Origin of the sequence: Gordonia aquimaris, assembly GCF_026262595.1 — a bacterium.
GTDB classification, from domain to species: domain Bacteria; phylum Actinomycetota; class Actinomycetes; order Mycobacteriales; family Mycobacteriaceae; genus Gordonia; species Gordonia tangerina.
Genome location: NZ_JAPKFM010000025.1, coordinates 1 through 57,671 on the forward strand (window position 1 = coordinate 1; position 57,671 = coordinate 57,671).

Genomic DNA, 57,671 nt, shown 5'->3' on the forward strand with positions numbered 1-57,671 from the left:
CTGTTCGGGGACGACGGACGCAGGTATTTCATTGATCCGAGCACACTGCGATCCGATGACCCACACACATGGATAAGTCAACAAGGTGGCGGTGTGCCATCTCCGCCGGGCCCGCAACACCCGGCAAAGTCTCCGAACAGAACAGGGTCCCGAATGATCAATCGCGCTGTCACCGAGGACAATTTGGGCGCTTGGGTATTCAAGTGCAACCCCGACGTCTACGACCTACCCGCCGAAATTGCCGACGGAGAATCGTTCGTCGAGGGGTGGAGCGTAACCGACAACTACCGCTCGCAGATGATAACTGCCGGACAGAAGGCGATCTTGTGGATGTCCGGCGACCGCAACGGCTATGCGCCGCGCGGGATCTGGGGTATCGGATGGACGACCGGCGACAGTTACGAGGTGGATGGTCTCAGCGGTGGCTACTGGCAGGACGATGATCACGCCGCACGGGTTCGGCACATGGTTCCGACCGCGATTCGGATTCTCGACGAGCCCGATCGTCTCCGCGCCGACGATGTAGCCGTTGTGCCCGACCTTGCCGACCTCGAGGTCTTCACTGTCCCCCAGGGTTCCAACCCCTCCTGGATCTCCCGGGCTCAGCTGGCCGCACTCGAGCCACTGTTACCGCCGTGGCCGGCGCCGAATGACGTTCCGCTGACCACCGTGACCCTGGGTCCGCACGGTGCCGCATTTGGCTCCCCGGAGAACAACACGCTCGTCGAACAAGCGGCCATGGACGCGGTCACCAAGTACTACGAGACCCATTGGCAGGCAGAGGTAGACGACGTCCACACCTACAACATGGGCTGGGATCTCACGGTCACGACCCCAGCGGGCGAAGAGTGGCACGTCGAGGTCAAAGGGGTGAGTGGGTCGTTGCCGATCGTGCTGCTCACCGCCAACGAGTGCCGAGTCGCGGAGCATGAAGATGCGTGGGAGCTCGCGGTGGTGACACATGCCCTCAGCGATGAGCCTGAAGTGACCGTCTATGACGCCGATCAGGTACTCCGCAACTCGCAACCGCAGACTGTCCGGGCGGATTTACGCGGTGAGGATGGTTGGTCGACGTGATCGACGGACAGACCGCACTTGGTGTGGCGTCTCACCCGGCAGCTGCAGATCGAGCGGCGAACGCCCGGCGGTAGTGCAGGTCAGATCCCCAACCGCCACGCCACATCCGCTCCCCCGACCTCCCGCACGAACTCCGGAACCCCACACACCACAAGCTGATCACGCGCCCGCGAAAGTCCCACGTAAAGGCGCTCTTTCGACCGGTTCTTCGGTTTCGACTCGTTCAACGCCAGCACGACCACCCGCCGCTCGAGCCCTTTGAAGCCGAGTACGTGCCCGTAGAACACCTGCTCGTCGTCCCAGAAGGTGTTCCAGTACGACTTGTTGCCGGCATCCTGACGCTCCACCTGCTCGGGGTGACGGCTGCCGGTGGTGAGCAGCGCGATGTCCTCGGGCCGCCAGCCCTCCTCGAGCAGCGGGTCGATCTGATCGTCGGCGACGCCCATGGCCTCCTCCGAAGTGCACGCGATGAACCGCACCTCCGGGCCCTCGCCGCCACGCAACTGCATCCGTTGCCCGACAAGCGGACTGAACGCCGTGGCGATCTGCCGCGTGTTACGCAGGTTGTGATCGAGAGCGAGCGGCACCAGCGAGACGGGCGGCGATCCCTGTCGGTCGAAGACGCGTTGCGACTCGTCGCTGAACACGTAGATCCCGCCGGCCTCAGGGTCGCGCAGACAGGCCAGCATCGGTTTCCACCATTCGTCGGCGAAATCCTGCGCCTCGTCGACGACGATCGCGTCGAAGCGGTGGCCCGGCTCCAACTTCTCCGCGAGGTCGAGCATCTGGTTGGGCAGCAGTCGTTCCCAGAAGTCCGCGGTCTGCTTGTTGCGCTCTTGTTCGTCGGGCCCCTCGGCGGCACCCCAGCGGATGCCGAGCTCGTGGAACTCGCCGACATAGGCCGGCTGATCGCGCCGTTTCCACGCCGAGGTGATGCGTTCGAGGTAGGAGGCCAGGCCGTGCGAGTAGCAGACCAGCGCCACGCGCTGACCCGCCCGAGACAATCGCCGTGCCTGTTCGAGCGCCAGGAACGTCTTGCCGCTGCCGGCGCCGCCGCGGATCTCGACGCGGTTCAGCTTCTCGATGGCACCGAGGATGACCGCCTGATGCGAGGTCAGAGCCTCGGCGTGGTCCTCGTTGTCGAGCGCGCGTGCGACCACGTCGCGCTGTGGCAGTCCACGCCCGCTCAGCGCGGTGCGTAGTTGTGCCATGCCGGTGGCGTCGACGACGGGCAGCTCGCCGCCCTTGTGGAGCAGCACGCTACGCACCAGCGGCATCAGTTGATCGAGTTGGGTGCGGTCGATGATCTTTCAGCGCGGGCAGTCCGGCAGCGAGAAGTCGGCGGGCAGCTCCGAATGCGGCAGCACCACCATGTGATCCCACCGGAGACGTCCCTGGGTCCAGCGGGGATCGCGCTCGACGTACTCGCGCAGCGCGTAGCAGGCTTGACGGGCCTGGTCGACCGGATCGATCCGCTTTGGCGGTTGACCGGCCCGTGCCTGCCACCAACTGTCGTCGTGCCACACCTCCCCACCTTTGACCTCCAGACACACGATGCCGGCGCCATCGATGGCGACCAGCATGTCGATCTCGTGGTCTTTGTCGTGGTCGGTGACGCGTTGGCCGTGGATCAGGAGGTCGTCGTCGAGGAGTTGCTCACGCAGGAGGTTCCAGACGGCTTCCTCGCTCGGGGAGGCGAACCTCGGTGAATCCGGGACTTCGTGGGGCATGGGGTGACGGTATCGCCTCGGTGCGACCTCAAACGCCCAAACTCTACGAAGCCACACGTAGCGACGCGTACGTTCGGCAAATGGACGACCAGATGATCGCGGACCTGACCGAAGCTCGATCCCAGTACCCTGACGACAATGCCGACTCGCCGTACGACGAAGTCTTCCTCGAGGTGATCGCGCGCGCCGAGCAGTCCGGCGAACTCGGTAAGTCCGACATCGGTGCCCTGATGCTGTGGAAACGGCTCAACCTCAGCACCCGTTGGGCGACTGAGCTCAACCAGACACCCGACGCCAAGGTCCGTCAACTGGCCCGTGACGCAATTGCACGCGCTCGCGATACGTCCTTGGCAACCGGTGAGGCGGCCGGTCAGGCGCGCACCGCGCTCTTGCACCTCCCCGGGGTGCCGCAAGGGTGCAGCAATCGCTTCGACGTTTCTCGCCGCAGGTGCGCTCGACCGGCGGCCATGTAGGACCGACTATCCTTGTCCGCCTTTACCACGGCCATCTGAAGTTCAGACATAGCAAGTACACACAGCGTCAATATTTGACATAACAGATGGCAGAGTAGGCCGCCCGGCCCTGGTCGATCCGCGACGTCGACGACCGCCTAGAGCCATCGGCGCGGGCGCTTCCGAACGGAGCGGCGCGCCGACCGGCTGCGGCAAGGCATCTGCCGCTTTAGCTTTCGCGGGCCACCACGCATTCGTGAGCAGGCGGAATCAGTCAGCAGGTCCAGATCAGGTCTGAATCAGCAGAGCCGTTTTGACAGCCGAGGATGAACCGTCCATATACTTCGCGCACTCAACGACAAATCTCAACGCTGTGACCGTTTCCATCACCCACACTCACAGTGGGCTCGGACAACCACCCGAGTGATATGGCCCGGACGTCGTGATGACCTTCACGACTCGGCCGGCCGCATCATACAAGATCAGGTTCACAGGAACCCCGGCACCGGGAATCGCTACATTGAGTACACTTCCGGGAGCGAGTGCAGCCGCGCAGACAAAGGCCGGAATCTGGTGATTTACGACGTCATCGACGCTCTCACGAAACTCCTCCAACGCGTCGAGGAAGTCGTCGAGATTGTCACTGACGTCCCACCAGGGAGAATCGTCCTCATTGTCTGACTCGTCGTCACCGTCTGGATTGGTTCCCGGACCAGTCCCCGGTTCAGTGCCTGGTCCTGTCCCCGGTTCCGCGCCAGGTCCGGTACCCGGATCGGCGCCGGGACCCGTCCCCGGGTCCGTGCCAGGGTCGGTACCCGGATCAGTTCCAGGTTCCGGAGGCGTGGTTTCAAACGTGGGCGTGTACCCGGATGGAAATAGGACCACCGTGTAGAAATCATCGTGATCAGGGTCGTCGACAAACCCTCCCTCCAAGTAGTGGTTACCCCCATACTCAGTGACTGACAGGCCGACGTCAGCAGACGTCAGCTGCTGCGCACTGAGTATCTGCTGGCGTTCCGTCGTCCACGGCATCTAGGTCGTAACGAATGAGCCACACTGTGTATGGGAAGTCCTCAGATTCATCAGGGTACGGATTGGTGTAAATGAAGGTCCGCTCATCGGGGGCGTTCGTGTTGTCTGCAGTCCAGTGGCCGGAGTCGCCGCTGACCCCGATGGCGCCGACGCCGGGGACCGCGTAGACATCGGAGACGTTTGAGAGCGCAGACGAGCCGGCGGTACCGGGCGTCGCCATCAGCGACGTCGTCACACTGCCTGCCGGTGCGGAGTTGCCTGGATTCTGGACTCGCGCGGTCACAGCGAATCCCGACCCTAATGAATGCCAGAGTGCAAGCAACATTAGTTGCGGGGGCATACTACTTCGGCCGAACTGATAGCCGGTAGTCAGATCGCGAAGCGGGGTGGCGGCTGCGTGGATTTGGGAAAATGCCGCATCCGAAACCCACCCTCCAACTGGGGGTTCTACCGTCACAGATCTCACGTCAGACGCCTCGGACACAGGTAGTGTGGGCGTTGACGAAGCTACCCGCGATGCTGGAGCGTATCGATCGGCAGCCTCCGACGCCAGGACCACCGGCGCCCCGAGTACGCGTCCTTCCTCATCCGGACCGGTCGAACGTCCGCCCTGCAGTCCGTGCATCGGCCGCCGATCTAGCTGGTCTACTGCCGCAGCGGGCGTCGTGTCGGACGGTTTATGAATATCGCCTGTGATCGACGAGGACGGAGACGTTAAGTTCGGTTGCTCGTAAACTGTTGGCAGGGAGTCAGAACTACCGCTCACGCCGACAGCGGTCCCGCCGTTCGTGGGCATCTCACCGTCTCCAGATCCCGAATCCGACGGATCAGTGTCGTCGCCGCTCTCATCGCCAGAACCGGAGTTCGTGGTGGGACTATTTCCGGTGTCAGGCGCATCTATCTCCAGTTGACCGCCCTTCTCTGAGCTCTCGGTATCAGAACTCGAAGATGTTGCTTCAGTATACGATTCGTCGGCAAGAGCAGCGCCGGAGCCGAGCAGAATCACCGGCGCCGCAACAGCACCCAGGGTGACAACAACAAACTTGACTCGAGACGTAGGCACCCTGCGCGACATACTGAAGCAGTATTTTCTATAGTGAACACGGAGTCAATGATAATAACCTCTGCTAAGGAGTAGGCCATTCATCGTGTCCTCATCTTCTTCGCCACAACACAACTCTTCCGATTCGGGAACCCTGACTACCGATCCGGATGCATGGGGGCTCCTGCGGTGACACACCAGGGGCCGAAGTCGTAGGCCGCCCTGCCGAAAGACCGCAACAACCCCGAGGTCGAGCCTGCACAACGGCGGCGAGTGAACCTGAAAACGGCGGGCCAGGTGGCGGCGCAGGTTCCTAACTCGCAGCTCGGAATCGCTCGTAACTGATCTCGAGTAGTTGCCGATCGGGTCGGTCGCGTCGAGACTTCGGCACCACCATCAGCTCCTCGCCGTGTCTTTCCTTTAGCCCATGCTGGAGCATCGGTCCGTCGATCTCGTCAAGTAGGTCCTTCCGAATCTCGACGACATACTTGTCGGGCCGAATGCCTAGAATGTGCCTGTCGAACGCTGCATGGTGAATTTTGCACAGCGCCAGCCCATTAGTAACCGACGCGATGCCTGACTCATGTGAATCCGGGACGATGTGCGCGGCGTCCAGCAGTTCACCGTGCTTGAGTGCGCATACAGCGCAACGAGTCTCGTAGGCACGCATAACGGTCGCCCGGAAGACGGGTTGGTGAAGACGCCGCTTCGACTCGACCTGCACGTAGCGCCGCATTTGCTCGCTCTCCGGCTCGCCCGCACGTAGGATCTGCGCGACATCGTCCGGCGCGAGAATGAACTGGTGTTGCTCCGGCTCCTCCCGGACCACGTAGATGGGATAGATCGGCTTGTAGAGGGCAGTCCCAACTCCGAAGAACCAGATCAATGGCTGCCCGAGTTCCATTGCCCGACGAAGCCCGCGATTCTCCGGATGGCTCGGGTCGTCGCCCCGCCACTTGTAGGTAATTGAGCCGTCGTCACCGATCTCGTCGGCGTACGGCCGTCGCGCCTCGTCCGGGCTGTAGACCGTACGGATCGAGAGCGCACTTTCAAGCTCTCTCGGCTTTCGAATTCCGCGCTGTGCGTCCATGAGTCGAAAGGGGCTGCCGTTGAAGGAGAACTCCAGAAGCTCATCGGATCGGATAGCTTCAAGACCATCCTGCGTACGCCTCGTGAGCCACCCCATCGCCTCCAACCGCAGTTCGCGATCGAACTCTTCCTGCGCCGTCACCCGTGCATCCTCCTCGCCACAACCGCCGCCGGCCCCACCCGACAGAACACCAACTCCAACCGAGTGACTCGCTCCCCCGTCGCATTCCGCAGCAAATCCGCGTAGATCGCCAACTGCGCCCAGTACGCCTCGAGCGTATGCGCACTGACGCCGACGTCGGTCTTGTAGTCCGCGATCACAAGCCCGCCATCGTCGTCTCGGTACACCAGGTCGGCGATACCCTCGACGACGGTTGTTCCGTCCGGTCCGAGGCCGGCGAGCTGCATCTCTTTCCAATGCTCACGTACGGCAGCTCGCTGGACAGGTTCGGACTCCAGCGCCGACCGTGCCAATGCGACGAAGTGCTCAACGTCGACGATGCCGGCCGCGACCGCGGCATGGCGAGCGGTGGTCTCGAAAGCGTCGTCGAGCGGTGCACCCAGCGCGATCACCTCGAGCACCGCGTGCAGCGCCGTACCCAGAGATGTACCGCTATCCGCGCTCGCAGTGCCGGCCGAAACCCTTTCGTCTGCAGGCACAGTGAGGAGGCCAGCACCGCGATAGCCCTCCAGCAGGGCAACCTCTGCACTCTCCTCACCGTGCACGATGCGCGTCGCCGAGTACGACGTCCGCAACGCTGAGGTCACCTCTATCGCGGCCGTCTCTGCCGACCACTCGTCCCACGGCTGACGCTCGAATTGCTCGATGGGCTCGTCGTCGCGCCGCACAGGTTCGATGACCTCCGGCACCGAGTTCGGCAGACCGTCGATCGCGGGCGCCAGGGTCGCACCCCACGAGGCACCTTTGCCCACGTACCCGGACACCGCGAGATGACTCTCGGCGCGGGTACACGCCACGTAGAGCAGCCGCTTCTTCTCGGCCTCTGCGTGATCCTTCTCCGTGGCAGCGGCCGGCTTGTAACCCTTCGACATCACCGATTTCGACGCGCACGCCTGCAACGTGCCGTCGTCGTCCCACAGCAGTGGTTCGGGCTGCGTGCGGAAGCCGCCGCTCATACCGGCCACCACGACCATCGGGAACTGTAGGCCCTTGGCGGCGTGAATCGTCATGATGCGCACGGCATCCACGCCGATCTCCGGGAGAACGGTCTCGGCAACGCGCGCGTTCTCGTCCGCTTGGGTGTCGGCCCAGTCGATGTAGTCGCGCAACGATCCGCGGTCTTCGGCGTACCACGCGCGGGCTTGATCGATGACGAACCGAAGCCGGCGCCACACGTCGCGGTGGCGGGGCGAGTCCATCGACACCTCGAAGACTCGGCGGTCGGTCGCCAGCCGGCTGAGCAGCGCACCCGGATTCAGATCGCCGAGCTCGAACGACAGCCCCCGCAGGTACGCGTACGCGGCCGCCACCGGCGAGTCAGTCAGTTCGGCCGTAGGCGCGTCGGCGTAGATGCTCCAGCGTCCGTCCGCGGCTTTCCAGCGCAGCAGGTCATCGTCACCGCAGCCGAACAGCGGGGTACGCAGGGTGGCGACGAGCGCGGCTTCATCGGCGGTGTTCGCCAACGCCCGGCAGGTCACCAGCAGGTCGTGCACCTCTTGCGTCGAGTACACGAGACTCGATGCTTCCGAACGAAACTCGATACCCGCCGCGTCGAGGCTCTTCTCAAGGAACGGCAGCACTGTCCGCGATGGGATGAGGATGCAGATGTCTTTCCATCGCAGTGCGTCGTGCCGATAGGTCTTGTCATCGTCGAGTGACTCTCTGTGCCAGCTCTTTTCGACGGCGGTGGCGATGATCCGCGCGACATCGCGGGATTCGCGTGCCCGGATGGCTTCGGCGGGTGAGAGTGAGTCCTCATCGTCGGCGGGTTCGTCGTTGTCGGGAAACACGAATGGTTGTGGTCCCCAGTCGATGTCCCACCGCGGTCGGCCTGGTGCCGGATGCAGCGGCGTGTATGCCGGCTGCACGTGATCATCCGCGACGATGAGCCGCCCGAAGACCGTGTTGATCCAGTCGATGACCGGTCGAGTGGAGCGGAAGTTTGTGGTCAGTTGGACGACGTCGGCGGCCGGGGTGCGGTCACGAGCAGCCATGTACGCGGCGATGTCGGCACGGCGGAAGCGGTAGATGGACTGCTTCGGATCACCGACGGTGAACAGCCGGCCCGCTTCGTCGTGGCCGGCGACAATGCGCTGCGCCAACTCGAGCTGCAGCGGATCCGTGTCTTGGAACTCGTCGAGCAGCACCCGTTGGTAGCGATCGTGGGCTGCTGGGGCGACGTCGGCTTTGCCGAGCACGTCGCGGGCGAGCACGAGGAGGTCGTGGAACTCGAGCTGTCCGCTGCGTTGTCGTTCGCACGCTTCGTCGAGGACGATCTCGGACAGATGGCGCACCACCACGCGAACGGCGCCATCGATATAGGTGCCGACGACCTCGGGGCAGATCTCGTCGCGCAACGCCTTGATGGACTGTTTGATCTCCTTGACCTGTGCCGAGCCGCCCCGCCAGTTCTTTCCGGCACCACCGTTGCCGGGCCCCGGGCACAGCCCCGCCATGGGAATCCAGCCGGTCGCATCCCGCTCTGCCGCAACGAGGATGCGCCACTCCCGGAGCTTGTCCAGCTGCTGCGCGAGCTTGTCGTCGGGGTCGAGGCAGTCGTCGATCCTCTCGGTGACGGTGTCAGTTTCCCACAGGATGCGATCGATGTCGGCGGGGGCGATGCCTTGTGGGTTGTCGTCGAGGGTGAGGCGGTCCCAGTTGCGGTCGAGCGCGTCGGCGAGTCCGCGCATCTGATCGAGCGAGGCGCCAGCGGCCATGATGATGCCCATGGCGTCCACCAGCATGGGAGGGGCGGCGTCGGTGAACAGCCGGGTGCGCATGCGACGCCAGCGCCGTTCGAACGACAGCTGCGAACCCATCGCGTCGACGACGGCGATGCGCGGAGGAACCCCGGCTTCGAGGGGGTGTTCGCTGATGATGCGGGCAGCGAAGGCATGCAGGGTGCCGATGGCGGCGGTGTCGATCTGTTCGAGCGCGGCGTGCGCGCGTTCCGTGTCGTGCGTGGCGAGTTCGACGCGGACGCGTTCGCGGAGTTCGGCGGCCGCCTTCTCGGTGAAGGTGATGGCGGCGATCCGGTCGAGGTCGATGCCGTCGCGCAGTACGAGTTGGCAGATGCGGCCCACCAGTGAGTGGGTTTTGCCGCTGCCGGCGCCGGCTTCGACGAACAGGGTGGCGGCGGTGTCGGAGGTGATGCGGTCGCGGGCGGCTTGGTCGGCGAGGTGCTTGGTGGTCATGTCAGCCTCCGTACTTCCGTACGTAGTCGGCGATCTCGTCGACGCCTTCGAGGGCGGCCCAGGCGCGGCGCAGTCCGGCACGGCCGAGGAGGTCGATGACGGGTAGATCCCAGTGGGTGTCTTCGATCTTGGGTGGGAAGTGGCCGGCGCCGATGGATCGGTGCACGAGCGCCATGTCGTCGGTGAGGGCGGCGATGACGGCGTCGGTGATCGGATAGCCGATAGAGCGGAACTTGCCTTTGCTGGTGACGAACCAGTAGCGGACTTCGACGTCGTCGCCGAGGGTGCGCGCGAACAGCCCGTAGACGGGTAGCTGGAATTGCAGGCCGGAGTTGGTCGGCGTGCGGTCGGTCAGGTCGTTGTACTTGTCGGCCTTGCCGGTCTTGTAGTCGGTGACGCGGATGCGGCCGCCGCTGTGTCGGTCGATGCGGTCGATCTGTCCGCGGAAGCGGATGCTGTGATCGCCGAGCGTCAGGGTGACCTCGGGATCGGTTCCGGTGCCGAAGTTCTGTTCGGCGTGGGTGGGTAGCCAGCCGCCGGCGTGGTCGGCGTGGTCGTGGCCGAACCAGTCGTCGAGGTCGCGCACGATGGTGCCGCGGTCTTTGGCCCAGAGTTGTTCCAGCCAGCCGGGGCTGTCGGCCTGTGCTTCATCGAGCACTTCTTGGGCGACGAGGTGCAGGCGGCCGACGTCGAGTTCGGCGCCGTCGATGGTGGCGAGGACGTAGCGCTCGAGGATGGTGTGGATGAGGGTGCCGCGGGTGAGGGCGTCGATCTGGGCGATCTCGTCGGGGTCGGCGAGGGCGCGCAGCCGCAGGATGTGTTCGAGGAAGTACTGGTAGGGGCTTTGCACCCAGAGTTCGAGCCCGGTCGGTGATACCGGGTGGTCGAAGGTGGTGATGAGGTCTTTGACCGTCGACAGGTTGCCGTTGAAGCGGGTGAAGCGGCCGTTGAGGCGGTCGCTGCGCATTGCCATGCCAAGGTTGATGATTGGGTCGTTGAGGGTTCCGCGGCGTCGGTTGGCGGGCACGGACGCGAGTTCGCGGAGCCGCCATTCGGTGTCGGAGGCGGCGGATGCGCCGATGCGGTCGTCGGCGCGTTGAGCGGCGACGTCGAACGATTCGACCGCAACGATCGCCCTGCAATTCTCGGTCTCGCGTTGCCAATTGACGACGTTGACGTCGCGGCCGGCGAGCTGAGCCATCGCGGGAATCAGCCAGCGCGATGGCACCTTCTCGGCACCGCCCCGCAGGTTGCCGCGGGGGAACGTGACGATGCGTTCGGTACGGCCCGCGCTGACCGCGCTGGCGAAGGCGAGGCGTTGGCGTTCCATGTGGTCGCGGGCGGTAATGCCGGTCAGTTCGGGCGGCAGTAGCGGGTCGTCGCGGCGGGGTGTGGGGATGATGCCTTCGGCGGCGCCGATGACGATGCTGACGTCGAGGTCGCGGCCGATGCCCGCGGCGATCGGTCCGATGGTGACGCCGGCGCCCGAGTCCCCGTGCATACCTCGGTGAGCGGTGAGCCGCACCGTGACGGCGTCGAGAACGCGCGCTGCAGTGGGCGCCGGTGCGATGCCGTCCATGTGCGCGAGGCTGGCGCAGTCGGCGCGGATCGCGGCGAGGTCGGCGGCTGCGGTGTCGCTGGCCGGTGTGCGGAAGTAGCGGGCGAGCAATGCGGTGAGGTGCTCGGCGACGGTGGCCCAGTCGGGCGCGTTGACGATGGCGCGGAGGTCGGTCTGCAACTCACGGATGTAGGTGTGGAGTGCCACGGCAGTCGCGTGGTGTTTCTCGTGCGCTCCGACGCGGGTGAGCCGTTCCCAGTCAGTACCGCCGACGATGGGTTCGTCGTCGCGGGTGAGTCGTTCGAGTCGGCGTTGGGAGATGGGCTGGTCGTCGTGTTCGGGGCGTCGGAGCGCGCCCTCGGCGAGGAGTGTGAAGAGTTCTCGTCGCGGCATCGTGTCGTGGTCAAGTTCCAGCAGCCCGAGAAGCGCTCGGGCGGTGGGGCGGTCGACGAGGGTGTGGCATTCGGGTCCGGTGAATGCGATGTGGCCGGCAATGAGGTGTTCGTGGAGCAGCGGCAGGTAGGGGTCGTCGCTGCCGGAGAAGATGCCGATGCGGTGGCCCGGGACGCCGCTGGCGAGGTGCTTTCGGACGAGCCGGACGACGGCTCGGACCTCGTCGTCTGCGTCGGAGGTGTGGATGATCTGGGTCGGCGTGACGTCCAGTGTCGGTTCGATGATTTCGCCGCGCTGCTGGAGTTCGCGCAGGAGAACCTGTTCAGCGCGCGAGTTGGCAACGGGGTGGTAGACGATTATCGCGCCGAGCTCGTCGAGACGTTCGGCGGCGGCCGTGTAGGCCTCGTGCTGGAGGTAGTACGAGCTGGTGAGCCGGCCGATGGCGGCTCGGTAGATGCGGAGCAGCTCGGCGACCAGTGGGGTCGGCAAGTCCATCGTCGGCTCGGCGATCGCGCTGAGTTCCCAGGCCGCACTGGCGAGGGCTTGGGCGGTGATCGGCTCGTCGGCGACGTCGGCGAAAACGCCTGGGGTTTTGGCGAGGACGCGTTGGATGGCGGCTTCGAGGAGTGGGTACGGGAGTGCTTGCCGAGGCGCGAGGGCTGGGGTAGCGAGCTTAAATACAGCTCCATGGAACGTGAGGACGTTCGCGTTCACGACCGCTTGCGCTCGCGCTGACTCGTGGAGAACGTCGCGGCCGGCAGCGTGGCTCGGTACGACGATCGTGACCGGGACAAATGGCGAACACGCCTTCAGGCGAGTGACGACTTCCGTCAGGCATGCGAGCGCGGTGAGCATGGGGTCATGATGCCTGCCGGGCCTGACATCAAGGTGGTGTTCAGCCCTTGTGGCCAATTCGGCGTGGCCGCAACCTGAGAAGAGGTGGCTCGTTCTCCACAACATCCCTGGGTCGCCCGAAGGACTCGTCCGATTCAAGAAGCTCCTGCACCCGCTGTAACGAGATGCCGCCCACATGCACCGATACCTGCACTCACTGCAAGACATTCCGCAGATGATCGGCCTACTTTGCCCAGATTCCGCGATTTCACGAGCAACTGGTCCATATCCTGGAGCGTTGGATGTCGGAGTGGACACCAGCTATAGCTAGCGACGGTGACGCACAAATGCCCACATAAGAAGCAGGACGCCTAGCGTAGCCGCTATCGCTGTCCACGCGATTCGAGAGCCCGGTGATGTTGTTTCGTGATCCCACAGGAAGAACGGAAACGTTGAGAGGATTATTAGTACCAGACCTAAGCCAGAGCGCCACCACGCTGGAGGGCTCACGTCTTCCCTCGGGGCTGCCTCGATCCGCCTCAGTTCGTGATCGGGGACCGTCCGTGCTACCTCTGCCTTTATCTCCTGGCTTGCCGCCCATAAGCGCTTTGCGACCTGAGCCGTTCCACGGGAGATGTCATCGATCTTGTCCTCCCGCTTCTGGACCGAGCTTCTGGTCAGCTTCCTGGCAGCCTTGTTCATCGGCCACCAGGTCGAGTCGTCACCAAACCGATACAACGCTATGTCGTGCTCGTTCGCATACTCGACCGCGAGTGGGCTGTAGCCACCTGAACTGAAGAACAGCAGCTTCTTCTTGCGATCCGCCCCACGTGCGCCGTAAAGCTGCTGAAGTTCGGGCCGGCCTATCTGAGAGTTCCAATGCTTGACCTGCGCAACCGCGTGTTTCGAGACCACGTCGACACCGCCGTCTCCACTCAGCTCTGTCACTTTGGCATCGCGGAAGCCTAGCTTCTTCTGCATGATGCCGGCCGCTAGGTACTCAGCATCCTCTGGAGTCAGATAGTTTGACTTCTTTCCAATCACGGCATGAGTGTAGTCGCCAGGCGATGCAGCGGGCACTCTAACCAACGGATGCGTTCTAGCGCAACAGCCGTCACACATAAGGAAAGGGCCCATGCCCTTGTATTGAAAATTCAGCAGGCAGGCGGCAACTTCCAATTCCTGCAGAACTATACGACCTGCGGTTCAGCCCTTAAGGTAGGTAATCTGACTCTTCCTGATTCAGAGTGCATGAAGGCGATCTGGCTGCGCACCCCCGCCACGGAAGCTCGATACAGCGACAATGCGGCTCCAGGAAGACACGAAGGACTTCCCGCTCGGGTTGGAGCCTTGCGTAGAGACGACGTCTGTCGGGCCGAAGCGGATCACGTGCGCAGTCTAGTGTCTGGACCTGACACCGCCGGCTACATCGCATCGTGTCGACAGCGACATGTTTAAGCGCCGCGGCAAATCTGTGTCACATTGGCATGCGCACCACAGGATGAGCAGTTCCTGATTTGCCAAAGCGTGACCCCCGGCAATGCCTCGCGTGTGAACTACTAGGCCGCAGAGACTCGGCGGGGTAGCGATACGGATGCAGCGGCGCCGGACTTGCCTAGCCCTGGCAATATCGCGCCTCCCGGTTGATCTGTTCCCCTACTTCCCTTCATCGCCCATTTCCGCGTTCAAGAGTTTCTGTTCATTCCTGGCAGATTCAGTTTTCTCCTTCCGGCTCGAACTGAATGCCGCCAACATATCGGAAGCGATTGTTGTCCCCCTTTCGCGTCCGACACCAGTGTGGGAGTCGAGAATATTCTTTCGGAGCGCGAGAAGTTCGCCATTCATTTGTTTGCGTGGAACTCCCGGAAGGAGATCGGGCGCCAGCGGGATAAACATACACAATAGCGTCGCCAACAATCCCGCACAAAACATAATCGTAGCGATCGACGTAATCTCGGAACTGTCTACGACTACACCAGCAAGGCCGAGGCAGCCACCTGCAAGTGCCACAGTTCCCGCAGGAACAAATACTGCATAGAATCGACCCACTTTCACCCGGGTCGAACTTATTGCAGTGGATCGAATCAGTAGATGCGTATACTGATCAATCCACGAGCGCAGGTCGTCCTCAGCCAGCTTCTCGCTGATCTCTTGGAGGAGCTTGATGCGCTCCCAGTTGCCTTTGGCTGCCATCTCGGAGCGAGCCCGCAAGAGAACCGCGAGAGCGCCAATCAAAGCGGTCGTGAGCCCACCGATCACTGGTATCCACTGAGTCATGACCCGGATCATGACTGACGAGTACGACATCCTTGGCCGAACCGCGTTGGTTCAAGGTAGCTCGCAATGCTTCAGATCTACACGACCGCGTCACGTGCTGACTGCTCCTTGGTGAATAGCCTCTCCCGTTCCTCCGCAATCACCTCCCGCGCGAGTTCCGCCTCGGAGATGTCGACAGCTTCCGGCGCGCTGTCCGCGATGTCGCTGACCCGTGCGAAGTCTTCGAAGAGTTCCCTCTTGCGCGCGAGGATCTCGGTAACGCGGAGATCGACGCCTTCCTCGGTGAGGAGGCGGTGAACCTGGACCGACTCGAGTTGGCCCATCCGTCGCGCGCGGGCAATGGCCTGCCATTCGGTGGTCGGCTTGAGCTGTGGTTCGCAGATGACCACCACGGACGCGGCCTGGATGTTGAGGCCTACGCCGCCGGCGACGATCTGGGACACCAGCACCGCGCCGTGTCCGGCGGCCGAGAACTTGTCCACCATTTCCTGTCGCCGAGCAGCCGGTACCGATCCGGTCAGCGGTCCGAATACCTTGCCGGGCAATGCCCGAACAACTTCGTCGAGGACGGAACGGAAGTGGGAGAACACGATCACGCGACGTTCGTTCGACTCCGCTTCTTCGACCAGGTCGAGCAGCCGGGCCATCTTCTGTGATTTCTTGCCTTGCGTCATCGCGGCTTGCCGCATGGCCATGAAGTTTCCTTCTGACACTGCCGCGCGATAGGCATTCATGTCCTCGGCGGATAGGGGCAACCATTCTTCGACCTCAACCAACTCCGGCAGCTCGGTGAGGACGTCTTCCTGGTTGCGGCGCAGATATGCGGGTGCGACTTGCTGGCGAAACCGCCGAGGGGACAACTCGTTGGCGTCGACGGCGAGATCGGGGCGCACGTACTCGACGAGATTGCGGAACTCATCGAGCCGGTTCTCGAGCGGGGTGCCAGTGAGCAGTATGGCGCGAGGAACGTCGTTGATGATCTTCACTGTGCGTAACGAGCGCTGTGCCTGCGGATTCTTAATGTAGTGCGCTTCGTCGACGACGACGCATCCGATGTCGTCAGTCGAGAACCCCTCACTACTCAGCCATGCGAGCATCTCGAATGTGGTCACAGCAACTCCACCGGTTCGTGACCACTGGCGCAGTGCGCTTTGCCGCTGAGGTCCGTGAAGCCGGTGCGGACGTAGGGTCGACTTTGCGGCCACCTCGCGCATCCAGTTCGTGACGACGGCAGCCGGACAGATAACAAGTGCGTGATGGGAGCCTCTGGCGCGCAAGTGCGTCAGGACTGCGATCGACTCGATTGTCTTACCGAGACCCATCTCGTCGCCGATAATCACTTTCTTCTGCACGAGCGTGAATCGGGCGCCGAAGCTCTGGTACCCACGCAACGACGCCCTGAGGTGCTTTCCGTCAAGCTCCTGTTGGCGCACCGCTTCAATAACTTCCGTGGGGAGATCACCAAAGATGCTGTTCTCGTCCTCAGTCAACAGGCCGAGTTCGGACAGCAGCGCGAAGTAGTCGGCAGGATGCTCCATGAAGCCGTCCCACGGGTCTGTGACCGTATTCGTGGCCGCACTGATTGACTGCGCGCGAGTCTTGACCGCGTGCATGTCCTGCACGAGGTGGTCCGCTGTGTAGGAGTCGCGCTTAGCGAAGACTGCAAGCAACACCGGCGTGTCCAACGCCGACTCGGCGAGCGCAGCCATGGGCTGCAACAGCTCGGTTTCCCGCGCTGTTGGCTGCCCGGCGCGCAAGGCCCTCCAGCTGCCCAGCGCTTTCAGCAGGTCCGTGCCGTGCGAGGTCCGGCTATTGATGTCGATCCGGACCGGCATCTCCTCATAGGTGGTCTGCCAGAGGGTCTGAGCAGCGCCGCGCATACGTGTGGCGGTGGTCTGTCCGACGCCCGGCAGGCCTTCGAGTACCTCGCCGTGCTCCATCACCTGTGCCACGGTCGTGATGCCGGCGTCCGTCAAAGCGTTAACGCGCAGCCGGTCACGTGTAGCGTCCTTGAGCCTCTCCACGGGCATGTCACTGATGAGTTTCTCAGTTTCAACGTGCCGAACGGTATTCCCGGCTTCGAGTGCGTCGGCCCTGGCCTCGTTCTCGGCGTCCGCAGCACGTTTGATCGTCGTCACTGCGCTGCCGAGTCCCGTAGCTGGCCCGCCGTCGATCACAGTTGCGTCACCCCAAGCTCGGGTATCCCGCGGTTTCGCTAGCCAGTCAGTAAACGCCGAGCGGGCATCACCCAGCGAGCTGCTTTCCGTGGCTGTCAGGATTAGACTGGGCAGCCGGTCAGACACCTTCTCCACCTCGGCCCACTCCAGGTATCGCTCGAGAAACTCGCCAGCTTGGCGGCCTGCTTCTCGTTTCTCTTTACTCATAAAGATTCGGCGGGCCCCGACAGAACCACGAGCATCGTCGACGGCACGTTCAACGTCTGCGGAAAGACTGTCAATCATCGAACGGTCGCTGGCCGATAGCATCCTGAGCTGTCGAGCCTTCTCGATGCTCGTCAGGAGATCGACGTCGCAGGGGCGAAGGGGCAAAACTTTGATCTGCTCGCCGCCAACCTCGAGGTCCACGACGCGTTGCCGGAGCTCCGCGTCTGCCGCCGCGCCCGCGTCCCGTACCTGCCTTCGGACTTTGCGCAGTTCCTCAGACTGCTTGATCAGCTCCGAAGCCGTGTGTGCGAGTGCTTTGATGCGCGCCCGATCGTCTCGTCCCATACGCCCGATTCCCCAATCCGATGTTGGTGCGAAGATTAGCGAAAGTCGGATCCGGAGTCGCTAAGACCCTGAAACTGTCGGAGTCTGCGACTAACGTGGCGAGGCTATCGACCAGGAGGACACGAATGCTTCTCGAACACCTCAAGCCGGGGCTCCGTGTGGAGGGGCTAATCCCAGCCCAGGTGGTGACCGTCATCGCCGCGCAGGCGCATGGAAGCGACGCGGTCGAACTGACCTACAAGACGACGGCGGGCGCGCTTGGCCAGCAGGTCGTCTTCCGCAAGGACGAGGATGCCCTCTCGGTCGCGACGTCCGGCAGTCGTGCGTTTGACGCTTCGGCCTCGGACTTCAAGCTGGTGGCCGAGGCGCAGCGCATCCAGCTAGCCGGTTTGTTCGACCCGATGCTGGCGGTCGCGACGAGCGACGTGCAACCGCTGCCTCATCAGATCCGCGCCGTCTACGGAGCTCTGTTGCCACGTACGCCGCTGCGCTACCTGCTCGCCGACGATCCGGGTGCGGGCAAGACGATCATGGCGGGTCTCTACATCAAGGAACTCATCCTGCGCGACGACGTGCAGCGATGCCTGATCGTGGCGCCGGGCGGCCTCGTTGAACAGTGGCAGGACGAGCTGTATTTCAAGTTCGGTCTGCGGTTCGAGTTGCTCACCAATCAGCTCATCGACAGCAGCGTCGACCTCAACGCCTTCGAAGGCCACCCCCTACTCATCGCTCGCATGGACCAACTCTCGCGCAATGACGTGCTCCAGAACCAACTGAAGGACAGCGAGTGGGACCTAATCATCGTCGACGAGGCCCACCGCATGGGTGCCCACTACTTCGGCGGCAAGGTCGAGAAGACCAAGCGTTTCCTGCTCGGCGAAATGCTCGGCACCATCACTCGCCACCTGCTGCTGATGACCGCAACTCCGCACTCCGGCAAAGAGGAGGACTTCCAGCTGTTCCTGACCCTGCTGGATCGCGACCGCTTCGCCGGCAAGAACACCAAGACTGCCAACACCGACGGCATCATGCGCCGCATGGTGAAAGAAGACCTGCTCACGTTCGAGGGGAAGAAACTCTTTCCCGAGCGAGTAGCCGAGACGGTGCCCTACGAACTCACCGCCGATGAATACGATCTCTACGAGCAGGTCACGACCTACGTCCGCGAAGGCATGAACCGCGCCGACCGCGTCGGCGGCAAACGCAAGAACACTGTCGGTTTCGCGCTGACCGTGCTGCAGAGGCGCCTGGCATCCAGCCCCGAGGCGATCTACCAAAGCCTCCGTCGGCGCACAGCACGGCTCGAGCGCCGCAAGGCTGAGATTCAGAACGGCACTTTCCGCGAGGCCGAACCGACCATAGACGAGAACAACATCGACGCCGATGACTACAACTCCGAAGAACTCGAGAACCTCGAAGAAGAACTGCTCGACGCCGCGACCGCAGCGCAAACTGTCGAGGAACTCAACGCCGAGCTGGTCGAGCTCGCCGATCTCACCGAAAGAGCGCGACGGGTCCGCGACAGCGGCACCGACCGTAAATGGTCCGAACTCTCCACGATCCTGCAAGATCACGCACTCACCAACGACGGCCACGGCCGACCCCGCAAGCTCATCATCTTCACCGAGCACCGAGACACCCTTGAGTACCTGCAGCGCAAGATCGGCACACTGCTGGGCAACCCCGACGCCGTCCGCTCCATCCACGGTGGGGTGCGCCGAGCAGACCGACGACAGATCACCGAAGAGTTCACCAAAAACCACACTTGCCAGATTCTGATCGCCACCGACGCCGCCGGCGAGGGCCTCAACCTCCAGGCCGCGCACCTCATGGTCAACTATGACTTGCCGTGGAACCCGAACCGCATCGAGCAGCGCTTCGGCCGCATCCACCGCATCGGCCAAGAAGAAGTATGTCGACTGTGGAACATCGTCGCCCACAACACCCGCGAAGGCGCGGTCTTCACGCGGCTTCTCGAGAAGATCGACGAGCAGCGAAAAGCTTATGGCGGCAAGGTATTCGATGTTCTCGGTGAAGCCTTCACCGACAAGCCGCTGCGGGATCTACTCAAGGAAGCCATCCAGTACGGCGAACGGCCTGATATCAAGGCCAGGATGCACGAGGTCATTGATCAGTCTGTCGGTGACGGTCTGCGCGAACTTCTCGAAGAACGGGCGCTGGCTTCGGACCATCTCGCGGACGCCGAGCTCGCCAAACTCCGCGCCGCCATGGATGAGGCCCGCGCGCGCCGCCTGCAGCCGCACTACATCGAGCTCGCCTTCAAAGCCGCATTCACCCGGCTTGGCGGCCGCATCGCCCGACGCGAACAAGGCCGCTACGAGATCGCCAACGTGCCTGCCCACATCCGCGCGAGTAAGCACGGGCCGATCGCCACACGCTACGACCGCGTCTGCTTCGACCTGAGCCGTGTCCATCCCGACGATCTCGCCCGCGCCGATCTTCTCGCACCGGGCCACCCCCTGCACGACGCGGTGATGGACGAAGCCATCCGCCAGTATGGACGGTCACTGAACACCGGCACCGTGCTGGTCTCTGCCGAGCTCGACGAGCCCCACCTCCTCGTTGGGGTCATAGAAGAGGTCACCGACGCCACCGGCGCGACGGTGGCCAGGCGTTTCAACTATGCCTACGTCGACAGCCACGGCACCGTGACACCGGCGGGGCCCGCCCCGTACCTCGACTGCGTCGCCGCACCCGACAGCCCCGCGGTCACCGCTGCCCGCACTCAGACCTGGCTCGGCGAAGCCGAAGACAAGGCCACCAGCTGGATCATCGCCCACCGACTACCTGACTACCTCAACGAGGTGCGACCGCGACGAGCAGCCGAACTCGCCAAGACTCGCGAACTTGTCACCAGGCGCCTCAATGGGGAGTCCGAACGTCTCCTCCTCGACGCCGCGGTCGCTGCCGACAAAGAACGCGCGGGCGACAAACCCAAGGAGTCCTCGGACAGCCTCAATCGCAAAGCCGTCGAGATCGACCATCGCCTCCGCTCCAGGCTTACCCTCCTCGACCGGCAGGAACTGATGTCTACCAAACCGCCGAACCTGCTCACCGCAGCCCTCGTACTACCGCTCGCAATGCTCGAAGAGGACGTACCCGCAAACGCGCCCGTTCATGCGACCGAAACCAAAGCGGTGGAACGCCGTGGAGTCGATCTAGTCCTGGCTCGTGAACGCGAACTCGGGCGAAAGCCAGTCGAACAAGCCTTCAACAACAAGGGCTTCGACATCCTGTCGACTGACGCCGACGGCGACACCTACCGCATCGAAGTCAAGGCGCGCATTGACGGCGCCGACTACTTCTTCGTCACTCACAACGAAGTTATGGTCGGCAAGAACGCTGCACCGCTGTATCGCCTTGCGCTGGTTCGCGTCGACCCACGCGGTGCGCAGTACGACGAGGTCCGCTACATCGACGACCCCTTCGCCAGCACTGACCTCGGCGGGTTTGACAGCACCGGCATCCGCGGCGACTGGAACAAGACCTGGTCCAAAGGCAAACAGCCGTTCTAGCCCAAGGGTGAACGGGAGACCCGAGTACGCACGACAACGATACGGATAGGCACGCAGACGTGACGACGAAGAAGAAGCTCATCGAGGTGGCCCTCCCGCTGGAGGCAATCAACCGCGAATCCGCTCGCGAGAAGTCCATTCGCCACGGCCACCCCTCCACACTGCACCTGTGGTGGGCGCGCCGTCCTCTCGCCGCCGCACGCGCCGTCCTATTCGCTCAGCTCGTCGATGACCCGTCCGCGCGGCCCGACGAGTTCCCCACAGAGGAACTGCAACGCAAAGAACGCGAACGACTCCACAAGCTGATCGAACGCCTCGTCGTCTGGGAGAACATCCGCGACGAAAGGCTCTTCGCCGAAGCCCACGCCGAGATTCTCAAATCCACCAACGGCAACCCGCCACCCGTCCTCGATCCATTCGCCGGCGGCGGCACCATCCCACTCGAAGCCCAACGCCTCGGACTCGAAGCCCACGCCTCCGACCTCAACCCCGTCGCCGTACTCATCAACAAAGCCCTCATCGAGATCCCCCCAAAGTTCCGCGACCAACCACCCACCTACCCCGGACTCGCCGACTCCGAAATCCGGCAATGGAAAGGCGCTGAAGGCCTCGCCGCCGACGTCCGCGCCTACGGGCAATGGATGCGCGACGAAGCTGAGAAACGCATCGGCCACCTCTACCCCAAAGCCACGCTGCCTGATGGCACCAAAGCCACCGTCATCGCCTGGATCTGGGCACGCACCGTCACCTGCCCCAACCCCGCATGCGGCATCGAAATGCCACTCGTGCGCTCTTGGTGGCTCGGAAAGAAGAAGGGCAAAGAAGCCTACATCGTTCCGACCGTCGTACCCGATAAAGGTCACCCATCTGGCCAACGGGTAGTATTCGACATTGCACACTCCGTTTCGACCGCTCCAACGAAAGAGTCCGATGGCACGATGTCGGGAAGAACCGGAGCCAGGTGCGTAGCGTGCGATGGCTTTGCACCTGTTGCATATATTCGATCGCAAGGGCGAGCGAAGCGTTGGCACCAAACCCTCATCGCCGTCGTCGCTCAAGGGAGTCGCCAAAGGATCTATCTGGCACCTACGGACGACCATGAACGCGCCGCCATCACAAACCCGCCGTCCAGTGGAGTTTCGGGTGAGATAGCCAAGAATCCACGTTGGTTCTCCCCGCCGGCATACGGACTGACCGAATTCGTTGACCTATTCACCGACAGGCAGCTCGTTGCACTAACCACGTTCAGTGATCTTGTCTCGGAAGCTCGCGATAAAATAATTCGCGACGGAGCATCGCACCCCTACGCAGATTCAGTAGCAACATTCCTAGGCATCGGAATAAGCCGCGCCGCGGATCGCTCATCATCGATATCTAGCTGGGATTCTTCAATGTCCAAAATCCGCAACACTTTTGGCCGCCAAGCGCTCCCGATGACCTGGGATTTTGCAGAATCCTCTCCATTCTCATCCGCAACCGGGAACTTTCTTGGACAGATCGAGTGGACCGCCGAAGTTTGCGAGACCGCGCCCGCGAGCAGACCAGGGATAGTTGAACAGGCAGACGCCGCTTCGCGCGAGTACACTGACGGACTCATCTGTACCGACCCCCCTTACTACGATAATATCGGCTACTCCGACCTGTCCGATTTCTTCTATGTTTGGCTCCGACGCATCTTGCGGCAACTTTACCCGGAATTATTGTCAACAATGTTGGTGCCAAAAGCAGACGAACTTGTAGCAAACCCATACCGGCACCACGGTAAAAGTGGCGCGCGTTCGTTCTTTGAGGATGGCTTCCGAGCTGTATTTGCCAAAGCACGCGAATCGGCGTCATCGGAGTTCCCGATCACGGTGTGGTACGCCTTCAAGCAGTCGGAGTCTGATATAGCCGGGACCGCGTCAACGGGTTGGGAAACCTTGCTGGAGGGCATGATTCGTTCAGGCTGGGAGATAACATCAACCTGGCCCAATCGCTCGGAACTCAGCAACCGCATGATCGCTAGTGGAACCAACGCACTCGCCTCATCCATCGTCCTGTCTCTTCGCCCACGGTCTTCGCAAGCCGCGACGACAGACCGTCGCGATTTCATCTCCACACTTGAGGACGAACTGCCTGACGCGTTGCGCAAGTTGCAGCAAGGGCAGATAGCCCCGGTTGACCTTCCACAGGCAGCGATCGGCCCGGGAATGGCGGTATTCAGTCGCTACGCAGCTGTGCTGGAACCCGATGGCTCGAAGATGACGGTGCGATCTGCGCTGACCCGGATCAACGAGATTCTTGATCAGGTCCTCAACGAGCAGGAAGGCGACTTCGACTCGACAAGCCGTTTCGCGATCGCATGGTATCGCCAACATGGCTACGGTGTCGGGAAATTTGGCGATGCCGACAACCTCGCCCGGGCCCGCAACACCAGCGTCGACGTCATGGACCGAAGCGAGATCCTGACCAGCCGTGCAGGCAAAGTGCAGCTCCTCAAGCCAAGCGACTTGCCTTGGGAATACGACATTCTCACCGACGAGCACACCAGCAACTGGGAAGCGCTGCACCACCTCATCAAGACCCTGGAACGTGACGGCATCGCACCGGCCGGCGACTTCCTTCGTGATGCTCTGAATCGCTCTGACGGGGCTATCGAATCCGACTTGGTGAAGGAACTCGCTCATTTGCTGTTCCGCATCGCCGAATCCAACGGCTGGACCAAAGACGCGCTGAGTTTCAACGCGCTGGTGACCAGTTGGCCGGAAATCCTGGAATCTGCGCGTACCCCCGCGGCTACAACCGGCGACCAGACGAGCCTCGACTTTGAGGACGGAGATGACCTGTGACGGCCGCAGCGATCGAAACCGATAGGTCGCGGGACTACGTGACCATCATGCGGTGTGCGGAGGGCGAAGACCTTCTTGATGGCGCGATCCCGCAACTCGCGGCATGGCTGCGCGAAAAGGACTTCGATGTCGATCTCAGCGAGTCCGGTGACTACGAGGATGTCCGCGCGAGCCTCACGGTACGGCGCATCGATAATGACTCCACGACCGTTCGCATTGAGCTGCAGGAGGACGGGGGCAACACCGGGAGGTGGTCTACCGAAGTCATAGCCGATGGCAGCACCGATGAAGGCGGGTGGATCTCGCTTTCTGTGCGCAACAGCCAGGCGCGATTCGTGAAGGTGCCGCGCCTCGCGCGGTACCTGATGCAGGCCCTGCCGCTCCGCGATGGCCAGCTCGAGTTCGCCTCGGGCCACCAGCTGTTCGGTTCGGCATCCGTTGATCGGCTCGTCTCGATACTCGAGGATGATCGCCGCCACGGGTTGGTCTTCGTCGCCGGCACAAACAATGCGGCGGATATCCCGGTCGACGCTTTCGCCCGGAAGGTCGATCAGTGGGCACGCGAGGTATACGGGCTGGCCCAGGTCATCGTCCTCGACCCACACAGTACGGAGGTCTTTCGGCAACGGGTCGGCGACCAGCTCGCGGCACCTGTCTGGGCGATCCGCAGTTACCAGCCAGGCGTGAACTGGGACGATGCGCTCGACGCTCGACGCCATAGAATTTTGGGCACACGAAGTCTGGGCTCTAAAGGTGACAGGGCGATCCAATATCTACTCGGGGAGATCGCGCGTCAGCAGGCTTCCACCCGTCCGCCGGACGCAACGGTTCAGCGAATGCGTCGACGGTACGACCGATTAGAGAATCGTCGACTTGTAAAAAGCCTTGAGACTTCCCAGCCCGAAGATGCGACCGAGCCATCGGTCCATGAGGCTTCGTCCCCTGAAGAGGCCGCGGCCACTGCGCCGCCACAGCACGATGAGGCAATCACTCTCGTACGCCGGGTCTTGGGTCTCAAGGAGATCACCGAACGGACGCTGACCGAATTCGTTAGCAGAATCCGCAGGAGCGATCCTGAGCGCGCAGGAGTCCGGTCACTTGAGAACCGGGTCGATCTCCTGCAGACGCGTGTCGAACAGCTGGAGGACCAGAACCAACAGCTACTTGATGAACTTCAGGACTCGCAGCTCGAGACCGAGCTCGCACGGATCGACGTCGACGAGATACGCGATCGCGCCAGATGGCTGGAATCGAGGCTCAACGAGTCCGGCGACTACGAGTCGCAGTACCTCGACGTGCCTCCTGAGTTCCGAGTGTCGCGGCCACAGAGTTTCGACGAACTACTCGACCGCATCGACCAGATCGACTCGGTCTGCTTCACCGGTGAGACGTCAGAAGTAGTCCGACTCAATCAGCTCGACACGAACGACTCGGCGCTGCGCACCGCTTGGGACGCGGTGCTCGCAATGGCCGATTACGCACGAGCGCGCGCAGAATCCAAGTGGGACGGCAGCCTGGATCAGTACCTCCACAATACGCCGTCTGGATTCCAGACCTTCCCGCCTGGCAAGTTCGGCGAGACGGAGACCGGCAGGACTATGAAGCAGTTCGGAGACGAACGAGTCTTTCCGGTCCCGACAGACGTTGACCCACGCGGGCAGGTGGAGATGAAGGCCCATTTCAAGCTGGCCCGGATCGGGATGGCAAGCCCTCGGATGCACATCTTCGACGGGCACCCCGCAATTTCGACACTGTTCATCGGGTACCTCGGGTATCACCTGACCAACACGCACACCAACTGAACGAGAACGGGAGAGACGATGGCGACGAGTAACCGTGAACGCATCGACCGCATGTTCCAGGCGATGGCACCGGCCCTGGACGACTTCATCTCCACGGTGATCGGGCGTGCCGACCGTGCCAAGGGCGCCGAATGGGTCGAGCTGGTGCGGGCGAAGGACCAGCGCAACAACTCGGCCGGTGATCGGACCTACGATCCCCGCGACCCTCAGGTCCAGTTCCGAATGCTCACCGAGGGCAACATCACTGGCGGTACCAAACAGGGTTGGTACCCGTTCAACAGTGAACTGGGCCGATCCGGTGAGACCTACGCGAGCGAGCTTCGTGAAGCCCGAAACTCCTGGGCACACAACGGCACCTTTAGCGATGATGACGCATACCGCGCACTCGACACCGGCGAGCGGCTGCTCCGACTGATCGGCGCCGCGAAGGAAGGCGACGAGGTCAAGGAGATTCGCCTCAACCTGCGCCGGGTGACCGCCGACAAAGCCGACAAGAAGGCCCTCAAAGCGGCGGTCGACAATCCTGAATCGACCGGCCTCAAGCCGTGGCGGGATGTCTTGCCGCCCCACCAGGACGTCGCCACCGGCAACTTTCACGCCTCTGAGTTCGCCGCCGATCTCTACAAAGTCGCCAGTGGCGGTGAGGTCGACGCCGACTACGCCGATCCGGTCGAGTTCTTCCGGCGAACCTATCTGACTGAGGGACTGCAGGATTTGATTGGCCGCGCTGTCCGGCGCCTGTCCGGCGACGACAACGCATCGCCGGTCATCAACTTGCAGACCAACTTCGGTGGCGGCAAAACGCACTCGATGCTGTCGCTGTGGCACGTCGCGGCAGGCCTGCCGGCCGGCGATTTCCCCCAGGACGTGCAGGAACTGCTGGTCGCCAGCGGGTACACAGGTGGCACAGCGAACCGCGTCGCAATCGTGGGCAATCACCTCAGCCCTTCCGGTGTGCTGCACGAAGACACTCACGTCAACACGGTGTGGGGCGAGCTTGCCTGGCAGCTCGGTGGGAAAGAGGCCTATGCCATCGTGGCGAAAGCCGACGCCGACCGCACGCCGCCCGGCCAGGCGCTTCACGACCTCCTCGCGGCGTACTCACCGGCAGTGATCTTGGTCGACGAGTGGGTGGCATATGCGCGATCCCTCGTTGGCCGCGACGACCTGGCCGGCGGCACCTTCGATGACCAGTTCACGTTCGCCCAGTCGCTGACCGAAGCCGCGAAAGGTACGTCCGGGATACTGCTGGCAATTTCAATCCCAGCGTCAGAGAGTGGCGACGATTCCGAGCCAGTCATCGGGAATGCCGAGGAAGTCGGCGGCACCCACGGGTTGGAAGCCCTCAAGCGCCTGCAGAACGTCGTACGTCGTGTGGCAGATCAGTGGCGGCCCGCCTCCTCCACCGAGGCGTACCACATCGTCAAGCAACGACTGTTCACCCAGCCCGACGCAGCGGCGCTCGCCTCAATCAACGCAACCGCGCGTTCGTACGTCGAGATGTACCGCAAGTACACGGACGACTTCCCGCGCGAGTCGCGCGACACTGCCTACGAGGATCGCATCAAGCAGACCTACCCGATCCATCCCGAGCTCTTCGACACCCTGTACGAGGAATGGTCCTCCCTCGAGAGGTTCCAACGAACCCGTGGCGTCTTGCGGCTGATGTCGACGGTCATCCACGCCCTGTGGACGGGCGAGGATGCGTCACCGCTCATCATGCCCGGATCGATTCCACTCGCCACGTCGGAAGTGAACTCCGAACTGACCCAGTACCTACAGGATTCGTGGAAAGCGATCATCGATGCCGATGTGGATGGTCCGCAGTCGGAACCTGCGCGGGTCGACAAAGACAAGCCGCTGTTCGGCCAGCGCTCGCTGACCAAGCGACTCGCCCGCACCGTGTTCTTCGGTGCGGCTCCGACCGTCGCCCCTGGTGCTTCGAGCAAGGGGATTGCGACACAGCGGGTGTTTCTCGGTACCGCAATCCCGGGCGATGTTCCCGGCAACTTCCACTCCGCACTCAACCAGTTGCAGGACCGCGCCACCTACTTCTATTCCGGCTCCGGCAAATATTGGTACGACCTGCAGGCAAACATCACCCGGACGGCCAAAGACCAGGCCGAGCGCCTGCACAAAGAAGACGTGTGGGCCGAGATCGTGCAGCGTCTGCAGACGCAAGGGCGGTCGCGCGGCGACTTCGCCGCGATTCACGTGTGCCCCGAGGTCAACGCCGACATTCCCGATACTGACGAAGCACGCCTTGTCGTCCTACACCCCAAGGTTGCGCACAAGCGGGGTACCGATTCGCCGGCAAAGGAATTCGCACAGCAGGCAACCGAGCAGAGGGGCAGCGCCAGTCGAACGCACCGCAACATGGTCATCTTCCTCGCGGCCGACGAGGCACGACTTGAGGAGCTCGACAACGCGGTCCGTGACTACCTCGGCTGGCGGCATGTCCTCGACAACGAGACCGATCTCGACCTCACTCAAAACCAGAAGAACCAAGCAGCGCAACGCAGGGACCAGGCCGGGCAGACCGCGAGTTCTCGCCTGCTGCAAACGTTCACGTGGGCACTCGTGCCGTCTGCGCAGAAGGACATCAGCGCACCATTCGTGATCCGCGAGGTCAAGGTCGAAGGCCAGTCCGAGTCGCTCGCCGAACGCGCCTGCCGTCGGCTCGGCAACGACGGAGACCTGTCTACCCGTCAGGCGGCGGCCACGATCCGGTTGTCCATCAACAAGGTTCCACAGATCTGGAAAGACGGCCACGTGTCGTTGGGGACTTTGTGGGGCTTGTACAGCCAGTACACCTACATGCCGCGACTGCGCGATCGACGGGTGCTCGACGAAGGCGTCGTCGAGCTGCCGATGATCTGGGAGACCGATGCCTACGCGCTGGCAACCGACTATGACGCAAGCGCGGACCGCTACATCGGCTTGTGGATTCCGGGCGACAAGGACCCCGCGCCGGCACCAACCGACTCGTTACTGCTTGTCAGACCGGATCGTGCGTCTGCCCAGCGTGACGTCGAGTCCAAAGCAGACGAGCGTAACGGGGGCGGCTCGAACGACAAGGACACCGATACGGACGTCCGTCGAACCGACAAGGATTCCGAGACACCGAAACCCCCACCCGCGCCACGTAATACTCGGTTCTTTGGCGTCAAGACGCTCGATGCCGATCGGATTGCGCTGGACTTCAAGAATATCGCCGATGAGGTGCTCGCTCACCTGCGTGACGGCGACGCCGAAGTGAGCGTGACCATCGAGATCGAGGCAACGGACCCGCTTGGGTTTTCCGAAGGCACGGTGCGGACAGTGTCCGAGAACGCGCGCACTCTGAAGTTCGACGACGCCCAGTCGGGTTTCGAGGATTCGTAATGGGCCTACTTGAGCGAGTTCACGATCGGGCGAATAGAGTCATTCACAGCGCAAAGGCCCGGGTCCGTGTATCGAGCCCCTGGAGGAAGTCCTCCGGAACTCCATCCGGCGGACCGGCGCCTCATGCTCAGGCGCAGACTGGGCCAGATAGTCGCGCACCTGCATCCGCATCAGAGACATCCACAGAGGTTGCAAGCGACTTCTACTATTGCCAGCCCGCTGGCTCCGACAGCCGAGGTCGAATAGCCCGCGTGAAGACTGAGCGCATCAACCCGGGTGGGCCGGACCTGGCCACCCGGATGTATCTGATCGCAGACGACGCCTCTCGATATCACCTCTCACATCTGTTCAGGGAGCAATTCGAATACGCACCGAGACTGGAGATCACATCCGCTGGTGAGACGCTCGTTCTGGACTGGCCGTACGGAGTGCCTGAGGACGCTCATCGACTCGTCAAGGTTCTGCTCAATCATCCGGCAATTCCTCTGGCTGGCCTTGGCAACCTTAATCTCGCCATCGCGCTCGACCGATACAAAACAATCGACACGCGACTCCCCGCTTCCAAATGGAGCAATACGCGGAGCGGCCAAGCGATCAACGACCTCAAGTATCAACGACAGACCCCCACAGCGATGCTCAGGCTTGATCCCGATTTCAGCTACCTCGCCAATGCCCTATCTGACGTAGTCCGAAGACATCCGGCCTATTCGCGAGCAAGCGTCGTTACCAGTGTTCCTGGGGCCAACGGAACCGGTGTCAGTCTGGGTGAGCAACTCGGGAGAGCTGTGGCCCGCAAGACCGGCAAACCATTTGTGACTGCGCTCGGCCCGCTACGTGGCCCCCGGAAGGGAGATAACCCCCCGGATGTCACCGGTACGTTCTCCTTTGAGGACCAAATCTGCGGCTCCTGCATCGTCGTGGACGACGTTCTCTGGACCGGCATGAGTCAAAACGAGACCGCGCGCGCCGCACGCGCCGTGGGTGCAACCGAAGTCTTTGGGCTGGCCGCAGCGAAAACCATGCGCAACTAAAATGAGCGACAGTTCACAGCTCTTCCGGGTCCTGGCGGCCTTTCATCTATTTCGCACCCCGGCGCGGGTTACCAAAGCCCTTCTCAATCGCGAAGTGCTCGAGGATGCGATCGAAACGCACCTGTCTGAGATGTCGCAAGTCGAGGATCACGCTGCGCGCCTTTCCTCCGAGAACATTGGGGTCCTCGCCGTCCGCGATCCAGCGTTTCCGAACACGCTGGCAGACCGTGGCATGCCGATAGTCCCTGCACTGTTCTACAAGGGCAACCCCGAACTGGTGACGCACGATTGCGTAGCGGTCAGCGGCTCCCGCGACGTGAGCGATCGAGGCACATCAGCTGCGGCAAGGGCGGGGAAAATCATTGCTGCCGCGGATCTTTGCCTTGTAGCTGGGAACGCTCGTGGTGTCGATACGGTCTCAGCTTCTTCTGTGCTGGCGAACAGCGGCAGGACGATATTCGTACTTCCCGAAGGAATCTCACGCTCTCAACCGCGAGCCGCTTTGCATGATCTTCTCACTGAAGACAACCATCTAGTCGTTTCACAGTTCCCACCCAACCAAGATTGGGCTGCGCATAGTGCAATGGCCCGCAACCGCGTAATCTGCGGCCTATCCCGGTCAGTGCTGGTCGTCGAAGCAAGACAGTCCGGGGGCTCGCTTGCTGCGGGCCGTGAAGCTCAGAAACTGAGCCGACAGCTGCTGACGCTCACCTACGGAGACAACACACCGCCGGGCAACCAACTCCTCATCGACGAGGGAGCAACACCGGTAGACTCCCCCGACGCGTTACGCACGCTACTTACGGCCGTCTCCGAAGGTCCTGAACAGGGAACTCTGCTGTGATAGTAGTTCGGCGATCTGCCTTGCTGAAGATTCTGTCTGGTTGGCCACGCGTAGCCAAGCCGTCGAACCAGACTTAGTCGGGCCAGGTTGCGGTGACACACCTACGTTGTGAACTCCGCAAGGAAGGTGGACAGAAGTTGTCCATCCATTCCCATTGTTTTGGCGATTTCGCCTATTTCTCCTTTCGGAGACCGTATCGGATATGTACGACGCGCACCGGCAAGGCCATCAGATCCCGCGATAGTTGATGTCGGCCCGCCAATCACTTTGATCCTAAATAGTTTCCACAGTCTAGTCACGCTGTCGCCGTACGCGATGTCGCTTCCTGCCCATAGAACGCAGCAAGCCCCATGGTCGCTAACCACCTTCACGCAGCACGGCGCTCCGGCTACCTCTGCAATCCTCGCAGCAGTAGCTCGTCGGCTCTTCTTCTCGCCGATGTCGGCTGTCCAGGCTCCGTCGCGCAGCTCTGCGTTCAATCCCTCAGCTGCGAGGAGTGCCCGAGTTTCGGCCCATGGATCATCGGCTGCTTCACGCGCTCGTTGAATTAGTCGTTCCACGGCCGTGCCTGTGGCGATACGCCCGTAAGCGTGTCCGGGGTGAAGGAGATGATGGCTGACATCCGGTTCCTGCGCCTTGGCGACCGCGCTCGCTGCCATTGCCCACATCTCTTGCGCAGCGAGATCGACTTCGTTTCCACCGACTTGCTTCAGCTCATCGAAGAGCAAGGCGAAGCCGTTGGCGACTAGCGCAGCTCGCGTGCTTTCAACCTTTTCCAAATGCACCTCGTCCTCTTCATCTGTCATCACCTCGCAGATGAGTTCGAGTAAATTGGTAGTCCACTCCTCGTCAGAGGGCCCCCAGAGGCCGGCGGCCAGAAGGTCGAGGTGCAAGCGAAGGGCAAGCAGCCGGATCTCCACTGGCAGTGGAGGCTCGGCCCCGGATATCTGCCTGCGCACTTTCTTGTCCCACTTCTTCCATGCAGCACGTGCTGCCGAAGCGATCGACGGTGCTATACGAATCTTCGGGGACAGTGGTTCCGAGATCGGATCGACGGATTCCTCGTCCTCGTCTTCAGTAATGTCAACACCTTCGTCGGGATCGACCGCCCAGCCCGGTGAGTCAACTCGAAGGACTGTGTCACCGGTGTTCTGGAACAGAAGTCCTGCGAGGCTCGGTTTGAACGCATTCTCGACCTTAGTTATCCACGCGCCCCAACGGTCATCCTCAGTTGGGGTTCCGTCGGGGTTCGTCTCAGCAGATGTACTTGCAATCTGTCCACCTCCTTGCTTGCCGGCAGCGGTGGCCAACCGCAGGTAGTCGTCTCGGAAACGCCATGCCAGGTCGGTGTTTTCGAAAAGATCATCGACACTGTAGTCGCGGGCGAGCCGGGGATCGCTCGCACTGTTCGTTCGTGGGCCACATCGGTGCAGGTCAGTCACGAAAGCAACTCGTGACACATGAGTGGTCCCGTCAATGACAGCTCGAAGGCGTACCGCGCAGCCTGCCGGCGCCGTCTGCGCGCAGTAGTAGGCCACAAGTCCTGCATCAGTTCCTTCAATCCTGTGGAACTCGAGCCATTCACCTGGTCCCGCGTCGGATGAGGTCTCGACGTCGACCGCGACTTGAGCCGAGATCATGAACTCGATGTCGATACCTTCTCCTCGTCGACGCACACCTAGCAACGTCAACGCATGATCGCGGGGTGGGACATAATCGTCGTCTGTAATCGTGCGCCGGCTAGCCAAGTCTGCGATTTCCGCCAGAGCACCCGGAGGGAGGAGAGATGACTCTATGGGAGAAGAGATCGCAAGTTCGCAGTTCCCACCGCCTGCTGTGGATCTGAGCAAGGCTGCAGTACTGAGATTGGGGCTTCCGACCAACGCGTGACGTCGACCCGAAACCGTCCATTCGATCAGCTTTCCGTGTGACGTTCGGCTCTCATCCAAGTAGCGAACTTCATGCGCTGGTGCGGAATTCAGTGCATCCACCATCGATCGGCCGTCGTAGCTACCAAGCGTGGGTTGAATTCCGATCACGACCTTTTCCGGCCGAAGGCGGTTGATGAGGTAGGCGACGGCGTTCGACGTTGGATCCAAGAACGGGGCGCAGAGGTTGAGCTCGGATGCCCCCGTTGCTGGTAACTGACCGACAACCGACTGCGTAAGGTTGCTGAAAACCCTTAGTGAAGAATATGATTCGTCGACTACCTGCGGGCGTAGCTTGTCCGCGATACTTTGGACCGTTGCGCCGATCCAACTCGGTACTTGCACAAAGTCTGGTAGACCTGTCAACCACTCGGCGAGATCGTTGAATGCAGCTGGCCCTTTGCTGCGGAATGCTCGCATGACAAGCCAGAGCTCCGAGTTGTGTCCCCATCCAGAAGTCGTCGGGTTCCCTGATCCTATTGCAACCCAAGTTTGTTCATCGTTCAGAAGCACAGCCAACTTGGGGTGGAACGCGCCCGAGCTGACGACATTCCCGTGCAGATAGCTTCTTCCTGCGTACCGCACGTCGACGTCGTCGTGGGTGGCCTGGTGCGCGTCGGACAGCACAGTGACGCGAGCACCCATTCCCCGCGCCTGACCGATGAAGTATTTCTCGAGGAATGGGAGGTCGATCGTGTAGCCGAGCACTAGCGCTTCCGTGAGGTTCTGACCGCTATCTCGCCATTCTCTCAGCAGGGTAAGCGGCGATGAGAATTCGAAGGTCGCGCTCATGATCCGAGACCGAGGACGCTCAATCCGAGTGTTGTAACGCTGATTCCATTCTTATCTTGGACGCTGACTAAGCCGAGTTGTTCGGCGAGTGAACCGATCTGCTCGGTCCGAAGACCGACATTACCTCGCCCTTCTGAGCCCGACGTGAAGTATAGATTCTCGCGCTGATGCAGTTTTGAGAACATGGTGATCATCCCGTCAAGCCCTATGCGCATCTTCCGAAGCGCGACGCGATGGGATTGCGCGAGCATGTCATCGACGAGTACGCGAGCAAAGTCGCCCAGCGGTCGGTCCAGATAGGCGTCCCGCCGATAATCGACCCATCGAGGATCTAGAAATTGTTTGGTCTGACGCGCGCCACCTCGAAATGCCGAAAGGCACACACCTTCCAACTCCGAGTCTCGCTGAGCCCCTGTCAACAACAACGCTATCTGCAGCTGCGGCGATGCCAGGCTGTTCGACAGCTCCGACTCAGCGGGGATCGGATGCCCATCTGCATCGCGCGTCTTTGGCAACTCCGCAACAAACTGTCGAACAGATACTTCGCGCAAACTCGAAGTGACCCAGTCGTGGAGGTCCGCACGAGTCGCTCCGGAATCGTGGGAAGCCACATCTTCAACGAGGTCGGCCCACATCGCCCGCCACGCACCGACGAAATGATGCCTGAGTAAGGTTCCCCGCCACGCCAGCGTTCGCGGTTCGTTCGCGAGGACCTCATCCGTCTCGATCTCGGCGCCGTAGGCAACCCCAGCCCGCAAGACCTCGGTCCACCTGGCTCCAGAATCTGATGTTTTGAGTTGAGCACATCGCGCGAGAATTCTGAACGCTGCTCGCCGAGTCTCGTCGTTCCCGGACAGCTCCGATTCGCGCTGTTCGCTGCTCGTGAGCAGCCACCGCAGCGACTCAGCATCGAAAGAGTCGGCGCCGATAGTCGCCAGAGATTGGAGGGCGATAAGGTCATCGGCGTGTACAGGACGGTCGACACAGATCTCGAAAAGCGGTTCGAACATCGCGGCCACCACTTCTGGACAGGCGACAGTCCCTGGCCGCAACGCCCTCTTGTGCATCTGCACCGCACCAAGCGTCACGCATGGCCCGCCGTACTGCGACCAGAACCCCCACGGTCGCGGGGAATACGAACCTGACCCCACCTCGGCCATATTCTTCTCACTGCCGTTAGCCACCAGCGACCGGATCCTGTCTGCACCATGCATATCGCCCTGGCCAACGAATCCAGCCGCCGGGTTACCGAGGGAGAGCCAACCGAGCGCGACTTCTGAACGTCGTACCAGCTCTCTGCAGGCATCAGCGTTAAGGTCGCGGCGGGCGGCGAAGCCCGCGAGTGCCCAATACAAGGAGTAGTACCGGCCTATCCTCGTCAGGGTTGAGACGCCCGGAACCAATGTGTCCACCATTCGCAACACAGGCGATTCGACGGCAAGTGGGTACCGGCCGCCGCGGATATCTAAACCAGGTGAACACCAGCCCGGTCCTTCGACCACCATCTGCTGAGGCATGGGTTGATTCTTGCAAAGTTCTTCCGGCAGCTGGCTGGATCTTGCTTGCCGTTCAAATTGATGAGACTTGTGGCAATCTACGAAGTCGTGAGCAGCCGGGTAGACACGTCTGCCCTCACCTTTTCTGCCCGCCCGCAGCTCGGCTACAGTTTGTGGACTGAGCCGCGTCCGACCCGCCGAGTCTGCAGATGACTTCCTGGCCGCGGCATAGCACCTGATCAGCGGCTAATCAGTTCGGTATTGGGCCGTGTCGCATAACGAAGAGCGAGCGCGTTTTCCGGGGTCGCCAAGCTTAGAACCTACTGCAACTCAACGCCCCGACTGCGCTCGATCGCACTCGCAATGGTCTGCTGTCCGGCCTGCGACACCTGCGTTTCGATGAATTCATTGAGCAACTCGGGGGGTCGTCTCGCTGCGCTGGGCACCAACAATCTCCTCCCAGGTTTCGCAGTCTGCGGGGTCGTCGAACACGATCATGCCGACGCCGTATTCGATGGCAGTTCGCTTGATCGCGTCGAGCTGCTGTCGATGCGCCTCGACAAGGAGATTTCGCACTTCGATCAGCACGTACGCGTGCGTCGACGCTCGACGATGAGCGAGAGCCTCGAACACCGGGATGACGTTGGGATACGCCATCGGCTTGACCTCAAAGGTGACGATCTCGAACTGCTCGTGCGGGACATGCTTGAAGGTCTACATGCCCACGCCGACCAGATCGGCCCGGGTCCACTGGCCGCCGGTGGGGCGCCGCCCTTGGTGCGCGGTCTCTTCGATCGCCAGGGCACGGAACCCGCGGTCCTCCTCCCATTCGTTCTGCAGCGTTGCGAGGATCGGCTCATACAGTTCAGTCTCCGCAACGGGCGGGCGGATCGTCGCCGTGCAGGTTCGCATCGTCGTCGCTCACATCCGAGCCATCGGCGACGGGTGCGCGTCGCAACGCGCCGCCTCGGCCGCGCCTTCAGGTCAGGACGAGCTGCTTGTCCAGGAACCCGAAGCGAGCCGACGTATACCGCGGCCTGGCCCAGCGCATCGACCGCCTGGCGGCGGTGTTGCCAAGTGCCCCGCCGGTACCCGGCAGGAGGACAAGCAGATGCTATTCGTCGACGGTGAGTTGTAGCTCGTACATGGGGGTGAACTCCTGCAGTTCCCTGACAGCCAGTCTGCAACCCGGTTGCGGCCTCTTGTTCAAGCGTGGAACTCATAACTGGTAGTTCGAGTTCGTTCCAACCGCAGTCTTCGCGCCAACCAGCTAGCGCCGAGCAGGACCTTTCTAACGTAATCGCCAGTGGGACTTTCGCACTTGTAGTCGTAAGGTTCCGAGTCAGAAACCGCCACGCCAACGGCTATGCCGTGTGTCCTTCGACTCCGGTACTCCCACTATGCAGATCTGGTGGGTTGGGGGCGCCCCAGATACGCGCATACGTTTCAGACACTAATGGCCACACCTTGTCCAGACCATCGTCGACGGAGTCGACGGCCGCGGCGAGGTCACCGAAGATGACGAATTCGTGGGGGATCACTCGGCCTGCTGAGTCCCGACGCGCGAGCGGATCTGAGATGCGCAGGGCGACGTGTCCGTCTTCTCGTCGCCAAGCGGTCGGCGCGTCGCGAAGGCTTGCGAACGCGCATTCGTAGGCTGGAAGCGGATCGCTGAGTCCTGCATCGAGAAGAAACTGGAAACCCCAGGTCCGGCCCCGAGTGGCCCAGATGAGCGACTCGGGAAGTGCGAAACCGGTACTCACTTCGGGTTCCTGATCACTTTGCTACTGATGCCTTGTTCGAGGTCGCGCTTGAACTGCGTCAGTGTTGCTCTCAGATAGTCATGCTGTGCCCGGGCCTGCTCATTCATTTCCTTGAGCTTCGGTCCCGTCAATTCGACCGCTGCTGCCAGGATCGTCCGCGCTTTGGCCACTCTGCCGGCATTGGGCATCATGGCCAGGAGCTTTTCGATCGGTGCGAATTTTCCGCCGGCTATGCCGACTGCGAGCAGCTCGGCGCCGTCGGCGAGTGAGTCGAGCACCTTGAGGGGGATGTCGAACTTCCCGTGCCATTGCACACGACGTTCTAGCGGCAAGATCGACGCCACAGGAAGGATGAGATCGAGGCCAATGCGCTGAGTGAGGTCGATGTCGAGCGCTTGCGCGCCGTCGGACTTGAGCTCGAATTTGGCAGACGAGAGCAGCATGAAGTCCTCGCCGATTGACAGAGCCTCAGGAGTGTCGATGAGTTCAGCGACGGTCGATCGAAGGTGTTCGAGATCTTCTGCTGCTGTGAGAATCACTAGATCGCGGAACGTATCGACGTTCCAGTCCGGGAACAGGTCAGCTTTCGACAAGGCCAAGATCCACACTCGGGGGAACTCGATGATGGGGCCGTCTTTGAGTAGGTCGTCCTTCAGTCGCTGAAGGCCGTGACGGAAGTTGAACATGAGCGATTTGAGATAACGCTCTTCTTCGCCGCGATACTCGAGTAATTTCTGCCCGTCTACCAGCAGGATTGCGACATCGGACCGAAGCAGAGAACGGAAGCTGTCGGTACGCCTGTTGTATTCCTCTGAGCTACTGGGTTCCAATTCAAACCAATCGCCTGGGTAGTCGTGCCAAGCGAGTCGGAGGACGTCGAACGGCCTCTTCTTGCCCGCGTCGTTATCTCCGCCTTTGAGTCTGACGGAGAAATAGTAGGTCGTGGACTCGAAGCGGGTGGCGATCGGCGCGGCCGCTCGATCTCGCATGCGCAGGTAATTCTTGTAGAGCCGACTCCCCTGGCCGGTGTCGTCAGCTAACAGATCCCAGAGATCATTCTGGTAGGACCCCTCCTGGGTCGGGCCGAAGAACGACGAAACCAGAACAGTTTTGCCCGACCCGCTCTCGCCGAAGACGGCAATGTGCTGTTCTCGAATCCTTGGGTACTTCGCCATGGCAGCACGGTACAACATGTCTCTGTCAGCACAGCTGGCAAAGATTCATGACGACGCCGCGTCCGAGCACCTGCTCACCGTGGCCGCCGACCTCATGGATGCGCAGGGGCAGGCGGTGCTGTCGGTGCGCCGGGTCGCCACGCCGCGCACACCAGTCATCGCGCGGTCTACGCCCTATTCGGTTCCATGCAGGGACTACTCGACGCCCTGGCCACCTTCGGTTACCGCGACCTCGCCACCCGCGTCAACGAGCTGATCCCCACCGACGCCCCGGTCGCCGACCTCGTCCGCGCCGGAGAAGCGGGCTTTCGCGGGTTCGCCACCAGCCGACCCGCGCTGTTCCGCCTCACCTTCGACGAGATCTCCCCCGCTACCCTGCAACAGGATCGGGTCGTCGAGCCGCGATCACGAGCTACGACGCGTTGGGCGCCTGGGTCGCCCGGGTGCGCAACGCCGGACTCATCCACCCGTCCCGCAGCGACGCCGACTGCATTTTCGCCTTGCACGCCACCTGCCAGGGACTGGCCGGCTGCGAGCTCGCCGCCCAGCCATCACCTGCGGGTCCGGGCTTCTGGCGGGGCGTCGCTCCCCGGGATTTCGACGCCGTCAGGCGCGACACTCTCAGATCGGTGGTCGACGGGTTCGCTGGGCCGCGCTGATCCAGATCAGCTATGGCTCGCGCTGTTCCAGCCTTTCGCCGATATCGGTGATTACACCGCAAGCGTCTGAATGGCCGACACGTCCACTTGCGCTCGTGCCGCCCGCAGGTCGTACTCGGCTTGCAGGTTGGTCCAGTACGAATCTGTTTGTCCGAAAAGCTTCCCCAGTCGCAACGACATCGGCGCCGTGACACGACGGCGTCCGTGGACGATCTCGTTGATCGCGCGTGGCGAAACCCCGAGCAGATCTGCGAGGCGGCGCTGCGACAGACCGTACTCATCCATGAAGTCCAGCAGGATCTCTCCCGGATGAATGTTCATGTCGTCTCCGTTCACCATCAGTCCCACCCAGCGGTTCCCAGAGAACAGCTGTTCTGTTTCCGCGTCAGCAAATGATCGGATAGCGGCGTAGCTCCCCGAAGGAGATAGCGTTGAGCAACGGGTGACAATGCGGATTCGGCGGCGATTCCGGATGACAATCTCACTCGCCGCCAACGAAGAAAACCCTATCGTTCACCGACTGTCCTGAGCGTCCCCCGTGGCCAACTTGTGGATAGCTCATGGGCGAAGCATCGGTCGCGTCTTATTAATCACTGACATCAGTGAGCCCATCACTGATGTCACTGATCGCATCACTCATATGAGTGATGCCGTCAGTGATATGCACTGACCGATCAGTGACGGGCCTCGGGAGGGAGTCGGCGTACGTTTTCTGCTCGACTCCCAGCGATGTCACTGCCCCGGCGTAGCGTGCCCTCCATCAGTGTTGCCCGGACCGCCTTCAGTCCGGGCAAGGAGCATCAGGGGGACACCGTGCCAGTCGACTATTTCGACGATGACGACGAGCCGGAGCCCTGGCTCGACTTCACCGAGGACCTCGCCGCCCGACTCGGCGACCTCAAGACCGGCGTGTTCGAGTTCATCGAGTTGGAAGTTCCCGAGCGGGGCTGGCACGGGCACCTGCTCACCTACACCGCCACCAGTTCCGGACGGGTGCGGTGCGTCGTCCCCAATAGCGCACTGTCACACCGCAGCCGGGAGGAGTGGACGCCATACCACCAGCAGTTCGTCGCCGCCGGGTGGCGCTATCAGCCCCGAAAACACCAGCACATCCGAGACGTCGGACGCCGCGCTCACCACGAGGTCGCACGGCAAAGCGTCGCTTTCCTTCGTGAGTGGTGGAGTGTGCCGTATCCGTGGTCGCTGACGTTGCGGGACCCGAACGGGTCGGTCCATCCGCTGGAACCTCCAGCCAGAACTGCGCCGACCATTCCCCCGGCGAACCCCGGTCCCCTGCCAGCCCGACCGCGACGACACCTGACCATCGTGCCCGGTCTGCCCGCCGTGGACTGACGGCCACCGGGTCGGGGCCCCTTATCCTCGACCCAGGACCGACACTCCGCCCGACGGTGCACGCCCCCGGTTCGAGTGATCCTCGGTGGCCTCCACCCGTCCCAGGCCGGCGTGGATGCGGTTCCGGAACCGCCGCAGCGAGAACATTTCCGGAAGCCACAGCTGCCTGACCCTGCGGTGTTCCGGGTCCGCATCGACCTCGACGACTCGGTACCGCCGATCTGGCGCACCATCGAGCTGCGATCGGAGATGACGCTGGACCTCGTGCACCTAGCGATCCAAGGCGCGTTCGGCTGGTGGGACTATCACCTCTACCGCTTCGTATTGGGCGGCGACCCATTCGCTGCAACAAGCGAGCCGTTTCTGTGCGACCACGACTACGTCGAGGGGGACGACGGCGAACCGGCGGTGTCGGTGTATCTCGACGAGACGATGCACGAGCCCGGCGACATCCTGACCTACGTCTACGACTACGGCGACCATTGGGCCCTGACCCTTCGCCTCGACGCCGTCTTGCCTCCGCGGCACGACGCCCCGCTGGCCGTCTGCGTCGACGGGGACCGTGCGGCACCGCCCGAGGACTGCGGTCACCTCCTCAGCACCGAGGAATTGGCGACGGTGCTACCCGACCCGGCTCATTTCGACATCGAGGCCGCCAACACGACGATGACCGATCCGGTCGCCCAACTACCGTTGGTCGGCGTGCCCAAACCAGCCGTCGATATGCTTCTCCGGCTCCAGCACAGTGACACGTCCGGCGACATCTCGACGCGGGCGGCTCGCCTCTTTGAACTTGCTACATCGATTGCACCAGAACAACTCTCGGTCGACCTCGCACCCCACATCTGGTTTCTGCTTCGTGCGCAGGGCGAGGGCTTCCCGTTGACGGCGGCGGGCTATCTGAAGCCGGTTGACGTCGCGGCCGCCAGCGAGGTCCTCCCGGAGATGCGGGACTGGATTCATCCGAAGGGTCGCGAGATCGACGCGTGGCCCGTGCTGCAGTTTCGACAGTCTTTGCAGCGGTTGGGCTTACTGCGCGAACTCAAGGGCCGCTTGCTGCTCACCAAAGCCGGAGCCAAGGTGATCGACGACCCCGTCGGCCTGGCCAACCACATCGTCGGCAAGCTTCTCCCCAAGAGCCACGACGATCCGTTCCGCGCCGATGCAGCACTGCTGATCCTGTTCTACGCGGCCACCACCGAGGACAGTGTGCTACCGACGCAACTCCTTGCGACACTACTGAACGCGCTCGACTACCGCCTCAGCACTGGTGAACCCGTCGATAAGTACGACGTGCAACGCATGAGCGGCAACGCCTACGACGCACTCGAAGCGATGTCGCCGCCGTACCACTGGCCGGACCCGTTGCGCCTCAGTCCGACCGCGGTAGCAGTGGCGAGGGCGGGGTTGACCGGATATCCGATCGAGCGACGCGCCTGATCTCATGACGGCCTGGGTTTCGATCATTGAGCTCCGGGTCCATCAGAGCAGCACAGCCTCACGGCGGATGTCGTCGTCGAGCCCGGACTTCAGGCCGCCGTTCTCGACGAGCTCGACACAACCTGGCCGCTGAGGCGTGGGGACTGCACGCTGCCGATTGCCACAGGGAAGGGACCACCTTTCCTGATCCTTTGCCACGCCCATGGGACCACCCGCAATGCCAGTCGCGGGACCACCCACCTCATGGGTCCGCAGCCTGCCGGGGATGGCTTCGCGAGCCCCGACTTGGAACGATGGATTTCAGATCCGCGCGACGAACATGTGCCGCGATCCGAGACGTCGGCGCTCGGTGTCGGCGTGCACTCCTACGCGTCGAACTCCTGACTTATCGAAGACGCGAATCGTGTGCCCCGAACAGATCCGCAGCAGACCGCGGCCATCTCGGTGCTCATCGTGGCCCCTCGCGGAGACTGCGAACAAACTGACGGTAAAAGTTGTCAGACCTCGGTTCTACTCTCTGAATCAGTTCGTCAGAGATCGGAATGCACGCTCTCAGAACCGCGAGCACTACGGCGCGCGACCGTCCGCAAGAGCGGGTGGGTCGACGGAGCGTGAGCGATGTTGCTCTGGTGCACAGCGGTATTCAGATTGCCGACGACTCGGTCGCCACGACCACCCGCTGACGCATCCGCCGATAGCCGATCAGCGCACCACAAGATACGAAAGGTTCACGATGACTCAGCACAACAACGACATGCCCACCGCGCAGTGGGGCCAGCCGACGCCTCCTCAGGGCAGGAAGGGGTGGAGTCGGCGCAGGAAGATCGTTGTCGGCGGTGTGGCCGCCTTCGACATCCTCGGCGGCATCGGCGCGGCGATGGGCGGCTCGGACACCGAGACCAAGGAGGTGAATGCGTCGCCGACCAGCGTTTCCGCGCCCGCGCCCGTCGAGCAGGCCGTTGCCGAGCAGGCCACCGTCGCGCAGGCTCCGGCCACGGCCACGCAGGTGGTCGACACCACGACCACCGAAGCACCCGCCCCGGCCCCCGAGCCGGCTCCGGCGACTCCGAGTCTGACCAGCAGTCAGCGCAACGCCGTGCGCGCCGGCGAGACGTATCTGGACATGATGGGCATGTCCAAGCAGGGTCTGATCCGCCAACTCAGTTCCGATGCCGGAGATGGGTTCTCGGTGCAGGACGCCACCGTCGCGGTCAACCACATCGAGCAGCAGGGTGATGTGGACTGGAATGAGGAAGCCGTACAGGCGGGTCAGACATACCTGGACATGATGGGGATGTCGCGTTCCGGCCTGATCCAGCAGTTGACGTCGGATGCCGGCGACCAGTTCACGCTCGAGCAGGCGACGTACGCTGCCGACCAGCTGGGTGTATGACCGGCGACGTCGGGTCGTGGTTGTTATTGAATACCTCTCTTTAGTAACGACTTCCCGGCTACCTGGACACCCAGGACTCACCCGCATACTCGGTGCGGACCACAACAAAGGAGAAATCGCATGGCCAAGGACGGCTGGGAGTTCTGGCGCCTCACCCGAGTTGGCAGCACCACCGTGGACTGGCTCGCGGCGACCAGGCCGGAGGCTCGGGCGCTGGTCGATCAGCGCAAGGTGTGGACGTTCATCCCGAATCGTTCGACCTTTCTGGCGAACTGGTTCGTGACCGAAGATCACCATCGCGCATCCGATTTCGTGTGGACACACGAGAACATCGACATCGTCGAGGCACGGCAGGTCGCCGTGGAGGTGCCGAATGTGTCGGCCGACGATCTGAAACGCATGATGAGCCCGACAGCGGAACTCACGCTCGAGCAGATCGACCGCTACCCCGTGGAGAAGCTGCTCGGCAAGCGTGTGGCAACCATCTTGAGTGATCGGCGGGTGCGGTCGGACTGAGCCACATCGCGCCGGCGTCACGCCACCGCGGTTCTGTCGCACCCCCGTCATAGCCTGCCCGCACACCGCCACCACCGAGGAGGGACCGATGCCTGTCACCACGACCGAGAACCGTCTGGAGTTCGTGTTCCCCGACGTCCATCCGGACGCGCGCCTGTTCATCACCGTGCACCGCACGCTGCGGGTTCCCGACGACGACACCACCTACGGCCTGCCGCCGGGGCTCGGTTCCTTTCAGCTCACTGACGTCGGACAGGTCCGCAGCTGGGCCGGCGACTGGTCACCCGGTGATGTGCTGCTCCCGATGTGGCAGGCTGAGGCGGCGTGGTTCAGCTTCTCGGCCCCCAGCGACTATGCATTCCTAGTCCGGATGTCGGTGGGCGGCATCAACGCCGTGACCGGCGACGACTTCACCGCTGAGGTCGACTTCAGCGGCGAGGACTACTTCGAAGTGCCCACCCAACCGTGGCTCGATGGGTTCCGCATCGATGAGACGACGGTGCGCCAGTTTGTCGCCATGCCGCTCGGCAAGGGCTACTCCGCGGCCGAGCAGCTGATCGGTGTCGACGACGCGGCAGTGCGGATTCAGGTGACACCCCTGAAGGGCGAAACGTGGGACCGCCGCCAAGCCCAACAGCAGACGGTGGCCGACTGCGGCGAGACCATGGCCCCGATGGCAGCACCCGATGGCGCGATCGCAGCACCCGGTTCGGCGATGGGGATGGGCGCCGGCGGGTCGATCACCCAGTCGGTCGCGGTACCGATCGAGCCGAAGGAAAATTGGGCGATCGGCGCGCACACTCACGCCACCCTGCGCATCATCAACAGCATGCAGTGGCAAACGCTCACCGGGACTCCCCCACACCATGCGCCACCGACGATCACCGAGTACCAGCGACACGGGTACCCGTGGTTCGAGTGGTACGACGACTCGCTGGCACGGCAGGGATCGTCGAAGTTCGCTGATCTCGGCACGGTCAAGCAGGTCGGCGACAAGCACGGCAAACAGCCGCTGCCCGACAATCCGAGTTTCCCGCCGCCCACACCGCACATCGTCGGCGGCTGACCGAGGACCCAGCACGATGCCCACCAACCCCGTCGGCATGGCCGACCACCTGGTCGCGATGTCGTCGGCCGGTGCCCGCAGCGGGTTGCGGCCCGCACCCGATCCGGCGGCGCTGAGCTCACTGCTGAGTCACTGCGAGCCGGAGAATGCACGTGACGCGTTCCTGCGTTTCACGTGGTCCAACCGCACGCCGCAACCACACCCGGTAGCGCAGACTCCTGGTCCGTGGCAGTGGTGCCGCCGCCACCCGATCGTCACGGTGGTGATCGCGTTCCTCGCCTGGGCGTTCACGACTGGCATTGCCGGGGGCCAACCGCTGGCGGGCCTGGCGCTGCTGGTTGTGCTCGGCGGTGTCATCTATTGGCTGCAACGCCGCGCAAATAGTGAAAAGCGTCCCGCTGCAGCACCTATGAATCCGTGGCCCTACGGCGCCGAGCGCATACCCGCCTACGGTTCACTCGCCGGCGAGTCGACACTCCTGCGTCCCGAAGCCGAACTGGTCGGCGTCGCGGTGCTACTGGTGGAGACCATCCAGGCCTCGCCCGTGGTGCGCAGCGACCTCATCTACACCGGCACCCTGCTCGAGCAGATCAATGCGTCGCTCTACACGATCAGCCATCAGTGTCACCGCATCTGGTGGATTCGGTCCTCGCTGGAGAAACCCGAATCGACCTCCGATGTCGGGCGCGCGTTGCAGGCGGCGATCGACCAGCGCGTGCAGCGGGTGGAGCAGAACTGGCGTGAATTGCTGGGCAACGTCGCCCAGCTCGCCGAACTGGCCGCCGACTTCGATCAGTACGCGAAGGTGTTGCGCGATCACGCCCGGCACCACCGGTTGATGGCCGACGGCTACGGCATGCCGATCCCGTCGGCGCCCGACCCGCAGTGGCAGTACTTGCAGGAGGTGCAGGCCAACCTGTCGGCGCAGGTGGGCTTCCTCAACGACACGGCGGTTCGGGTGAGTGCGGTGGATCTGGGGTGAGCGGTCGCGGTACATGCAAGCTGGCTCAGCGCCTGTGTAGTCCGAACGGGCTATGCAACCTCGCGTTGCTAATCTTCCACCATGACCGACCTCGAAGTCGACCCGACTGAACTTGCCGCCGCGCGTGCTCGGATCGCATCGTGGCACGGTGACTGCGTCGAGCAGTTCAGCCGAACAGGAGCCGTGATCGGCGACAGTGTATCGGCTGGCTGGTCAGGCACGTCCGGCCAGGCCATGGCCAGGATGGCGTCACGCTGGCAGACCGACCATCAACGTCTTGTCGACCGCGTTCATCGGCATACCGAGGAACTCAGACTCGCCCACGACGCCTTTGTGCAAGCAGAGCAGAACAACTCAGCCGACCTGACTCCGTCGACCACCGATCGACCGTTGAAGCTGGACTAAATGGTTTCTGTCGGGGACATAGATAAATGGAACTCTGAGACGGTGCGTGAAGTGTTCCATCAAACGCAAGCCAACATCGCCAATTGCGATACAACGATCACCCGCTTTACAAATCTGTCGCTTTTCGACACATGGTCCGGCAGAACTGCCGAAGCGTCAAAGGACTCCATCAGCGAAACAATCAAGGACTTCACGGCCCACCGAGACCAAGCAGCCACAATCAGCCTTGCGGCGAAACAAGCGGCAGACGACATCGATTCCGTGAAGGCGAAGCTGGCCGGGCTCCGCGCTGACGCCGAAGCGCTCGGTCTAGCGGTTCAGCCAAACGGCACGGTTGACGGCCCAACTCCCGCTCTGTGGCCCACCTGGACGTCCGCCGAGCAATCAGACTACCTCTTCAAAAAGCAGGATCTCCAGGACCGGCTCGACAACCTACTCATCGAAGCCGGCCGTGTCGACGACGATCTCGCGGCAGTAATCGATGGCGCTGACGGAGATCTTCCGGTCACCGACGTGGACCCTCTGAACAACACGAGCAGCATAACTCGAAAGCGAAATCAGATAGAGGCATTCCGCGACGAGTTCGGGACCGAACCAAAAACTGCCAACGACTGGAAGCTCGCCGAGATCCTGGATACAAACACCTACAATCCGGTCAATCGGGGACTCGATTCCTCTGTTGTCGTAAAGCCAATCGACAAAGTGCCGGGCGGTGGTCTGCAGCGAATCAACGCGTTCATACCTCGCGAGAGCGTCAACAACATCCCACACCAGAACCGCGGAGACGCACGCGGATTCGACGCCGGCGCGGGTCCCGAAGACAGTCGAGTCTCCATCTATGTCGATTACGACCGGGGGGTAGTCGTAATGCGGCAAAACCCGTCTGTCGAAATTCCATCGGGGGCAGCCAAGGTGGGCACGCCAACGATGGGAGTTGCGCAAGATGGCGACCGGGTCCAAGTCACCTTTGAGGCAAAGGACCCTTATATGCCCTTCTACGACCAGAAGGTCGGACAGTGGGTTTCGAGCACTGCCGGAACCAGTGTCCGCGGGACACTGATCACCGAGCCGTTCGACGGCGCCGCACCAGCATTAGAAGGCCAGGTAACGAACTATCCCGCCTGGGAGGTGTACAACGACAGCAACTCGGGCACCACCACTCCTGTGTATCAGTTCATGCCCGACCCCTCCGATCCTTGGGGTCCTGTCAAGCACCTGCCCGGCCATCACGAGGTATCCGTTGGAAGCAACTGAGTCCGAACAACAGCCGCCGAACAAGCTGCGTCCCTACTCGCTGAAGCTGTTCGCCATCGCCATCCCTTTGAGCTATCTGGTGTTCATCGTGGCATTTTGGGCAATCGGCGTACTACCCAACCGATCTCCCGGCGACCCGAGCATCGCATCCAGCTTCGCCGTCGTTAGCCTTTGGTATGCGCTGTCCTGCTATGTCTGGATTCCCTTGACATGGATCGCAACGTCATTCGCGATTGCAGCCTTCGGGCGACGAAAACGCTGACTCTTGCGCGCTCCATCTCTCGCAGGCCAACCTGCCGGCGGAGGCTTTGGTGGCTCTTCCTGATTGACGGTGCGTGAAACAGGTAGAGCCCGAAATCGGCGCCTAGACCGTCAGTCCCGCACGGCCGCCCGCAGATACGCCTCTCGAAGGAGATTCCAGAACTGCTCAGCATCGATCGCACTGCCGTAGCCGTAGACCTCCGAGTAGAACTGCACAACGGAGTCCGAACCGGGAAACTGCGCGTAACCGATCAGGCTCTGCTGCTTGGTCGCCACCTGTTCAGGATCGGTAGGCACCGTCTCCACGGTGCTGTTGACCGCGAATGTTGCAGAAGCCGGGAAATCCGTGGGAGGTTCCATGGGCTCCGAAACCACCGTGATGTGGCCCTCGCCGGGCACCGTTGCGGTGTGGTCCCCACAGCGCGAAAACAGTTCTTCGACATCCGTTGAGAACTGACCACCACGAATGATGAAGTCGCCGAATGAGGGTGCCGATGGCGCACGCTTCTCCGCATAGATCCCGACGCGCTGTGAAGCGGCAGTTGCATCGGCCTGTTGTCGGTAGAGGTCTTTGCACTCAGCCGGATCGTATTCACGGCTGTTGACCATCAGCATCTGGGTGTCACTCAGCTCCTGAGACGAATTTCCCGGGTAGATGTCATATCCGTCGGGCAGATCGGAACTCTGGAGCAACCGCTCGTCGGTTGCCGCAGTGGACGCACTCGTGCCGGAGGGATCGACCGTCGTATCCCCGGAACTGCACGCGGCCACAAGAACCAGGACCGCAGCAATACACATGGCCAGAGTCACGTGTTTGTGGCGAGCTTGTTCTTTCGATGTCATTGCCTGCTCCCTGGGTCCGGAGCCGGCACACCGAGTTGAGCAAGCCATGCAGCATCTTCGTGGTCGACAGGAGTCCAGCTCGGCGCGTTGTCAAAAGGCAGTCGGACGCTATCGACGCCGGCCACACGGACGTCAGATTTCTCCAACTGGTAGTCGTACTCGACGGTCATGTACCTGATGCCATTCTGCTCGATGGAACCAACGACGGCCCGCAACTCCTCGTCGCTCATGAGTCCCCGTCCTCTACGGCTGCGTGCACGTCACCGTACCCAACAGTTAGACGCACCTCATCGCCCGTCGGTTCCATCGAGCTCGTTCCCGGACCGCCTGTGGATGGAATGACGTTGGCCAGGCGCGTCACCCCGCCACCGAGCACCGACCTCGAGCGATCGCAGTCTCAATAGTCTGCTGTCCCGGCTGCGACACCTGCGTCTCGATGAAGTCGTTGAGCATCTCCGGCGGCGTTCCGCTGCGTTCGGCGACAACGACTTCCTCCCACGTTTCGTAGTCGGCAGGGTCGTCGAAGACGATGACGCCAACGCCGTGTTCTGTCGCCGCCTGCTGAACGTTGCCGAGTGTCTCGACATACGCGTCGGTCAGCTCGTTGCGCATCTCGATGAGGACGTACGCGTGCGTCGATGCGCGACGATGTGCCAACGCCTCGAACACTGCGATTACATTGAGCTTCGCCATCGGGTTGACCTCGAACGTGACGATCTCAAACTGCTGATGCGGGACGTGCTTGAAGGTCTTCATTCCCACCGCGACCAGGTCAGGCCGGGTCCAGTACCCACCAGTGGGCCGACGGCCCTGGTGTGCGGTCTCCTCGATCACCAAGGCGTTGAAACCTCGGTCCTCGGCCCAGCCGGTCTTCAGGGTCGCGAGAATGGGTTCGTACAGTTCAGTCTCGGCGACCGGTGGGCGGATCGTCGCGGAGCACGCCGCGTCGTCGACACTGACGTCGGAGTCGTCGGTTACCGGTGCGCGACGCAAGGCCCCGCCGCGTCCGCGTGCCCGCACCACAAGTTGCTTCTCCAGCAGGCCGGCGCGAGCGCGGTCGTATCGCAACCTATTCCAGCCGAGATAGGTTCTCGCAGCCGTGTTCCCGAGAGCCTCACGCGAATCGGGTAAGGCGACGAACAGGTGATACTCATCGATGGTCAGTTGCAGTTCGTACATCGCGTCCGCTCCTCGACTCGAGGACGTGCCCGTCTGACCGCTGGCAACAGTCCGTCGTGCTTCGGTTCCCCTCGAAGCCTCGCATTCTCGGCAGCAAGATACGGCTGATTCGCTCAATAGGCTGGCAAACCTTGCGGCCCGTATTCCTCCGTTCAGCGCACCTACCACCTCACCTCCCCCGCCTCATCTCCGACGCCACGTTAAGCTCCGCCGCCACCCCGATCGCGTCCAGCAGCACCGGCACAAATCGCCGCACATCACGGGGTTCCGGCATCAGCGGTTCATCGCAACCGGCGGCCGGCTCCCCGTCGGGCCACTCCTCGAGCCATTCGCCGCAGATACGCGCGTACCGGCGCAGCATCGGTGTGTTTGCCTTGGTGTCACGGGCGATTCGGGATGGGGTGACGCCGCACGGGTCGGCGACCCAGCGTGTGATGAGGGCGACCAACCCCGTGGGCATCTGGCCGTGCGGCGGCCCGTACTGGCCGGCCATCTCCGGGTGGAGTTGTTCGACGATGTCGATGGCGCCGGACGTACAGAACTCACGCCAGCCGTCCATCGCGGCTAGCAGGTTGGCGGGATAGAACGTGGTGCATTCCAACGCTCTGACCGCGAACACGTGATCTTTGGCCACCACGATGGCGACGTCGGGCCACCGCGACGAGTGCTCGGCGACGACGGCGCCAAGGAGCTCCATGTCGGGCATGCAATGACCGACCACCGTGCAGAACTCCAACCGCATGGCGTGCGGGGACACCAGCAGTTTGGTGTAGATGCCGTCGACGTCGGTGAAGCGGATGGCGCCATCGTCGACCGGACAGTGGTGTCCCCAGGTGGCGGTCAGCGTCTGCGCGGCCATGGTCAGCAGATGTTGGGCGTCGTCGGGGATCACGCCCGGCGATGCCTTGCCGCTGAGGGTCAGCACTCGTTCCTTGGGTCGGTTCTCTGCGCGGAGCTTCTTGGCCACCGGGCTGAATGGGTCGTGCACGTTCAGCACCGACGGATGCTCGATCTGCCAGACCTCACGCAACGCCGTCTCCGCGTCGCGCACCAGTCTGTCGACCGTACGTTTGCCCGACTCACGAATAGTCCTGCCCGATCGCAGTTTTCGCCATTCGAGCCTGGCGAGAGCCTTTCGCTGCTCTCGGGCCTCCGGCGCTTGATGCGATGGCCAGAAGTTGGTGAGCGCCATGTCGCCGACCGTGCATCGCGCCCTCCCCGCTCCGGTCATGGTGAAGATGAGCAGGGGTCGTCCGGTGCTCTCTGCTCGGCTGAGTTCGATGAACTCGTCGCGTTGCGGCCTCCCCACGCTCGCGGTGAGCCGTGTGCAGAACTGTCGCCACGCCACATCTGCGTCGTCGTCGAAAGCCGCAGCCTGGTTGTCGGACATGCATCCCCCTATGCCATCGGCCATCGGCGATGACCGCATGCCCTGCACGGTAGGAAGCAGCTCTGACAAGGCACGGGGCTGCGGATCAGTTGTCCACAGGGGGAGGTTCAGACCACGCAGCACCTCGAGCGTTGCGCCCGGCGGTGAGAGTCCGTGCGAGCCACTGACACCACCGGTCAGCCCGGCAACCCTGCCGCCACCCGGTTCCGCAATGCATACGCCAACGCCGGATCATCACGCAGCCCCCAGTCCGGCCCGACGAATTCGGCTCTGGCACCGGGGTCCTGCTTGAGAGTGTGGTCAAACCAGCTGAGCAGGATCGGCGCGAACGGGTTGTGCGCGGGGTCGTCGACGGGTGTGAAGTGTCCGACGCCGTTGGCGCACAGCAGGTATGCCGGAACGCGCCCAGCGAGTTCGTATTGCGTCCAGCGTGCCCACAGGTAGTGCGGCACCACCACGTCGTTGTAGCCGGTCAGATACAGGGTCGGAACGGTCAGCGTCGCACCGATCGCCACCGGTCCCGGCTCTACGGCCGCGGCACTGCGCACGGTGATGCGCGGATCGATCAGGCGCCAGACATCTGCCGGCAGGCTGGCGGCCTGCTGGGTGGCGGCGCCACCGGCCGAGTGGCCCGCAACGGCGATCCGACTCAGGTCGACCCGGTCGTGCAGCGCCGACCGACGATCGGAGTCGGCCCTGGCCACCGCGGATGCCGCAATCGCAGGCAGGTAAGCGAACGAGTTCACGAAGTCGTAAGGGATCGCGACCACATATCCGTTGCTGGCCAACATCTTCGCGGTGAGGTCGTAGTTGCCGGGTTCCGACAGGATGCCCCCGGTCCAGAGCACCACCGGCAGCCGACGATCGGGTGGGGTGTTGGTCGGGTAGTACAACGCAACACCAATCGGACAGGCCAATCCGTTCGGGAATGTCTGCGAGCACTTCAGGTCCGAGTGATTGTTCCCGAACGCGTGCACCAGACCGTTCGAGATCGCACCGTACAACGACGTGCAGGCACCCACATCGAGAGTCTGTGCGGTGCGATACGGGCCGGTCAGCGAGCGCTGCATCGCGGTGTCCGTCGTCGAGGGTGCGGCAGACGCGACGACGGGGTGGGCGAAAGCCGTGACCGCGACCGCGAGTGAGACCACGGCAACGCAGAGCCGGATGGCGAGAGCAGACATGACAATGATTTCCTTCGCGTGAGGATCACAGAGGCAGGACGGGTGCGCCGATCTGAGCGCTCGACCTTCGTTCCAACGTGCGAATGGCTTTCGAGAACGTCTCGATCTGCCCGGCCATCAGATGCTTGTCGAGCTTGTCGATCACCCCGTTGGCGGGCGCGGCAGTCAGATACGTCTGCGACGAGATCAGCGACATCGTGGCGATGCCGCTCTTGTAGAAGGGTGCGCCTTCACCGAAGTACAAGGCGGGCAGCGGATCACACGTGACGGTCCGCTCGTTCGCGGTCCCGCGGGCGCTGGCCAGGTAGATCGACCGCATCGCGGGTGTGGTGGTGTAGCACCAGCCGACCTCGGGCCGCCCGGTCGGCCCGTAGTGACGGTGCTGCGGGTCGTCGAGCCATTCGCGACACCCCAGATGTTCCAGGGTCAGTGCTGCAACAGCTTTCCGATGTGCACCCTTGCCGTCCCACCATTCGGGGTGCATGCGCATCCATCGACTCGACGCTTGCATCGTGCCGATCCCGTTACCGACCTCGGTTTCGAATTGCGGTAACTGGAAGTGCCCGGTGACGAAGACGAACACCAGGGTTCGTCGGCGTCGGTGGGCCGGCACCTGAGCGAACTGTCGGGCCAGGGAGATCAGCCCGATGCCGCCGTTCTCCTCGGCGACGTTGGGCCCATCGGTGTGGGTGTTGACGATGACGGTCTCGGTCGGGTCGGTGCCCGGGAGGACGGCGAAGACGGTGTCCGTGGCCGCGCCGAGCGCGCGACGGGCGTGCATCACCAGCCGCGCCGATGCGCCGCGGCGTGCCGACGCTCTGACCCGTTCGGCCTCTCGGGGACCCACCCACACCGCGGGACATCCCTGATAGCCGGTGGTGAACGGCGCGTACTGGTCGTCGGCCAACGCCTCGCTGACGCCGGTGCGAATGCAGATCACGCCGCGCACACCGGCTCGCACAGCATTTTCCAGCGTCGGGGCGCCGACCGCATCCGACACGCTCGGCAGGTACGCGATCGGATCCGGCGGCGCCGCGTCGACCGGGTACTGCCCGGAAGGCCGATAGCCCACGGTGATCGGCAGCGGTAACACCGGCACCTCGACCACGGCGATCTTGCCTCGGGCCGGCTCCCACGCACCGATCTGGCCGAGCACACCCAGGTACTGCAGCGGCGCAGTGATTCCGTCCGGTCCGGTGACCCCCGAGTACGGGAAGTAGAAGGCGACCGGCACCGGCGTGCCGTCGATGGCGAGTTTCCAGCGCAGCGGGTCCCATCGGTCGAAGGTCAGCCGGTCGCGGTGGACGTCGAGGCCGATGCGGTCGAGGTCCGCTTCCAGCGAGTCGATGAAGCGGCGATGGGCGGGATTACCGGTCAGCCGAGGTCCGTGATCGGCGAGTTCCAGATTGCGATCCCAGATCTCGTCGGTGCTCAGCCCGCGGGGAAATCCACCCGGTGCAGCTTCTGCGGCGCCCGGCCGTGCGGCGAGCATCGCGCCGGCGACGCCGACTCCAGCCGCCTGCAACAACCGGCGACGACTCAGCGCACGACCTCTCAGCCCAGACGAATTGGGTTGCCCAACCATTCCATCTCCCCTGACCACGACGGCCCGTGAACGTGATGTGGCTCACGGCGGTGGCATGAATGTAGCCCCGTTCGTGAAAGAAAAACAAGAGCGTACTTTTATCGGTGGCGGCGGACTGTCGTGTCCCTCCGCCGCCTGAGTGACTGTCTGCGCAGGTCAGGCGGCCAGATCGTCGTCGTGATAGCTTCACGTGGTCATCGACGTCCCGTACCGCTGGAGGAAGACCCCGATCATGGCGACCAGTGGCGGCGAGGCGGGAGGTGCGCCCGCGGATCCCCGCGGCATCGTCGCCATCGTGCCGGGGGTGTTCTTCATTCCCCCGGCGCCGCTCCCCCGAGGTCGGCACAGCATCCCTCGCGTCCAGATCGACGCCGCCCAGCAGGAGCGGCTCCTCATCGCGCTCACCGAACTCGTCGCAGCCCGGGGCTATGCCGCGGTCAGCGTCGCCGACATCGTCGAGCGGGCGCAGGTGTCGCGGGCCGCGTTCTACCGGGTGTTCGCCGACAAACAGGCGTGCGCGCTGGCCGCCTACGACAGATTCATCGAAGTGTTGCTCACCGGCATCGCGGCACGGCTGAATCCCGAGCAGAGTCTCGCCGACTTCGTGGACGCATGTCTACGCGGCTATCTGGAACCGATGCAGCGCGATCCGGTGGTGGGCCGCGCTTTTCAAGTCGAGATCGACGCGATGGGTGCGCCCGCCCGGCAGCGTCGGCGGCACTCGTTGCAGCTGTTCGCCGACACCGTGGCCGACCATCACCGCCACATCGCCGACACTCGGCACGAGGGCGACGTCCTTCCCCCATCGGCATATCTCGGCGTCGTCTACGCGGTCCGCCAGATCACGTCGGATGCCCTCGAGACCTCCGACCCGGTCGATCTGCTCGCCTCGATCCCCGAACTCTCCCGCTGGTTGCTCCGACTGCTCGACCCGGCTGCGACGTGACGTTTATGGACTGAGGGTGCGTCGGCATCCCCGGTCGGGTTCTTGCCGGTTGGCGGTCACCCGAGGTGGCCCACACCATCCCCGCTCAGATCTGCGATCCCCGCCGACCGACCGCTGAGCACCAGCATCAACGACTCGGCCGGCCCTTCGACGACGGGGCCGTCGCCGCCGGTCCAGTCGAGGTCGGTGGCCACCCAGCGGACCGTCGTCGGCGTGGTGCCGAAGATGTTCTTGCCCGCGTTGGCGACCAGGAAGTCGAGCACCTCCCGGACACGGTCGGGCTCGAAGTCAGCGGCGATGCCGAGCGGTCGGCGGATGTCGAGGCCATGCACGAGGGTGTCGGTCAATGGTGCGCGCGGACCCTGCCCGGGCGGGGTGAAGCGTTTGTCGGCCCTGTCGCGCAGCGTCTTCGGCAGATCGGAGTAGCTGCCCGCGACCTTTGCGGCCATGGCGATGTTGGCGCGATCGAAGTTGCCGCGGGCGCGCAGCATCGCCAGCCCGAACGCGGGGATCGACACCACCAGCGGCACCACCAGATGGGCCACCACGTCGCGGCAGGTCCAGCCGCCACACAACGACGGCGTGGCCCACTGATCGTCGGTGAAGGTGCTGGCCAGATCGGCCAGGCGGCGGCGCTCATCAGCGATGGCGGTGAAGATCTCGTCGTCGTTCACGGGGCACCGTCGCTTCCATTCCGCGGCCGTCTGGTCGAGGTCTATGGTCACACGGTGAGCGGCACTTGGTGCGCTTTTACTCCCGGCCGAGCGTTTTCGCCAGCGGCGCAAGCGCATCCAGGTAGATCGACGCCAGCATCTCAGATTCGTCGGCGGTGTTGCGCATCCGGCCGGCCTCGGTGGCGTCCCATTGGGCGTCGACCTCGTTCTCGAAGTCGTCGATGGCGCTGACCCGATCCAGCCAGTCCCGCTTGTCCTGGCGCTGCTGGATGGCGGCCACGATCTGCTGGTACTCGCCCAGCGCGCCGAGCCGTTCGACGAGTCCGTCGAGCCGCCGCGACAACAGTTGCGCCTTGGCGGCGTAGGTGGTGACGACGTCGTGGTCGGCGGCCAGGTTGGTGGGCGGATCGCCCAGGAGCGAGATCTGGTCGCGGACGTTGGCGGCCGACGTCGCCAGCGCGGTCACCTCGGCGGCGAGGTCGACGCGGACGCCGTGACGGTCGAAGAAGTCGAGCTTCCAGGCCGGGTAGTCGCTCACGCGGTCGGCGACCAGGCCGGCGGTCGCGGCGATCTGTCCGATCGATTCGGTGCGGAGACGGTCGACGTCGACGAGGTCGGGGTCCCACCGGTGTGCCGCGAGTTGCCGGTACTGCTCGGACTCGGCCGGTTCTGCCTGTTCCTGGATGGCGCGGCACCGCGCCCAGCGGCGGGCGCTGGCGGCGCGGAGGTCCTCGGCAAGTTCCGCCAGCGGCTCGTTTGGGGTGTCGGGCTGCGGGTCGGAGTCGGCGGGCAGCGACTTCTGGGTGGACGATCCGATCCGTCGGACCCGGTCAGCGATTCCTGTGCCCAACGACCGGACACCGTCGACCACCCAGGACCCGACCACCACCAGGGCAACCGCGATCGCCGCCACCACGACGACAATCACGAGGAGCCTGATCACCTCTCCAGTACAACACGATCAGCGGGGTCGCCGGTGAGTTCGGCGCGCTGACCTCGGTGGATGAGGTCGGCCGGACCGAATCAAGCCTGTCAGGGATAACCGCGTGATCCACCGTCGGCGGCTTCCGACCATCACGACTGGTAGCCGGCCCGCTACGCTGACCTCGCGGGCGAGAATCGTCACTTCGCTCGCAGGCGTTGACGCGGGAACCGCAACGGGGGTCTGTGCGTCCAATCAACGTGGGAGGACATCTGTGACTGGCGACAAGAAGTTGGGGAGTAACGCCCTCGAGCCGTGCGTGGCGATGCCGGAGATCACGGCGGCCCCGAATCCGCTGGATTGGGGACAGCCGGTTGACGGGGTAGGTGTGCTGTCTGAGCAAGGGAAGTGGGCTGCGCGGGCGGCGGATGCTCGGAAGGCGGCGGAGTCGCTGAAAGAGGCACTCGCGGTTGCGGAGCCAGTATTAAGAAGCAACTACTTCGGCCAGGGCTGCGCAGAGGGAGCGGCGTTACGAGACTCTCTGCTCGCGGTCGTTGGCACCAACGGTTCCTGGCGGAACGAGATCGTTGACCAGATCAACCGGCTCAACGATCTCGCGGACCAGTGTGACCGTGCGGCCAGTGAACTGTCCGCAGCTGACCTGGACTCAGCCGCGGGACTCCGCCATGATCAGTAGACGCGCTCCAAGGGCACCACGCACCACGCTACTGTCTCTTATTCTGGCGTCAATCTCGTTGACGATTTTCGCCTGCAGCACTGGCCCTGAAGCAGAAGTCGGGACATCAAGCACCACATCGCCCGCTAGCGTTCGCCAAACCGACGCGGCTGGAAGAACTCTGCCGTTCGAGAACCCGTTCGAGAAGCGCTGGAATAGTTCAAACGACGGAACGCCTTACGAGCCGTGTACAGCCGTGGACCAGCGCGTTGCGGACGAAGTGGGCTTAGATCTGTCCACTACCGCAGACGCAGCTGCCGTATCAGGTCAGACGCTTCGAGGCTGCCGATGGGACTACGCTGGTGAAGAAGTCGGCGGCTGGGGTGCGGATCAGGTCGTCGCCGATTTTGAAAGCCTCGAGTCTTACAAGAATGACAACAAGCTCTTCAATTGGCGCCCAGACATCACCCTGAACGGCAGAACTGTCGGAGTCACGTCGATGAACGATACGAACTGTTTCACATACGTCCAGTCGTACCAGTCCGGAGTCACTACAGCGGCCTCGTACCGAACGCTTCCCGCGCCCACCTTAGATGAGGTCTGCGAACGGGCTATCGAACTGACGAAAGCCACAATCGACAAGATCCCCAACGGCTGATTCCACCCAGTCGGACCGCGATGTCGCTCGGCAAGACGAGACCCGATGTGATGGGCCACTGACTTCACGCGGCCACGCAAGCAAGCGAGGGCAAGCCACCATCATGCCCTCACTTATT

The 57,671-nt window shown here is 62.9% G+C and carries 41 protein-coding genes and 1 pseudogene; 20 read left to right on the plus strand and 22 right to left on the minus strand.

Translation table 11 applies throughout. From position 1 onward, the window contains the following. Positions 1-153 precede the first annotated feature (153 nt). On the plus strand, positions 154-1,077 hold the full coding sequence (locus OSB52_RS19525) for a protein NO VEIN domain-containing protein (RefSeq protein ID WP_266063188.1): 924 nt from the start codon (positions 154-156) through the stop codon (positions 1,075-1,077). A gap of 80 nt (positions 1,078-1,157) precedes the next feature. Here OSB52_RS19525 and OSB52_RS19530 read toward each other — a convergent pair. Continuing rightward, positions 1,158-2,807, minus strand: a pseudogene (locus OSB52_RS19530) (nuclease-related domain-containing DEAD/DEAH box helicase). Between the two features lie 80 nt (positions 2,808-2,887). On the opposite strand from OSB52_RS19530, the gene OSB52_RS19535 reads away from it, so the two are divergent. After that, positions 2,888-3,280: a hypothetical protein gene (locus OSB52_RS19535; protein WP_266063189.1), complete on the plus strand. Its 393-nt coding sequence runs from the start codon at positions 2,888-2,890 to the stop codon at positions 3,278-3,280. A 2,366-nt stretch (positions 3,281-5,646) separates the two neighbouring features. Here OSB52_RS19535 and OSB52_RS19540 read toward each other — a convergent pair. The 6 genes from OSB52_RS19540 to OSB52_RS19565 all read right to left on the minus strand — a co-directional run bounded on the left by OSB52_RS19540 (position 5,647) and on the right by OSB52_RS19565 (position 17,588). Next, entirely contained in the window at positions 5,647-6,564 is a 918-nt protein-coding gene (locus OSB52_RS19540; RefSeq protein WP_266063190.1) for an HNH endonuclease, read from the minus strand. Further along, entirely contained in the window at positions 6,561-9,797 is a 3,237-nt protein-coding gene (locus OSB52_RS19545; protein WP_266063192.1) for a UvrD-helicase domain-containing protein, read from the minus strand. Before OSB52_RS19545 ends, OSB52_RS19540 begins: the two co-directional genes overlap by 4 nt. A gap of 1 nt (position 9,798) precedes the next feature. Then, positions 9,799-12,603 carry a PD-(D/E)XK nuclease family protein gene (locus OSB52_RS19550; RefSeq protein WP_266063193.1) on the minus strand — a complete coding sequence of 935 codons (2,805 nt, stop codon included), beginning with the start codon at positions 12,601-12,603 and terminating at the stop codon, positions 9,799-9,801. Positions 12,604-12,909: 306 nt separating this feature from the next. After that, positions 12,910-13,626, minus strand: a complete 717-nt coding sequence (locus tag OSB52_RS19555; RefSeq protein ID WP_266063194.1) for a restriction endonuclease — start codon at positions 13,624-13,626, stop codon at positions 12,910-12,912. A 612-nt stretch (positions 13,627-14,238) separates the two neighbouring features. Then, the gene (locus OSB52_RS19560) at positions 14,239-14,871 is read right to left on the minus strand and encodes a hypothetical protein (protein WP_266063195.1); all 633 of its coding nucleotides are present in this window, start codon (positions 14,869-14,871) and stop codon (positions 14,239-14,241) included. A 65-nt stretch (positions 14,872-14,936) separates the two neighbouring features. Then, a complete protein-coding gene (locus tag OSB52_RS19565) occupies positions 14,937-17,588 on the minus strand; it encodes a DEAD/DEAH box helicase (RefSeq protein WP_266063196.1) in 2,652 nt (883 codons plus the stop codon). A 125-nt stretch (positions 17,589-17,713) separates the two neighbouring features. On the opposite strand from OSB52_RS19565, the gene OSB52_RS19570 reads away from it, so the two are divergent. The 6 genes from OSB52_RS19570 (at position 17,714) to OSB52_RS19595 (ending at position 31,013) form a co-directional block, all read left to right on the plus strand. Then, complete coding sequence (locus OSB52_RS19570; protein WP_266063242.1) at positions 17,714-21,124, plus strand: DUF8742 domain-containing protein; 3,411 nt, start codon at positions 17,714-17,716, stop codon at positions 21,122-21,124. Between the two features lie 59 nt (positions 21,125-21,183). Further along, on the plus strand, positions 21,184-23,952 hold the full coding sequence (locus tag OSB52_RS19575; RefSeq protein ID WP_266063197.1) for a DUF1156 domain-containing protein: 2,769 nt from the start codon (positions 21,184-21,186) through the stop codon (positions 23,950-23,952). Then, positions 23,949-25,754, plus strand: a complete 1,806-nt coding sequence (locus OSB52_RS19580; protein ID WP_266063198.1) for a hypothetical protein — start codon at positions 23,949-23,951, stop codon at positions 25,752-25,754. The genes OSB52_RS19575 and OSB52_RS19580 overlap by 4 nt, the downstream gene beginning before the upstream one ends. A gap of 18 nt (positions 25,755-25,772) precedes the next feature. Next, entirely contained in the window at positions 25,773-29,138 is a 3,366-nt protein-coding gene (locus tag OSB52_RS19585) for a Swt1 family HEPN domain-containing protein (protein ID WP_266063199.1), read from the plus strand. 251 nt (positions 29,139-29,389) lie between these two features. Further along, the gene (locus tag OSB52_RS19590; protein WP_266063200.1) at positions 29,390-30,169 is read left to right on the plus strand and encodes a hypothetical protein; all 780 of its coding nucleotides are present in this window, start codon (positions 29,390-29,392) and stop codon (positions 30,167-30,169) included. A gap of 1 nt (position 30,170) precedes the next feature. After that, positions 30,171-31,013 carry a DNA-processing protein DprA gene (locus OSB52_RS19595; RefSeq protein WP_266063201.1) on the plus strand — a complete coding sequence of 281 codons (843 nt, stop codon included), beginning with the start codon at positions 30,171-30,173 and terminating at the stop codon, positions 31,011-31,013. A 101-nt stretch (positions 31,014-31,114) separates the two neighbouring features. Here the strand turns inward: OSB52_RS19595 and OSB52_RS19600 are convergent, their stop codons facing one another. The 7 genes from OSB52_RS19600 to OSB52_RS19630 form a co-directional block, all read right to left on the minus strand. Continuing rightward, a complete protein-coding gene (locus tag OSB52_RS19600; protein WP_266063202.1) occupies positions 31,115-33,733 on the minus strand; it encodes a phospholipase D-like domain-containing protein in 2,619 nt (872 codons plus the stop codon). Then, on the minus strand, positions 33,730-35,250 hold the full coding sequence (locus tag OSB52_RS19605) for a hypothetical protein (RefSeq protein WP_266063203.1): 1,521 nt from the start codon (positions 35,248-35,250) through the stop codon (positions 33,730-33,732). Before OSB52_RS19605 ends, OSB52_RS19600 begins: the two co-directional genes overlap by 4 nt. Positions 35,251-35,634: 384 nt before the next feature. Further along, positions 35,635-35,817, minus strand: coding sequence for a hypothetical protein (locus OSB52_RS19610; protein ID WP_266063204.1), 183 nt, complete (start codon positions 35,815-35,817; stop codon positions 35,635-35,637). A 126-nt stretch (positions 35,818-35,943) separates the two neighbouring features. Next, positions 35,944-36,141: a hypothetical protein gene (locus OSB52_RS19615; protein ID WP_266063205.1), complete on the minus strand. Its 198-nt coding sequence runs from the start codon at positions 36,139-36,141 to the stop codon at positions 35,944-35,946. An 847-nt stretch (positions 36,142-36,988) separates the two neighbouring features. Continuing rightward, positions 36,989-38,167 carry a TRAFAC clade GTPase domain-containing protein gene (locus OSB52_RS19620; protein WP_266063206.1) on the minus strand — a complete coding sequence of 393 codons (1,179 nt, stop codon included), beginning with the start codon at positions 38,165-38,167 and terminating at the stop codon, positions 36,989-36,991. Between the two features lie 195 nt (positions 38,168-38,362). Then, positions 38,363-38,548, minus strand: coding sequence for a hypothetical protein (locus tag OSB52_RS19625; RefSeq protein WP_266063207.1), 186 nt, complete (start codon positions 38,546-38,548; stop codon positions 38,363-38,365). A gap of 329 nt (positions 38,549-38,877) precedes the next feature. Continuing rightward, a complete protein-coding gene (locus tag OSB52_RS19630; protein ID WP_266063208.1) occupies positions 38,878-39,147 on the minus strand; it encodes a HigA family addiction module antitoxin in 270 nt (89 codons plus the stop codon). Between the two features lie 429 nt (positions 39,148-39,576). Here OSB52_RS19630 and OSB52_RS19635 point away from each other — a divergent pair, with 429 nt between their 5' ends. From OSB52_RS19635 to OSB52_RS19675, 9 genes are all read left to right on the plus strand, one after another. Then, positions 39,577-40,179 carry a TY-Chap domain-containing protein gene (locus OSB52_RS19635; protein WP_266063209.1) on the plus strand — a complete coding sequence of 201 codons (603 nt, stop codon included), beginning with the start codon at positions 39,577-39,579 and terminating at the stop codon, positions 40,177-40,179. Between the two features lie 111 nt (positions 40,180-40,290). Next, complete coding sequence (locus OSB52_RS19640; protein WP_266063210.1) at positions 40,291-41,619, plus strand: plasmid pRiA4b ORF-3 family protein; 1,329 nt, start codon at positions 40,291-40,293, stop codon at positions 41,617-41,619. A 733-nt stretch (positions 41,620-42,352) separates the two neighbouring features. Then, complete coding sequence (locus OSB52_RS19645; protein ID WP_266063211.1) at positions 42,353-43,012, plus strand: Ltp family lipoprotein; 660 nt, start codon at positions 42,353-42,355, stop codon at positions 43,010-43,012. A gap of 120 nt (positions 43,013-43,132) precedes the next feature. Beyond that, positions 43,133-43,528 carry a hypothetical protein gene (locus OSB52_RS19650; protein WP_266063212.1) on the plus strand — a complete coding sequence of 132 codons (396 nt, stop codon included), beginning with the start codon at positions 43,133-43,135 and terminating at the stop codon, positions 43,526-43,528. An 88-nt stretch (positions 43,529-43,616) separates the two neighbouring features. Further along, positions 43,617-44,594, plus strand: a complete 978-nt coding sequence (locus tag OSB52_RS19655) for a hypothetical protein (protein ID WP_266063213.1) — start codon at positions 43,617-43,619, stop codon at positions 44,592-44,594. A gap of 16 nt (positions 44,595-44,610) precedes the next feature. Further along, positions 44,611-45,576 carry a hypothetical protein gene (locus OSB52_RS19660; protein ID WP_266063214.1) on the plus strand — a complete coding sequence of 322 codons (966 nt, stop codon included), beginning with the start codon at positions 44,611-44,613 and terminating at the stop codon, positions 45,574-45,576. An 81-nt stretch (positions 45,577-45,657) separates the two neighbouring features. Beyond that, entirely contained in the window at positions 45,658-45,981 is a 324-nt protein-coding gene (locus tag OSB52_RS19665) for a WXG100 family type VII secretion target (protein WP_266063215.1), read from the plus strand. A 42-nt stretch (positions 45,982-46,023) separates the two neighbouring features. Further along, on the plus strand, positions 46,024-47,235 hold the full coding sequence (locus OSB52_RS19670) for an Rv0964c family protein (RefSeq protein ID WP_266063216.1): 1,212 nt from the start codon (positions 46,024-46,026) through the stop codon (positions 47,233-47,235). Beyond that, positions 47,222-47,497, plus strand: a complete 276-nt coding sequence (locus OSB52_RS19675; RefSeq protein WP_266063217.1) for a hypothetical protein — start codon at positions 47,222-47,224, stop codon at positions 47,495-47,497. The genes OSB52_RS19670 and OSB52_RS19675 overlap by 14 nt, the downstream gene beginning before the upstream one ends. A 110-nt stretch (positions 47,498-47,607) precedes the next feature. Here OSB52_RS19675 and OSB52_RS19680 read toward each other — a convergent pair whose 3' ends face one another. The 6 genes from OSB52_RS19680 to OSB52_RS19705 all read right to left on the minus strand — a co-directional run bounded on the left by OSB52_RS19680 (position 47,608) and on the right by OSB52_RS19705 (position 53,677). Further along, the gene (locus tag OSB52_RS19680; protein WP_266063218.1) at positions 47,608-48,339 is read right to left on the minus strand and encodes a hypothetical protein; all 732 of its coding nucleotides are present in this window, start codon (positions 48,337-48,339) and stop codon (positions 47,608-47,610) included. Further along, a complete protein-coding gene (locus OSB52_RS19685; protein WP_266063219.1) occupies positions 48,336-48,569 on the minus strand; it encodes a hypothetical protein in 234 nt (77 codons plus the stop codon). Before OSB52_RS19685 ends, OSB52_RS19680 begins: the two co-directional genes overlap by 4 nt. 127 nt (positions 48,570-48,696) lie before the next feature. Next, the gene (locus tag OSB52_RS19690) at positions 48,697-49,518 is read right to left on the minus strand and encodes a hypothetical protein (protein ID WP_266063220.1); all 822 of its coding nucleotides are present in this window, start codon (positions 49,516-49,518) and stop codon (positions 48,697-48,699) included. A gap of 169 nt (positions 49,519-49,687) precedes the next feature. Continuing rightward, the gene (locus OSB52_RS19695) at positions 49,688-50,947 is read right to left on the minus strand and encodes a TY-Chap domain-containing protein (RefSeq protein WP_266063221.1); all 1,260 of its coding nucleotides are present in this window, start codon (positions 50,945-50,947) and stop codon (positions 49,688-49,690) included. Positions 50,948-51,084: 137 nt separating this feature from the next. Continuing rightward, positions 51,085-52,092 (minus strand): poly(ethylene terephthalate) hydrolase family protein, encoded by a 1,008-nt coding sequence (locus OSB52_RS19700; RefSeq protein ID WP_266063222.1) that lies wholly within the window; start codon positions 52,090-52,092, stop codon positions 51,085-51,087. Between the two features lie 25 nt (positions 52,093-52,117). Continuing rightward, positions 52,118-53,677: a zinc-binding metallopeptidase family protein gene (locus OSB52_RS19705; RefSeq protein ID WP_266063223.1), complete on the minus strand. Its 1,560-nt coding sequence runs from the start codon at positions 53,675-53,677 to the stop codon at positions 52,118-52,120. Between the two features lie 232 nt (positions 53,678-53,909). Here OSB52_RS19705 and OSB52_RS19710 point away from each other — a divergent pair, with 232 nt between their 5' ends. Then, complete coding sequence (locus OSB52_RS19710; protein WP_266063224.1) at positions 53,910-54,623, plus strand: TetR/AcrR family transcriptional regulator; 714 nt, start codon at positions 53,910-53,912, stop codon at positions 54,621-54,623. 56 nt (positions 54,624-54,679) lie between these two features. On the opposite strand, the gene OSB52_RS19715 is transcribed toward OSB52_RS19710, so the two are convergent. Next, positions 54,680-55,297 (minus strand): maleylpyruvate isomerase family mycothiol-dependent enzyme, encoded by a 618-nt coding sequence (locus tag OSB52_RS19715; RefSeq protein WP_266063225.1) that lies wholly within the window; start codon positions 55,295-55,297, stop codon positions 54,680-54,682. Positions 55,298-55,373: 76 nt separating this feature from the next. Continuing rightward, the gene (locus tag OSB52_RS19720; protein ID WP_235721572.1) at positions 55,374-56,240 is read right to left on the minus strand and encodes a hypothetical protein; all 867 of its coding nucleotides are present in this window, start codon (positions 56,238-56,240) and stop codon (positions 55,374-55,376) included. A 253-nt stretch (positions 56,241-56,493) separates the two neighbouring features. On the opposite strand from OSB52_RS19720, the gene OSB52_RS19725 reads away from it, so the two are divergent. Further along, the gene (locus tag OSB52_RS19725) at positions 56,494-56,916 is read left to right on the plus strand and encodes a hypothetical protein (RefSeq protein WP_266063226.1); all 423 of its coding nucleotides are present in this window, start codon (positions 56,494-56,496) and stop codon (positions 56,914-56,916) included. Between the two features lie 58 nt (positions 56,917-56,974). After that, positions 56,975-57,553 carry a DUF3558 family protein gene (locus OSB52_RS19730; protein ID WP_266063227.1) on the plus strand — a complete coding sequence of 193 codons (579 nt, stop codon included), beginning with the start codon at positions 56,975-56,977 and terminating at the stop codon, positions 57,551-57,553. The last annotated feature ends 118 nt before the right edge of the window (positions 57,554-57,671 follow it).

Excerpts from the sequence above, each read along its gene's own strand:
- OSB52_RS19525 (WP_266063188.1), top strand. The coding sequence starts at position 154 with ATGATCAATCGCGCTGTCACCGAGGACAATTTGGGCGCTTGGGTATTC.
- OSB52_RS19535 (WP_266063189.1), top strand. The coding sequence starts at position 2,888 with ATGGACGACCAGATGATCGCGGACCTGACCGAAGCTCGATCCCAGTAC.
- OSB52_RS19545 (WP_266063192.1), bottom strand. The coding sequence starts at position 9,797 with ATGACCACCAAGCACCTCGCCGACCAAGCCGCCCGCGACCGCATCACC.
- OSB52_RS19550 (WP_266063193.1), bottom strand. The coding sequence starts at position 12,603 with ATGCTCACCGCGCTCGCATGCCTGACGGAAGTCGTCACTCGCCTGAAG.
- OSB52_RS19560 (WP_266063195.1), bottom strand. The coding sequence starts at position 14,871 with ATGATCCGGGTCATGACTCAGTGGATACCAGTGATCGGTGGGCTCACG.
- OSB52_RS19565 (WP_266063196.1), bottom strand. The coding sequence starts at position 17,588 with ATGGGACGAGACGATCGGGCGCGCATCAAAGCACTCGCACACACGGCT.
- OSB52_RS19570 (WP_266063242.1), top strand. The coding sequence starts at position 17,714 with ATGCTTCTCGAACACCTCAAGCCGGGGCTCCGTGTGGAGGGGCTAATC.
- OSB52_RS19585 (WP_266063199.1), top strand. The coding sequence starts at position 25,773 with ATGGCGACGAGTAACCGTGAACGCATCGACCGCATGTTCCAGGCGATG.
- OSB52_RS19595 (WP_266063201.1), top strand. The coding sequence starts at position 30,171 with ATGAGCGACAGTTCACAGCTCTTCCGGGTCCTGGCGGCCTTTCATCTA.
- OSB52_RS19600 (WP_266063202.1), bottom strand. The coding sequence starts at position 33,733 with ATGAGCGCGACCTTCGAATTCTCATCGCCGCTTACCCTGCTGAGAGAA.
- OSB52_RS19605 (WP_266063203.1), bottom strand. The coding sequence starts at position 35,250 with ATGCCTCAGCAGATGGTGGTCGAAGGACCGGGCTGGTGTTCACCTGGT.
- OSB52_RS19615 (WP_266063205.1), bottom strand. The coding sequence starts at position 36,141 with ATGCGAACCTGCACGGCGACGATCCGCCCGCCCGTTGCGGAGACTGAA.
- OSB52_RS19620 (WP_266063206.1), bottom strand. The coding sequence starts at position 38,167 with ATGGCGAAGTACCCAAGGATTCGAGAACAGCACATTGCCGTCTTCGGC.
- OSB52_RS19630 (WP_266063208.1), bottom strand. The coding sequence starts at position 39,147 with ATGAACATTCATCCGGGAGAGATCCTGCTGGACTTCATGGATGAGTAC.
- OSB52_RS19645 (WP_266063211.1), top strand. The coding sequence starts at position 42,353 with ATGACTCAGCACAACAACGACATGCCCACCGCGCAGTGGGGCCAGCCG.
- OSB52_RS19650 (WP_266063212.1), top strand. The coding sequence starts at position 43,133 with ATGGCCAAGGACGGCTGGGAGTTCTGGCGCCTCACCCGAGTTGGCAGC.
- OSB52_RS19655 (WP_266063213.1), top strand. The coding sequence starts at position 43,617 with ATGCCTGTCACCACGACCGAGAACCGTCTGGAGTTCGTGTTCCCCGAC.
- OSB52_RS19660 (WP_266063214.1), top strand. The coding sequence starts at position 44,611 with ATGCCCACCAACCCCGTCGGCATGGCCGACCACCTGGTCGCGATGTCG.
- OSB52_RS19665 (WP_266063215.1), top strand. The coding sequence starts at position 45,658 with ATGACCGACCTCGAAGTCGACCCGACTGAACTTGCCGCCGCGCGTGCT.
- OSB52_RS19680 (WP_266063218.1), bottom strand. The coding sequence starts at position 48,339 with ATGACATCGAAAGAACAAGCTCGCCACAAACACGTGACTCTGGCCATG.
- OSB52_RS19685 (WP_266063219.1), bottom strand. The coding sequence starts at position 48,569 with ATGAGCGACGAGGAGTTGCGGGCCGTCGTTGGTTCCATCGAGCAGAAT.
- OSB52_RS19690 (WP_266063220.1), bottom strand. The coding sequence starts at position 49,518 with ATGTACGAACTGCAACTGACCATCGATGAGTATCACCTGTTCGTCGCC.
- OSB52_RS19695 (WP_266063221.1), bottom strand. The coding sequence starts at position 50,947 with ATGCGGTCATCGCCGATGGCCGATGGCATAGGGGGATGCATGTCCGAC.
- OSB52_RS19700 (WP_266063222.1), bottom strand. The coding sequence starts at position 52,092 with ATGTCTGCTCTCGCCATCCGGCTCTGCGTTGCCGTGGTCTCACTCGCG.
- OSB52_RS19705 (WP_266063223.1), bottom strand. The coding sequence starts at position 53,677 with ATGGTTGGGCAACCCAATTCGTCTGGGCTGAGAGGTCGTGCGCTGAGT.
- OSB52_RS19710 (WP_266063224.1), top strand. The coding sequence starts at position 53,910 with ATGGCGACCAGTGGCGGCGAGGCGGGAGGTGCGCCCGCGGATCCCCGC.